57 protein-coding genes and 1 tRNA gene (2 of these 58 only partly in view) are annotated in these 56,239 nt (G+C 64.5%); 30 read left to right on the forward strand and 28 right to left on the reverse strand.

Annotated features, from left to right (window positions below; genetic code table 11):
• A protein-coding gene (locus HSEST_RS13120; RefSeq protein WP_229123005.1) for a DNA polymerase sliding clamp crosses the window boundary here: on the reverse strand, positions 1–238 show its 5' portion. 506 nt of this gene lie to the left of the window's left edge; 238 of the gene's 744 nt are visible here — the first part of the coding sequence; its start codon is at positions 236–238; the stop codon falls past the left edge of the window.
• A gap of 105 nt (positions 239–343) precedes the next feature.
• Between HSEST_RS13120 and HSEST_RS13125 the strand changes: the two genes are divergently transcribed.
• From HSEST_RS13125 to HSEST_RS13135, 3 genes are read left to right on the forward strand one after another with little or no spacing between them, the layout of a single operon-like run.
• Positions 344–1,105 (forward strand): helix-turn-helix domain-containing protein, encoded by a 762-nt coding sequence (locus HSEST_RS13125; protein ID WP_229121411.1) that lies wholly within the window; start codon positions 344–346, stop codon positions 1,103–1,105.
• Between the two features lie 33 nt (positions 1,106–1,138).
• Entirely contained in the window at positions 1,139–3,478 is a 2,340-nt protein-coding gene (locus HSEST_RS13130) for a heavy metal translocating P-type ATPase (RefSeq protein WP_229121412.1), read from the forward strand.
• A 36-nt stretch (positions 3,479–3,514) separates the two neighbouring features.
• Positions 3,515–4,534 carry an LLM class flavin-dependent oxidoreductase gene (locus tag HSEST_RS13135; RefSeq protein ID WP_229121413.1) on the forward strand — a complete coding sequence of 340 codons (1,020 nt, stop codon included), beginning with the start codon at positions 3,515–3,517 and terminating at the stop codon, positions 4,532–4,534.
• Positions 4,535–4,774: 240 nt separating this feature from the next.
• On the opposite strand, the gene pheT is transcribed toward HSEST_RS13135, so the two are convergent.
• The gene (gene pheT, locus HSEST_RS13140) at positions 4,775–6,505 is read right to left on the reverse strand and encodes a phenylalanine--tRNA ligase subunit beta (protein WP_229121414.1); all 1,731 of its coding nucleotides are present in this window, start codon (positions 6,503–6,505) and stop codon (positions 4,775–4,777) included.
• A complete protein-coding gene (locus HSEST_RS13145) occupies positions 6,505–8,013 on the reverse strand; it encodes a phenylalanine--tRNA ligase subunit alpha (protein ID WP_229121415.1) in 1,509 nt (502 codons plus the stop codon). The genes pheT and HSEST_RS13145 overlap by 1 nt, the downstream gene beginning before the upstream one ends.
• Positions 8,014–8,346: 333 nt before the next feature.
• Here HSEST_RS13145 and HSEST_RS13150 point away from each other — a divergent pair, with 333 nt between their 5' ends.
• Positions 8,347–10,182 (forward strand): rhomboid family intramembrane serine protease, encoded by a 1,836-nt coding sequence (locus HSEST_RS13150; RefSeq protein WP_229121416.1) that lies wholly within the window; start codon positions 8,347–8,349, stop codon positions 10,180–10,182.
• A 146-nt stretch (positions 10,183–10,328) separates the two neighbouring features.
• On the opposite strand, the gene HSEST_RS13155 is transcribed toward HSEST_RS13150, so the two are convergent.
• From HSEST_RS13155 to HSEST_RS13165, 3 genes are all read right to left on the reverse strand, one after another.
• Positions 10,329–10,667 carry a hypothetical protein gene (locus HSEST_RS13155; RefSeq protein WP_229121417.1) on the reverse strand — a complete coding sequence of 113 codons (339 nt, stop codon included), beginning with the start codon at positions 10,665–10,667 and terminating at the stop codon, positions 10,329–10,331.
• A 111-nt stretch (positions 10,668–10,778) separates the two neighbouring features.
• A complete protein-coding gene (locus HSEST_RS13160; RefSeq protein ID WP_229121418.1) occupies positions 10,779–11,135 on the reverse strand; it encodes a hypothetical protein in 357 nt (118 codons plus the stop codon).
• A gap of 250 nt (positions 11,136–11,385) precedes the next feature.
• Complete coding sequence (locus HSEST_RS13165; protein ID WP_267491893.1) at positions 11,386–12,996, reverse strand: tryptophan--tRNA ligase; 1,611 nt, start codon at positions 12,994–12,996, stop codon at positions 11,386–11,388.
• A 490-nt stretch (positions 12,997–13,486) separates the two neighbouring features.
• Between HSEST_RS13165 and HSEST_RS13170 the strand changes: the two genes are divergently transcribed.
• From HSEST_RS13170 to HSEST_RS13190, 5 genes are all read left to right on the forward strand, one after another.
• Entirely contained in the window at positions 13,487–14,572 is a 1,086-nt protein-coding gene (locus HSEST_RS13170) for a sulfite exporter TauE/SafE family protein (protein WP_229121419.1), read from the forward strand.
• A 44-nt stretch (positions 14,573–14,616) separates the two neighbouring features.
• Positions 14,617–15,054, forward strand: a complete 438-nt coding sequence (locus HSEST_RS13175; RefSeq protein ID WP_229123007.1) for a universal stress protein — start codon at positions 14,617–14,619, stop codon at positions 15,052–15,054.
• 90 nt (positions 15,055–15,144) lie between these two features.
• Entirely contained in the window at positions 15,145–17,766 is a 2,622-nt protein-coding gene (locus HSEST_RS13180) for a DEAD/DEAH box helicase (protein WP_229121420.1), read from the forward strand.
• 90 nt (positions 17,767–17,856) lie between these two features.
• Positions 17,857–18,243, forward strand: a complete 387-nt coding sequence (locus HSEST_RS13185; protein ID WP_229121421.1) for a nascent polypeptide-associated complex protein — start codon at positions 17,857–17,859, stop codon at positions 18,241–18,243.
• 61 nt (positions 18,244–18,304) lie between these two features.
• Positions 18,305–19,033 carry a methyltransferase domain-containing protein gene (locus HSEST_RS13190; protein ID WP_229121422.1) on the forward strand — a complete coding sequence of 243 codons (729 nt, stop codon included), beginning with the start codon at positions 18,305–18,307 and terminating at the stop codon, positions 19,031–19,033.
• Between the two features lie 43 nt (positions 19,034–19,076).
• Here HSEST_RS13190 and HSEST_RS13195 read toward each other — a convergent pair whose 3' ends face one another.
• From HSEST_RS13195 to HSEST_RS13210, 4 genes are all read right to left on the reverse strand, one after another.
• Entirely contained in the window at positions 19,077–19,673 is a 597-nt protein-coding gene (locus tag HSEST_RS13195) for a hypothetical protein (protein ID WP_229121423.1), read from the reverse strand.
• 1 nt (position 19,674) lies between these two features.
• Entirely contained in the window at positions 19,675–19,998 is a 324-nt protein-coding gene (locus tag HSEST_RS13200; protein WP_229121424.1) for a transcription factor S, read from the reverse strand.
• 72 nt (positions 19,999–20,070) lie between these two features.
• Positions 20,071–20,583 carry an SHOCT domain-containing protein gene (locus tag HSEST_RS13205; protein ID WP_229121425.1) on the reverse strand — a complete coding sequence of 171 codons (513 nt, stop codon included), beginning with the start codon at positions 20,581–20,583 and terminating at the stop codon, positions 20,071–20,073.
• A gap of 66 nt (positions 20,584–20,649) precedes the next feature.
• A complete protein-coding gene (locus tag HSEST_RS13210) occupies positions 20,650–21,471 on the reverse strand; it encodes a DUF7139 domain-containing protein (RefSeq protein ID WP_229121426.1) in 822 nt (273 codons plus the stop codon).
• A gap of 156 nt (positions 21,472–21,627) precedes the next feature.
• Here HSEST_RS13210 and HSEST_RS13215 point away from each other — a divergent pair, with 156 nt between their 5' ends.
• From HSEST_RS13215 to HSEST_RS14555, 4 genes are all read left to right on the forward strand, one after another.
• Positions 21,628–21,906: a DUF5789 family protein gene (locus HSEST_RS13215; protein ID WP_229121427.1), complete on the forward strand. Its 279-nt coding sequence runs from the start codon at positions 21,628–21,630 to the stop codon at positions 21,904–21,906.
• Between the two features lie 58 nt (positions 21,907–21,964).
• Positions 21,965–22,498 (forward strand): XTP/dITP diphosphatase, encoded by a 534-nt coding sequence (locus tag HSEST_RS13220; RefSeq protein ID WP_229121428.1) that lies wholly within the window; start codon positions 21,965–21,967, stop codon positions 22,496–22,498.
• Positions 22,499–22,581: 83 nt separating this feature from the next.
• The gene (locus tag HSEST_RS13225) at positions 22,582–23,046 is read left to right on the forward strand and encodes a TIGR00725 family protein (RefSeq protein ID WP_229121429.1); all 465 of its coding nucleotides are present in this window, start codon (positions 22,582–22,584) and stop codon (positions 23,044–23,046) included.
• A 51-nt stretch (positions 23,047–23,097) separates the two neighbouring features.
• Entirely contained in the window at positions 23,098–23,223 is a 126-nt protein-coding gene (locus HSEST_RS14555) for a hypothetical protein (protein WP_267491894.1), read from the forward strand.
• 84 nt (positions 23,224–23,307) lie between these two features.
• Here the strand turns inward: HSEST_RS14555 and HSEST_RS13230 are convergent, their stop codons facing one another.
• Entirely contained in the window at positions 23,308–25,485 is a 2,178-nt protein-coding gene (locus tag HSEST_RS13230; protein ID WP_229121430.1) for an amino acid permease, read from the reverse strand.
• A complete protein-coding gene (locus HSEST_RS13235; protein WP_229121431.1) occupies positions 25,482–25,931 on the reverse strand; it encodes an NAD-binding protein in 450 nt (149 codons plus the stop codon). Before HSEST_RS13235 ends, HSEST_RS13230 begins: the two co-directional genes overlap by 4 nt.
• Before the next feature lie 223 nt (positions 25,932–26,154).
• On the opposite strand from HSEST_RS13235, the gene HSEST_RS13240 reads away from it, so the two are divergent.
• Complete coding sequence (locus HSEST_RS13240) at positions 26,155–26,640, forward strand: Lrp/AsnC family transcriptional regulator (RefSeq protein ID WP_229121432.1); 486 nt, start codon at positions 26,155–26,157, stop codon at positions 26,638–26,640.
• Positions 26,641–26,821: 181 nt separating this feature from the next.
• Here the strand turns inward: HSEST_RS13240 and HSEST_RS13245 are convergent, their stop codons facing one another.
• Positions 26,822–28,336, reverse strand: coding sequence for a hypothetical protein (locus HSEST_RS13245; RefSeq protein ID WP_229121433.1), 1,515 nt, complete (start codon positions 28,334–28,336; stop codon positions 26,822–26,824).
• A gap of 38 nt (positions 28,337–28,374) precedes the next feature.
• Positions 28,375–28,740 carry a universal stress protein gene (locus tag HSEST_RS13250; protein WP_229121434.1) on the reverse strand — a complete coding sequence of 122 codons (366 nt, stop codon included), beginning with the start codon at positions 28,738–28,740 and terminating at the stop codon, positions 28,375–28,377.
• An 82-nt stretch (positions 28,741–28,822) separates the two neighbouring features.
• Here HSEST_RS13250 and HSEST_RS13255 point away from each other — a divergent pair, with 82 nt between their 5' ends.
• Positions 28,823–29,575, forward strand: a complete 753-nt coding sequence (locus HSEST_RS13255) for a ribonuclease H-like domain-containing protein (protein WP_229121435.1) — start codon at positions 28,823–28,825, stop codon at positions 29,573–29,575.
• A gap of 120 nt (positions 29,576–29,695) precedes the next feature.
• Here the strand turns inward: HSEST_RS13255 and HSEST_RS13260 are convergent, their stop codons facing one another.
• The 4 genes from HSEST_RS13260 to HSEST_RS13275 all read right to left on the reverse strand — a co-directional run bounded on the left by HSEST_RS13260 (position 29,696) and on the right by HSEST_RS13275 (position 32,622).
• A complete protein-coding gene (locus HSEST_RS13260; protein ID WP_229121436.1) occupies positions 29,696–30,283 on the reverse strand; it encodes a rhomboid family intramembrane serine protease in 588 nt (195 codons plus the stop codon).
• Positions 30,284–30,353: 70 nt separating this feature from the next.
• Entirely contained in the window at positions 30,354–30,515 is a 162-nt protein-coding gene (locus HSEST_RS13265; RefSeq protein WP_229121437.1) for a hypothetical protein, read from the reverse strand.
• On the reverse strand, positions 30,512–32,392 hold the full coding sequence (feoB, locus tag HSEST_RS13270; protein ID WP_229121438.1) for a ferrous iron transport protein B: 1,881 nt from the start codon (positions 32,390–32,392) through the stop codon (positions 30,512–30,514). Before feoB ends, HSEST_RS13265 begins: the two co-directional genes overlap by 4 nt.
• Complete coding sequence (locus tag HSEST_RS13275) at positions 32,389–32,622, reverse strand: FeoA family protein (RefSeq protein ID WP_229121439.1); 234 nt, start codon at positions 32,620–32,622, stop codon at positions 32,389–32,391. Before HSEST_RS13275 ends, feoB begins: the two co-directional genes overlap by 4 nt.
• 150 nt (positions 32,623–32,772) lie before the next feature.
• Here HSEST_RS13275 and HSEST_RS13280 point away from each other — a divergent pair, with 150 nt between their 5' ends.
• A complete protein-coding gene (locus HSEST_RS13280) occupies positions 32,773–33,192 on the forward strand; it encodes a GIY-YIG nuclease family protein (protein ID WP_418886556.1) in 420 nt (139 codons plus the stop codon).
• A 95-nt stretch (positions 33,193–33,287) separates the two neighbouring features.
• On the opposite strand, the gene HSEST_RS13285 is transcribed toward HSEST_RS13280, so the two are convergent.
• Positions 33,288–33,360, reverse strand: a tRNA-Gln gene (locus HSEST_RS13285).
• Between the two features lie 26 nt (positions 33,361–33,386).
• Positions 33,387–34,232, reverse strand: coding sequence for a homing endonuclease associated repeat-containing protein (locus HSEST_RS13290; protein ID WP_229121441.1), 846 nt, complete (start codon positions 34,230–34,232; stop codon positions 33,387–33,389).
• Between the two features lie 314 nt (positions 34,233–34,546).
• On the opposite strand from HSEST_RS13290, the gene HSEST_RS13295 reads away from it, so the two are divergent.
• Complete coding sequence (locus HSEST_RS13295) at positions 34,547–34,990, forward strand: low molecular weight phosphatase family protein (RefSeq protein ID WP_229121442.1); 444 nt, start codon at positions 34,547–34,549, stop codon at positions 34,988–34,990.
• On the opposite strand, the gene HSEST_RS13300 is transcribed toward HSEST_RS13295, so the two are convergent.
• The 5 genes from HSEST_RS13300 to HSEST_RS13320 all read right to left on the reverse strand — a co-directional run bounded on the left by HSEST_RS13300 (position 34,987) and on the right by HSEST_RS13320 (position 39,581).
• Complete coding sequence (locus HSEST_RS13300; protein ID WP_229121443.1) at positions 34,987–35,361, reverse strand: iron-sulfur cluster assembly protein; 375 nt, start codon at positions 35,359–35,361, stop codon at positions 34,987–34,989. The genes HSEST_RS13295 and HSEST_RS13300 overlap by 4 nt on opposite strands.
• 106 nt (positions 35,362–35,467) lie before the next feature.
• Complete coding sequence (locus tag HSEST_RS13305) at positions 35,468–36,616, reverse strand: GAF domain-containing sensor histidine kinase (protein WP_229121444.1); 1,149 nt, start codon at positions 36,614–36,616, stop codon at positions 35,468–35,470.
• A gap of 24 nt (positions 36,617–36,640) precedes the next feature.
• Positions 36,641–38,068 (reverse strand): glycosyltransferase family 2 protein, encoded by a 1,428-nt coding sequence (locus HSEST_RS13310; protein WP_229121445.1) that lies wholly within the window; start codon positions 38,066–38,068, stop codon positions 36,641–36,643.
• 1 nt (position 38,069) lies between these two features.
• Positions 38,070–39,203 (reverse strand): HEAT repeat domain-containing protein, encoded by a 1,134-nt coding sequence (locus tag HSEST_RS13315; protein WP_229121446.1) that lies wholly within the window; start codon positions 39,201–39,203, stop codon positions 38,070–38,072.
• A gap of 3 nt (positions 39,204–39,206) precedes the next feature.
• A complete protein-coding gene (locus HSEST_RS13320; RefSeq protein WP_229121447.1) occupies positions 39,207–39,581 on the reverse strand; it encodes a response regulator transcription factor in 375 nt (124 codons plus the stop codon).
• Between the two features lie 134 nt (positions 39,582–39,715).
• Here HSEST_RS13320 and HSEST_RS13325 point away from each other — a divergent pair, with 134 nt between their 5' ends.
• The 6 genes from HSEST_RS13325 (at position 39,716) to HSEST_RS13350 (ending at position 46,950) form a co-directional block, all read left to right on the forward strand.
• Positions 39,716–41,920 carry a hypothetical protein gene (locus HSEST_RS13325; RefSeq protein WP_229121448.1) on the forward strand — a complete coding sequence of 735 codons (2,205 nt, stop codon included), beginning with the start codon at positions 39,716–39,718 and terminating at the stop codon, positions 41,918–41,920.
• Positions 41,921–41,991: 71 nt separating this feature from the next.
• Positions 41,992–44,244 carry a PAS domain-containing protein gene (locus tag HSEST_RS13330; RefSeq protein WP_229121449.1) on the forward strand — a complete coding sequence of 751 codons (2,253 nt, stop codon included), beginning with the start codon at positions 41,992–41,994 and terminating at the stop codon, positions 44,242–44,244.
• A gap of 146 nt (positions 44,245–44,390) precedes the next feature.
• On the forward strand, positions 44,391–45,557 hold the full coding sequence (locus tag HSEST_RS13335; protein ID WP_229121450.1) for a permease: 1,167 nt from the start codon (positions 44,391–44,393) through the stop codon (positions 45,555–45,557).
• 43 nt (positions 45,558–45,600) lie between these two features.
• Positions 45,601–45,843, forward strand: a complete 243-nt coding sequence (locus HSEST_RS13340) for a thioredoxin family protein (protein ID WP_229121451.1) — start codon at positions 45,601–45,603, stop codon at positions 45,841–45,843.
• A 68-nt stretch (positions 45,844–45,911) separates the two neighbouring features.
• Entirely contained in the window at positions 45,912–46,247 is a 336-nt protein-coding gene (locus HSEST_RS13345; protein WP_229121452.1) for an ArsR/SmtB family transcription factor, read from the forward strand.
• 112 nt (positions 46,248–46,359) lie between these two features.
• The gene (locus tag HSEST_RS13350) at positions 46,360–46,950 is read left to right on the forward strand and encodes an IMP cyclohydrolase (protein WP_229121453.1); all 591 of its coding nucleotides are present in this window, start codon (positions 46,360–46,362) and stop codon (positions 46,948–46,950) included.
• 13 nt (positions 46,951–46,963) lie between these two features.
• Here HSEST_RS13350 and HSEST_RS13355 read toward each other — a convergent pair whose 3' ends face one another.
• Entirely contained in the window at positions 46,964–47,974 is a 1,011-nt protein-coding gene (locus HSEST_RS13355) for an AAA family ATPase (RefSeq protein WP_229121454.1), read from the reverse strand.
• A 647-nt stretch (positions 47,975–48,621) separates the two neighbouring features.
• Between HSEST_RS13355 and HSEST_RS13360 the strand changes: the two genes are divergently transcribed.
• On the forward strand, positions 48,622–48,861 hold the full coding sequence (locus HSEST_RS13360; RefSeq protein WP_229121455.1) for a hypothetical protein: 240 nt from the start codon (positions 48,622–48,624) through the stop codon (positions 48,859–48,861).
• A gap of 69 nt (positions 48,862–48,930) precedes the next feature.
• Here the strand turns inward: HSEST_RS13360 and HSEST_RS13365 are convergent, their stop codons facing one another.
• On the reverse strand, positions 48,931–49,128 hold the full coding sequence (locus HSEST_RS13365) for a heavy-metal-associated domain-containing protein (protein WP_229121456.1): 198 nt from the start codon (positions 49,126–49,128) through the stop codon (positions 48,931–48,933).
• Positions 49,129–49,256: 128 nt separating this feature from the next.
• Between HSEST_RS13365 and HSEST_RS13370 the strand changes: the two genes are divergently transcribed.
• Positions 49,257–49,838 carry an AsnC family transcriptional regulator gene (locus tag HSEST_RS13370; protein ID WP_229121457.1) on the forward strand — a complete coding sequence of 194 codons (582 nt, stop codon included), beginning with the start codon at positions 49,257–49,259 and terminating at the stop codon, positions 49,836–49,838.
• A 90-nt stretch (positions 49,839–49,928) separates the two neighbouring features.
• Complete coding sequence (locus HSEST_RS13375; protein WP_229121458.1) at positions 49,929–52,508, forward strand: heavy metal translocating P-type ATPase; 2,580 nt, start codon at positions 49,929–49,931, stop codon at positions 52,506–52,508.
• Between the two features lie 22 nt (positions 52,509–52,530).
• On the opposite strand, the gene HSEST_RS13380 is transcribed toward HSEST_RS13375, so the two are convergent.
• Positions 52,531–52,920: a hypothetical protein gene (locus HSEST_RS13380; protein WP_229121459.1), complete on the reverse strand. Its 390-nt coding sequence runs from the start codon at positions 52,918–52,920 to the stop codon at positions 52,531–52,533.
• A gap of 163 nt (positions 52,921–53,083) precedes the next feature.
• Here HSEST_RS13380 and HSEST_RS13385 point away from each other — a divergent pair, with 163 nt between their 5' ends.
• The 4 genes from HSEST_RS13385 to HSEST_RS13400 all read left to right on the forward strand — a co-directional run.
• Positions 53,084–54,262, forward strand: a complete 1,179-nt coding sequence (locus HSEST_RS13385) for an aspartate kinase (RefSeq protein ID WP_229121460.1) — start codon at positions 53,084–53,086, stop codon at positions 54,260–54,262.
• Between the two features lie 450 nt (positions 54,263–54,712).
• Positions 54,713–55,396, forward strand: coding sequence for a helix-turn-helix domain-containing protein (locus HSEST_RS13390; protein WP_229121461.1), 684 nt, complete (start codon positions 54,713–54,715; stop codon positions 55,394–55,396).
• 11 nt (positions 55,397–55,407) lie between these two features.
• Entirely contained in the window at positions 55,408–56,094 is a 687-nt protein-coding gene (locus tag HSEST_RS13395) for a hypothetical protein (RefSeq protein WP_229121462.1), read from the forward strand.
• A gap of 127 nt (positions 56,095–56,221) precedes the next feature.
• A protein-coding gene (locus HSEST_RS13400) for a 23S rRNA (uridine(2552)-2'-O)-methyltransferase (protein WP_229121463.1) crosses the window boundary here: on the forward strand, positions 56,222–56,239 show its 5' end (the start). It continues 774 nt past the right edge of the window; the window shows 18 of its 792 coding nt (coding positions 1–18); its start codon is at positions 56,222–56,224; its stop codon lies off the right edge, out of view.

Genomic DNA, 56,239 nt, shown 5'->3' on the forward strand with positions numbered 1-56,239 from the left:
CCATGCCCGCGATGTCCTCGAGCCGCGAGAGGTTGACGCCGATGAGGCCACCGTCCGTCTCGTAGGATTCGAAGGCCGCGGCGCTCAGCGAGAGATCGACCATCCCGACGTTGGCGGGATCGACCGCCCGGATCTCCAGCCCGTCCGCTTCGAGGTGGATCTTGCACTCTTCGACCAGCACGCTGACGGAGTCCAGCGTATCCTGCAGCGTGTCGGCGCTGACGATCGCGTTGAACATCTTGAACCCGGCTACGCTCCCATTCATTAAAAAGTCCCTCATTACGTGCGCGTCCGTGCGGACGGTGGGCGTGAGTACTATCCGGCGCCACGTCGTAGACGCCACATGCGCGAACTCGCCTTTGCCCTCGAGTACGAGCCGGGGTGCAACAGGGTGGCCGACGCCCTGGCCGAACACCCGGACGCCCGGATCCGCTCGCTGTCGCTGCACGCCACCGACGACCGGCTCTGGCGGGTCGATCACGCGACGGGTTCGCCCGAGGCCCTGGATGCGACCGCCGCGGCGTTTCTCGACGCCGACTACTACGCCGACTGCCTGGCGACCGAGGACTGCGGAGCGACCCAGACGACCGAGGTGCTCGAACACACCGACGACGCGCTCGTGCTGTACTCCCGGTGGGAGCGCTCCCCGACCTGCATCTCCGTGCCGCACATCGCTCGCACGCACCTCGGCGACGGCCTGCTGTTCGAGACCCGCCACGAGGGTCGCCACTACACGTGGCGGATCATCCACTCCGGGTCGGGCGACGTGACCGCCTTCTTCGAGGATCTCGAAGCGGCCGTCGGCGACTGCGCACAACTGGAGATGCTGCGGACTGCGGAGGCCCCGGGAGCGGCCGGGGACCCGGGCGACACGAGCGGGCTCGCCCCCGAACAGGAGGCCGCGCTCCGGGCGGCCGTCGAACACGGCTACTACGAGTCCCCGCGGGCGGTCGACGTCGGTGAACTCGCCGAGCACCTCGACGTGCCCCGGTCGACGCTCGCCTATCGACTCCGGCGAGCCGAACAGTACCTCGCGAGGCGATACGTGGGCGGATCGCAGCTTCCCGGTCCGAGATCCGGCGGCGGGTTGGAATATTCCAACTAACCCTTATCGATCCGAAGCCCCTAGGCCGGAGTGATGACTGACGACGAAGGACCGCCGGAACGCGCTTCCGACGAAAATCGGAGGGTGACCGCCGAGCTCGCCGTTCCCGAGATGGATTGTCCGTCGTGCGCGAAGAAAGTCGACAAGAGCCTGACGCGCGTCGACGGCGTCGTCGACGCCACGCTCCAGCCGACGACCGGCCGCGTCGAGGTCGCCTACGACCCCGACCGCACCAGCGAGGCCGACGTGGTCGCGGCGATCGAGAACGCCGGCTATGAGGTCGTCGACGGAGCGGGCGGTGACGCTGACAGCAGCGGGACGAGCGACGGGGTCGACGTCGCGCCCCCCTCGGAGGTCTGGACGAGTTCGCGGGCGATCAAGACCTGGATCGGTGCGGTCTTTCTCACTCTCGGCCTCGCTTTCGAGTTCGTCCTCGCCGGGAACCCCGCCGTCGCGACCGTCCTGGAACAGCCGCTGGCGCTGTCGGACGTGCTCTTTCTCGGAGCGGTCGTCGCCGCCGGCGTGCCGGTGGTGCGGGGCGGCTACTACTCGGCGAAGAATCTAAGTCTGGACATCGACCTGCTGATGGGCTTTGCCATCATTGCCGCGGCAGCCATCGGCTACTTCGTCGAGGCCGCCACGCTGGCGGTCCTGTTCAGCGTCGCCGAACTGCTGGAGGACTACGCGATGGATCGGGCGCGGGATTCCCTGCGCGAGCTGATGGAACTGTCCCCCGACGAGGCGACGGTTCGCAGAGATGGCGAGGAGGTGACCGTCCCCGCCGAGGGCGTCGAGGTCGGCGAGACCGTGATCGTCCGGCCCGGGGAGAAGATCCCGCTGGACGGCACCGTGATCGAGGGCGAGAGCGCCGTCGACGAGTCGCCGATCACCGGCGAGAGCGTGCCCGTCGACAAGACCGTCGACGAAGCGGTCTACGCGGGTTCGATCAACGCCGAGGGCTACCTGGAGGTCGAGGTCACCTCGACGGCGGGCGACTCCACGCTCGCTCGCATCATCGAAATGGTCCAGGGAGCCCAGCAGAAACAGACCGAGAAGGAGCAGTTCGTCGACCGCTTCGCGGGCTATTACACGCCGGTCGTGGTCGTGCTGGCGATCCTGACGGCTGTACTTCCGCCGCTTTTGATCGCCGATCCGTTCTCGGTCAGCGTCGGGGGGTACGCGTTCACCTTCGCCGGCGACTGGGGGACGTGGTTCGTCCGCGGGCTCACGCTACTCGTGATCGCCTGCCCGTGTGCGTTCGTCATCTCGACGCCCGTCTCGGTCGTCTCGGGGATCACCAGCGCCGCGAAGAACGGCGTCCTCGTCAAGGGGGGCAACCACCTCGAAGCGATGGGCGATATCGACGCCGTCGCGCTGGACAAGACCGGGACGCTCACCCGGGGCGAACTGGCGGTCACCGACGTCGTCCCGATCGGCGACACGGACGAGTCGGCGCTGCTACGGTACGCAGCCGGACTGGAGCGTCGGAGCGAACACCCGATCTCGGAAGCGATCCGCGACCGCGCCGAGGAACACGGACTGACTGATCCCCCGGAGTTCTCGGGCTTCGAGAGTCTGACCGGGCGGGGCGTCCGTGCCGACATCGGCGACGAAACCTACTACGCCGGCAAACCCGCGCTGTTCGAGGATCTCGGCTTCGATCTGGGCGACCGCCGCGTCACCGACGGCGGTTCCGTGGCCGCGGCTGCGGACGAATCCGACGACGCCTTCGACGCGGGGACGATCGCCGCCCTGCAGCGGGAGGGCAAGACTGTCGTACTCGTCGGTACGGAGACGGAACTGCTGGGCGCGATCGCGATCGCCGACGAAGTGCGCCCGGACGCCCGGCGAGCCGTCGACCGGCTCCACGAGCTCGGCGTCGAGAACGTCGTCATGCTGACCGGCGACAACGAGGGGACCGCACAGGCAATCGCTGAGCAGGTCGGCGTCGACGACTACCGCGCGGAACTGCTGCCCGACGAGAAAGTCGGCGCCGTCGAGGGCCTGCAGGCCGAATACGGCGAGGTGGCGATGGTCGGCGACGGCATCAACGACGCGCCCGCGCTGGCGACCGCCGACGTCGGGATCGCGATGGGCGCGGCGGGAACGGACACGGCGCTGGAGACGGCCGACATCGCGCTGATGGGCGACGACATCGGGAAGCTCCCGTACCTGTACTCGCTGTCGCACTCGGCCAACGGCGTCATCCGACAGAACATCTGGACCAGTCTCAGTGTGAAGGCACTGCTGGCGCTGGGCGTGCCCCTGGGTCTGGTCAGCGTCGCCGCGGCCGTCGTCGTCGGTGACATGGGAATGAGTCTCGGCGTGACCGGCAACGCGATGCGGCTCTCGCGGATCACGCCTGACCGGTAGCCGAACCGTTTTCTCCGGGACTCCCCGAACGCGGACATGGATCTCTCCGTCGTCGACCTCTCTCCGGTCCCCGAGGACGGGACCGCGACCGACGCGTACCGACAGACCGTCGAAGCCGCACAGCAGGCCGAACGCCTCGGCTACTCCCGATTCTGGGTGGCCGAGCACCACGGCATGGCCGACACGCTCGCGGGTACGACCCCGGAAGTGCTGCTCGGCCATCTCGCCGCCGAGACCGAGTCGATCCGGCTCGGCTCGGGGGCGGTACTGCTCAACCACTACAGCCCCTTCAAGGTCGCCGAGCAGTTCGGCGCGCTGGACGCGCTCGCACCGGGACGCATCGACGCCGGACTGGGACGGGCGAACGGCTCGCCGGCCGTCGACCGCGCGCTCGGGACCCAGCGGCGCGTCCAGAACCCGGACGAGGACCACACCGAGAAGGTCGAGGCCGTCGTCAATCATCTCTACGACGACTATCCGGACGGCCACGCCTACGGCGACCTGGAGGTTCCCCGATCGGGCGCGGACGAGCCGGTGCCGTGGGTGCTCGGATCGAGCCCCTCGAGTGCGGAGATAGCTGGAAAGCTCGGCCTGCCGTACTGCTTCGCGGCCTTTATCCGCCCGGGATTCGGCGAGCGCGCCTTCACGACGTACCGCGAGCAGTTCCGGCCGTCGGAACTGGGCGGGGGCGTCGACCGGCCGCAGGGGATGCTCGCCGTGAACGCGATCGCCGCCGAGACTGACGAAGGGGCGGCGCGGCTCCGAGCCGTGGCCGAGGCGTCGTTCCAGCGGATGCAGCGCGGCGTCGTCGGGACCACGCCGTCGGTCGAGACGGCGATCGACGAACTCGGCGGCGTCCCGGATCCGACGCCTGCGACGCTCGAAGAGGGGGAGTGGCCGCGGGCCATCTCCGGGAGCCCGGAGACGCTATCCGGGCTGCTCGAACAGCTCGCTGACCGGGTCGGCGTCGACGAAGTGATGATCCAGCACGTCGTGAGCGACCACGCGGACGCGCTTCGCTCACACGAACTGCTCGCCGAAGGCGTCGGGCTCTGAACAACCACCTTTTTCCGCTCGGGTTCGCTCCGCGAACCACTCGCGCAAAAAGCTGGACCAAAAAGGCCGACCCTCACTCCGTTCGGGTCGGTTGCTATCAGAGTGGGCGGGCTCCTACCGTAACGCTTCGATATCAAACTACAACCACCTTTTTCTCGTCGGGTGCCCTCGCAACGCTCGCGAACCACTCCTCGAAAAAGCTGGACCAAAAAGCCGCGTCTCACTTCGTTCGACGCGGTCCTACCGTAACGCTTCGATATCGAATTCAAAGGCCACGACTGGCAGTTCCAGATCGTGTTCGACCAGCACTTTCGGGTGGAGTTCACCGATCACGCCGACAGCGTCACCATCGACGACGACCTCGGCGGCTCGACCCGAGATAAAAGTGGGGTGCTCGGTCGGCGGCGTCTCCAGTTCGGCATCAAAGGCCTCGACCAGCGCCTGTAGCCGGGCCTTGCTGTCCTCGAAGGAGACCTCGTGACGCGCGAGTGCGGCCGCGACGTGCCTCGATTCGGCGACACGAGTGTTCTGTTCGTCGTCACGGTGGGCGACCCAGCCGACCTCGGCCAGATCCTGGGGATAGCTCCGGTGGGTGTTGTTCTCCAGGACCTGCATAATCGAGGGGAGCAGCCACGATCGAGTGACAGTGTAATCCTCGCTGTAGGGGTTTTTGATCTCTACGGGCTCGGCCGCGCCCAGCACGGCTTCAGCGTCACCGAGATTCATTCGAGTGGAAACCTCGGCCTCGTCAGTCATATGGAAGTTCAGCAGATCCTGGAATCCCAGCCCGACCAGCGTCTCGCGCACGGCACGCTCCAGTCGCGACCGCTCGTGGCGGCCGCCGATCGTCCCCACGTCGGGATAGCGGGGTTCCAGCTCGTTGAAGCCGTAGGCCCGCCCGATGTCGTCGATCACGTCGACGGGATGGTGCACGTCCACGCGATAGGGCGGAATCTCGACGTCGTAGGCCGCGTTGCCGTCCTCGGTCTCTGTCGGGTGGCCGTCCAGCCCCGACCGCTCAAGCAGGTCGAGTACCGCCTCTTCGCCGAGGTCGATCCCCAGCGTCGTCTCGATCTCGTCGTGGGCGACGGCCTTCTCTGTCACCGAAAAGTCCGGCCGGACCAGTTCGGGCGGATACTCCTCGGGTGCGGTCTCGTACTCGACGCGGACGTCCTCGATGGTCCCGCCGCGGGCCGCAAGCGCGTAGCAGACGATGTTCAGCATGCGATCGATCGTCCACTGGTCGGTGCCGGTCATCTCGATAAACAGGTCCCGCGAGTCGGTCGTCACCTCCGTCCGACTGCCGTTGATCACCGGCGGGAACGAGAACAGACCGATCGAATCGTAGATCGCCGGCACGCGGTCCATATCTTCGACAAGGTGGCCGTACTCCTTGCCGATGTGGTGATCCTCGATGACCTCGGCCGGAGTCATCGCATCGTTGCTCTCGAGGGGAACAAACCGGGCGTCATCGGGGTCAACGCCGGTATAGCGGATGGACTTTTCGGAGTCGTCGGTCCCCGCTTCCCCTTTGAGCATCGTCAGATCGTGGACGCCGATCGCCCCCTTCGCGCGCTTGCGCCCCATCGTCGCGTGGAGTTTCTCCTGCAGTTGGATCAGCGAGTCGAAAGCGGCCTCGCTGAAATCGAGCCCGCGGACGACCGCGCCCGTCACGTAGGGGCGCTCTTCGGGCACGTCCTCGACCTCGATCGTCCACTCGGCGTCGTTGGTGCCCGGGACGTGGACGCCGCGGCTGTCGCCGTAGTGATAGCGCAGCGAGCGCGCCACACCCTCCACGGAGAGCCGGTCCAGCCGGTCGGGCTCGAACTCGAAGCGCAACTCCCCGTCCTCCGTTTCGCCCTCGTACTCCAGGCCAAGTTCGAACAGGTCGTCTCTGAGTTGCTCGTCGCTTTTGTCCTCGTGGCCGGTCAACTCGCGCAGTTCGTCGGTGTCGATGTCGACAGTGGGCATCAGTAACGCACCTCCTCGGTTCGCAGGTAGTCCAGATCCACGAGCGTCCCGTGGACGTCGCGGATGTCTTCGGCGCCGGTCACCAGCATCATCAGCCGCTCCAGTGCCAGTCCCCAGGCCATCACGTCGTGCTCGATGCCGAGCGGTTCGAGCATCTCCGGGCGGAAGATCCCGGAGTTGCCGATCTCGACGACCTCGCCCGTGACGGGATGTTCGCCGAACAGCTCGAAGCTCGGTTCCGTGTAGGGGTTGTAGGTCGGCTTGAACCGCAGGTCGGTGATCCCGAACTGCTCGTAGAACTCCGTGAACGTGCCCATCAGGTCACGCACCGACAGGTCCTCGGCCATGACCCAGCCCTCGATCTGGAAGAACTCGAGCAGGTGCGTCGAGTCGATCTCGTCGTTGCGGTAGGCTTTCTCGATAGAGAAGTACCGCTGGGGCGGTTCGAGATCGCCCTCGGCGAGTCCGGAGAGATACCGGGCCGACAGCGAGGTCGTGTGGCCGCGCAGGTCGATCTGGCGGGCCATCTCCTCGCCCCACGGGGAGTGATAGCCCTGGCCGTCCTCGCCGACGCCCTCTCGGTGAGCGCTTTCGACGCGCTCGCGGACGTCGTCGGGAAGCTCTCCCATTGGCGGCACGTCCAGGGCGAACTGATCCCAGTGTGTCCGCGCGGGGTGGTCCTGGGGCATGAACAGGCAGTCGTTGATCCAGAACTCCGCGTCGGCATGTGGGCCGTGCATCTCCTCGAATCCCATCCCGACCAGCACGTCCTTGACGCGCTCGGCCATCGACCGCAGCGGGTGGGAGCGACCGCCGTCGATATCAGGGGCATCGGCCGCGACGTTGTACTCGCTGAACTCCACGTCGCGCCACTCGCCGCTAGTCAACAGCTCGGCGGTGAGTCGGTCGACCTCCTGGGCGGTCTCGACGCCGGCCATCAGCTCGGTGACGCCCGCGTCAGTGAGCTGGACCGACCGGACGGTCCGTTCGGAACGCTCGATCAGATCCCGGCGTTCGAGCTGGTCGAGCGTTCCCCCCGAGACGGACGCGCTATCGCCGTCGGCGATCGACTCGAGCGCGACGGCCTCCGCGTCGCTGTCGGGGTCGGCATCGGGTGTCGGCGTGATCTCGCCGCTGTCGATCTCGCCGTAGCCCTTCCGGGCGAAATTCGACAGCGCGATGTCGACGGCATCGCCGTCCAGGCCCGATGCGCCGATGACCTGTCCCATCTGGACCGAGTCGCCGTCCCCACCGGCGTCGAGCGCCCCCTCGTACAGCCGGACCTCGGGGAGTCCGTCTTCGAGGTACGTCTCGGCTTCTTCGGTCAGCGAGACCGACTCCTCGGTCGATTCGTGTACCGCGACCAGCCCCTCGTCTTCGAGTTCGAACGCCGCCCGGGTGACGGCCGCTGGCTTGCGATCAAGTTGCTCGGCGATCGATTCGACTGTCCGTGGGTCATCCGCGCTTGCGGCCTCGAGGACCGCGACCTGCGTTTCCGGGAGTTGCATTTCTTGGTAGGGTAACCGTGGGTTCGCCAGTTAACGGTTCTTATAACGATTGCACGGCTGTCCCGCCGAGACCGTCGGGAGCCAGCCGTCAGCGGTGATCGACACCGGAGCGGTTTCGCGTGCGGGGACGCGTTCGCGTCGGCCGCACAGTCCGCCGCCCCTAGTGCGCGAAAACAAATCCGAACCCGCCGAAAACGGTCGGCTTGCGGACGCGACACCTGCTTTCGGGTTCGGCCGTCATACTCGCTCGTCCCTTGCCAGACAGTCACAATAAGCGTTGTGGAGGCGGATCGACCGAACCATTGATACGATCTGTCGCCCTCGGAACAGTTGATGGTCTCGCTCGCTGCGATCGCCCTCCTGGTGACCCTGGTCGTCGCCGTGGGAGGGGTGTTCTACTACGACGGGTGGCGGCGGTGGCGTAGACTCACAGACGGTCGGCTCGTCTACGGTGTCCCCTGGGGGACGCTGCTCGCCGTCGCGCTGGTGGTGGCGTTTTACGTGCTTGCACAGGGCGGACTGGCCCACTGGGACGACCCGCTGGTGCTGCCGTTCGTCTCGTGGTCGTACTTCTATCCGCTGGGTGTGATTACCTCTGGATTCGCGCACGGCTCGCCGGGACATCTCATCAGCAATATGACGGGGACGCTGGCGTTCGGACTCGTCGCCGAGTACGCCTGGGGACACTACCCGCCGGCGCGACGACAGCGGGACTCGTTGCTGGCCGGCGACGGACGTTTGTGGTCCCAGCCCCGCGTGCGGATCGCGCTCGTGCCGGCCGCGATGTTCGCCGTTGCACTCCTGACTGGCGTCTTCTCGATGGGACCGGGGCTGGGCTTTTCGGGTGCGGTCTTCGCGATCGCGGGCTTTGCGGTCGTGACGAAGCCCCGTTCCGCCATCGGAGCGGTCGTCGGTTCGAGCGCGCTGGGCGTCCTGTATCAGGCGTTCGTGAACCCGGTCGTCACCGGATCAGTCTCGGCCGGCGGGCCGTCGCCGCCGTCGTGGGCGTCGATCGCGTTTCAGGCGCACATGCTCGGATTCGTCGTCGGCGCACTGGTGGCGGTCGGGCTTCTCCGGGTCCGCCGACAGCGGCTGTCGGCTTCGACGCTGTTTTTCGGCGTCGTCGGGTTCGGGCTCGCGCTGTCGCTGTGGTTGCTCGTCTGGCCCGGCGACGACGTCTACTACCTCTATCGCGCCGCCGGCGTGATCGTCGTCTTCGGGCTGGCCGGGCTGGTGACGGTCGCGGTAGCCGGGAGTGATCGGTCGGTCCCGCGCGCGCTCGCGATCGGCTGGCTGGCCGTGCTGGCGTTGCCGCTGGCGCTGCTCCTGGCGACGCTCACGCTCTCGCTGGGGGCCTCGCTGTCGGGTCTCGTGCCGGACGCGATCGGTCTCGTGCCCTTCGTCGCGCTGCTCGCGCTCGCGGTCGTCGCACTCGCGGCCCCGGCGATCCCGACGGCCGCGTTCGGACGGGACAGCCGGTGGGCAACACACCGGAGAGTCGCGCTGCTCGGCCTCGGCACGGTCGGACTCCTGCTGGTGCTCCCGGGACTGCTCTACGGTCCGATCGCCGTCGATACTGACTCGGTGACGGACACGGACGAGGTTACCGTCGACGACTATCTCATCACCTACGAGGAGAACGTCACCCCCGGACAGACACTGCTGACACTCGACGTCGGAAACGCCACGGACGAGACACAGAGCGGGCTGATCGTCGCAAGCGACGCCCGGAGCATCTGGACGGTCGCCGAGCGGACGGACGCCGTCGCGTTCGACGGGGAAGCCAGCGTGCAGGTGGGCGGGCTCGGCTGGCGCGAGACCGTCCACGCCGAACGTAGCGGGTGGGACGTGATCGGCAACGGCTCGGCGTACGCGGTCGATCTAACCGTCGACGGGGAGACGAGCCGGTCGTTCACGACCGAACGGGTGGAAGCTGACGTTCGGATTGACGGCTACCGGATCGCGGTCGTTCCCACCGACGAGGCGTTCGACGTGCGCGTCAGCCAGGACAACTCGGGGGTCGGGACAGTCCCGATCCCAGCAGGCAACGAAACGGCCTCGCTGGGGTCACTGGACGTGCTGACCGACGAGAGCGACGACACGACGAAACTCGTCGTCGAGTCGGACGGAAGCCGGGTCACGGTCGCCGAGAAGGAGACGTACGAGTAGCCGCTCGCGGGACTGATCGGTTCGTGACGACAGACCTATCGAGAAGTCGCCGAGGTTCTTGTCGAACACAGTGAAGCAAGGGGCTCGTGTGAGGATTGTTGGGTGAGTTCGTGATGGATACAGGGTGTCTACTTGTCAGTAGACTCTCACGGTACGCCCACATATTTGTGGCGCTGGTAGATATAGACGATTGATAGAAGCGTAAGTGGCGGGAATATTATAGAATAGTACCAACCCGATGGGTTCCACGTCGAAACTGACTCAACATACTGTTTATCGAGATGGATGAAGATGGGGGAGAAAAAAGTGAGAACGAAGCCAAGCAAAGCGACAGGTGCAGTAAAAAGCGCGTAGAAGGGGTCCGGGGAAGCAACCAGCCCAAGAACTATCATAATCGGAATGAGTGCAACGAGTATGCCAATCGGGATCCACCATCGGTCTTCTGGTGGACTTGACTCTGCCTCACCCGTATTGACTTGTCTCATAGCTAATAAAATAGCGTATGTGGGTATCAATCTTTTCTCAGAAAGGCGACCGACAACACTCGATACGCAATACCGTTCTACCGGCCAGTTCAATCGAGAGACGGTCTGTAGCTAGCAGTCGTACCACGGTTCGATCGTATTATCTCGGTACAGCGTGAGTCCGATATCTTTTGGTTCACAGTCGAACTCAACCGGCAACTCGGGGTCGTACCGCCACGCATGGGAGACGCCAGTTGCGGTGAACGCGTGTACTCTCGCGGGCGTCGTTTCAATCGCGCCATGTGAGGTCATCTTTCCGGCCCCGAGTGCGAATATCCGGCTGAAAAGCGTCTCACCATCACTCCCAATCACGCGGACTGCGATCTCTGCCTCTGAAGTAGTCCTGTTCTCAACCGTCACTTCGCTGGATCCGTCGCTATTCCCGGTGTCACTGCCTGGAAGAACGCTACCACAGCCAGCAGTTGCCACGGACGCCACCGCTCCGAGAGTCGCAAGAACTCGTCGTCGAGACGAGGGATGTTCACGGAGAGAAGCTGATACGTAGTCAGAGGGCATCACTATTCGAGTAGGTATTCGAAGATAAATAATGCTGGTGTCCAGTGAACGTTATCTATGAATATGACAGCCAATTCAGACAGCCGCAACCGAGTGATCGATCGGACCTAGTGGACGGGTGCCATTCAACCCGATATCCGTTCGACGAGCCCCAGTAGCGCCGTCAGACGCGCTTGTCGTCGGCGTCGAAGTCGATGTCCAGCTCGTCTAGCTTCTCTGCCCACTCCTCGCGCTTCTCCTGGTGGTCCTCGAGGAACGCCGCCATGAGTTCGGCGGCCTGTTCCTTGCAGCCACCACAGAGCCGTTCGCCGCCGACACACTCCTCGTAGACGTCGGCGGCGAACTCGTCGTCCTCGCCGGCCAGCAGGTAGGCGTACAGTTCGTAGACGGGACACTCGTCGGCTCGCCCGCCGAGTTCGCGCTGTTCCGCCGCCGTTTCGCGGCCGCCGGTCGTCGCAGCTTTGACCTTGTCGTAGCCGTCTTCCGGATCGTCCAAAAGGGAGATGTGACTCGCGGGGATCGACGAGGACATCTTCCCGCCGGTGAGACCGGTCATAAACCGGTGGTAGATGGAAGACGGGGCGAGGAAGCCGTACCCGCCGTGGTCGAGTTCGACCTGGCGAGCAAGTGCTTCGGCCGCCGGCCGCGAGAGTTCGAAGGCGTCGATGTGCTCATCAAAGACCCGTTTCTCGCCGTCGATTGCCTCGATGAGGGCGTCGAAGGCCTCGTCAGTGGCGTTGCGATCGAGGAACCGCGTCCGCGGGCGGAGCGGTTCCTTGCCGGCCTCCTTGAGCATCATGATGGCCGAGTCGGCGGTCGTGGCGTTCGGATCGGTCGCGTCCGGGTCGCGGCCGTTCTCAAGATAGCGGGCGGCGTCCGCACACCGGATCGTCTCGTCGGGGTGGCGCTCGCTCAGTGCCTCGTAGGCCTCGGCGATGATCGCGCGCTCCTCGGGATCGGCCTCGAAACTGGCGAACGCCTCGGTCACCTTGAAGTAGCGCATCCGGGCGGCCAGATCCCGGGCCAGACGCATGTGCGGGTCCTGGTCCGGGCCGACCGGGATGACCGTCGGCTTGGGTTCGTCCAGTTGCGGGTAGAGGATGTCGGCCATCTGCGTGACGACGCTCTGCATATGGGAGACGTCGGTCTCGCCGTCGAAGTCGTAGATCGCCCCCAGCTCCGAGAAGTTGGCCTTCGCACCCAGCTCGAAGCCCAGGTCCTGCACCTCGCGGTTGTCCGACTGGCGGTAGAGTTCGCCCGCTTCGGGATCGAACCCGAGCGCGAGCAACGAGAGGACGTAGTCGCGGGCGTGCTCGTCGATTTCCGCCCAGGTCAGCCCGCGGGCGGCGTGGGCCTCCAGGTCGGCGATCAGGCCGTAGGCGTCCCCGCCCTGCTGTTGATGCCAGATGATCTCGTCGAAGACCAGTTTGTGGCCGATGTGTGGGTCGCCAGTCGGCATGAACCCCGAGAGCGCGGCGAAGGGGTCGTCGTTGCGCATCGCCTCGGCGACCGGTCGGTAGTCACGGTGACCGAAGATGACGCCCCGGCGCATCAGGTAGTGCGGATCGGGAATTTCGGGGAGAACGTCCTCGAACTCCTCGATGCCGAACTGATCGAACAGCTTGCGGTAGTCGTCGACGGTCGCCGAGCCCCACGGGTCCAGGGCGACGTCGTCGGCGCCGGCCGCCGCGCCGCCGTCCATCCGTAGCTGCTCGTCGGAACGCGTCTCTTCTGTCGGTTCGTCGGGTGGGTCGTCGTCCGTGTCTCGTGTCATTGGTAGCAGTGTCGTGTCGGGTATTCTTGAAACAACCGTACCGAGAAAGCGGAGGGAGCGTCGCCGGCCTCGCCGACGGGTTAGGCCCGCCGGGTGGCGGCCGCGAGACTGTCCACTTCCGGGGCCTGCCAGCGCCAGCGCCAACGATCGGTGGAAGTGGACACCATATGCGGTAGATGCGCCAAGCCGGACTTATGTGTTCCGGGACAGTTCGGCGTCACCGATTGGCCCGCGCGACGGTCGAAATGTCCCGAAAAACGATCCGTTTTCCGCCGCAGTCTTGCGGTCTTCACAGGATTTTTGTTCGGCTGTTCGTTAGCCGGCGATCAATCGATGGCCCGATACAGCTACCCTCGCCTCGCTGCACAGACGAGTGCGGAGTCGCCGACGGGGGCGTACTCGTGATATCGATCACTACGCCCTTCGACGATATCCGTTTCTCCGCCGATCGCGTGACCAGCACGTCGATGACCTTGCTCTGTTGATATCGATGAGCGCGACCCGATCCCAACGCCTCCAGAAGTCAGTTCTAAAGTATCAGCACGTGTTCGTCTTCGCAGCACCGGCGCTGTTCGTGGCGCTGGTCGTGCTCGCTGCCCCGACCGGCGGGAGCGGCGGCCTCGGCTACTGGCTCGAATACTGGTGGTTGTTCCCCTTCTTCCTGCTGGGAGCGACGATCGTGAACACGGTCGGAATCAGCGGTTCGGCGCTGTTCGTGCCGTTCCTGATCTTCGTGTTCCCGCTGCTGGCGTACCCGCTCGAACCGGAGACGATCGTGAAGGTCGGACTGATCAGCGAGTCGTTCGGGCTGTCGAGTTCGTCTATCGCGTTCATCCAGTACGGGCTGGTCGATCGACGGCTCGCACTCACGATCGTCGCCGGGAGCGTGCCCTTCGTCATCGGCGGTGCGCTCCTGTCGTTTTTCATCCCGGAGCCGCTCTTTCACGCGGCGCTCGGGGCGGCGCTGCTGACGGCCGGGTATCTGATGCTCAAAGCCGACATCGGCCACGGGGAACCGGCCGAGGAGAATCGGGAGGTCACGGCCGACGGCGGCACACCGTCGGATCTCCCGGACGACGACGGCAAGCTCGGCCCCGCCGGCGTCGACACGACCGCCGACGGCGAGGTGACCCGCGTCGACCGTGAGGGCGACACCTACCAGTACTCCTGGTCGGGCTATCTCGAACGGTTCGCAAACTACAGCGTCGGGGGAACCTTCCAGGGCCTGGCCGGGTTCGGCAGCGGGGAACTCGGGATCATCTCCCAGCTCCGGACGGGCGTGCCGACCCGGGTCGCGATCGGGACGAACCACATCATCGTCGCAACGACGGCGATCCTCGCCTCGCTCGTGCACGTGTTCGCCGGAAGTGTCCTTCCGGGTGTGCACTCCCTGACGCTCGCGTCGACACCCTGGAATATGGTCGTGTTCACCGTCCCGGCGACAGTCACCGGGGGACAGATCGCCCCGTACGTCTCAAACGCACTGGACACCGGGACAATACAGAAAGGGGTCGCTGTCCTGTTTGCGGTCATCTCGACGGCGCTGTTCCTGATGGCCGGGGGTGCTGGCGTGTGACCCGGCCAAACGACAACCGTCAGGAGACCCAACGTCGAAGCGTGATGTATCAGGACATCCTCCTCCCGACCGACGGGAGCGACGGCGCGGAAAGAGTTGCCGAACACGCCGGTTCGCTCGCGCGACAGTACGACGCGACAGTGCACGTCCTTTCGATCGCCGACACGCGCAACCGGTTCGAAGGGCCGACGATGGGACTGGGTGCCGACGCCTGGGAGGACGCCGAACGGGAACGATCCCAGGCGGCTGTCGAAGACACCGTCGCCGCGCTCCCCGAGGACGTGTCCGTCGACCACACTGTCGACTCCGGCGTCCCACACGCGGCTATTCTGGACTACGCCGAGACAGCCGGCGTCGACGTCATCGTGATGGGGACCCACGGTCGGACGGGGATCGACCACTACCTCATCGGTTCCGTCGCCGAACGGGTGGTTCGCCAGTCGCCGGTCCCGGTCCTGACCGTGCGGATCGGCGACGCGTAGCCGCGATCGGACCCGACTTCGCCCGGTCTCGCTCCACTTCCACCGCGGTCGCCGAACGCTTAACCTCGCGCATACCGAAACGGGGGACGAATGGCGGCCACCGACGCCGAGACGATCGACCGACCACTGATCGACGCAGACGTCCTCCAGCGGCGGCGCTACCAGCTCGAACTCGCCGAGACGGCGATGGACAACCACACGCTGGTCTGTCTGCCGACTGGACTGGGCAAGACGACCGTCTCGCTGCTGGTGACGGCCCAGCGCCTCCAGGAGGTCGGCGGGACGGCGCTGTTGCTGGCCCCGACCAAGCCGCTGGTCTCCCAGCACGCCGAATTCTACCGGGAAGCCCTGACAGTCCCCGACGAGGAGATCGTCGTCTTCACCGGCGAGGTCCGGCCCGACGACCGCGCGGAGTTGTTCGAGGACGCGCAGGTCGTCATCGCGACGCCGCAAGTCGTCGAGAACGACCTCGTGGGCAACCGCATCTCGCTGTCCGAGGTGACCCACGTCACCTTCGACGAGTGTCATCGCGCGACAGGCGATTACGCCTACACCTATATCGCCGAGCGCTACCACGAACAGGCCGAGCAGCCCCTGGCGACCGGAATGAGCGCCTCGCCCGGCGACGACGAGGAGTCGATCCTGACGGTCTGTGAGAACCTCGGGATCCGCGAGGTCGCGGTGATGACCGACGAGGATGCGGACGTCGCCGAGTACACCCACCGGACCGACGTCGACTGGAAGCGCGTCGAGTTGCCCGAGACGGTCATCGAGATCCGCGACGCCATCCAGGAAGTCATCAAAGAGCGGTTGACCGAGCTGAAAGAGCTCGGCGTCACGAACAAGACCCAGCCGGACATGTCCGAGCGGGACATCCACGAGATCCAGGGTAAGCTCCAGGAGCTGATGAACAACGACCAGAGCGAGGGCTACCAGGGGATGAGTCTGCTCGCGGAGGTCCGGAAGTTGCGGACCGCAGTCACCTACGCCGAGACCCAGAGCGTCGAGTCCCTGCGGCGGTACTTCGAGCGCCAGCGCAACGCCGCCCGGGCCTCGGGCTCCTCGAAGGCCAGCCAGCGACTGGTCAGCGAGCCCAAGATCCGGGATGCGATGCGCAAGGCCGAGGACTTCGAGGATCTGCACCCCAAGTTCCGCCAGACGCGGATGCTGCTCGCGGAGACACTGGGCATCGAGAACGGCGAGCGGGTCATCGTCTTCACCGAGTCCCGCGACACCGCCGAGACGCTGACGGACTTCCTCGCCGGGCACTTCGAGACCGAGAAGTTCGTCGGCCAGAGCGACACCGACGGCAGCGACGGGATGACCCAGACCGAACAGCAGGAGACTCTCGATCGGTTCCGAGCCGGCGAGTTCGAGGTGCTGGTCTCGACCTCCGTCGCCGAGGAGGGCCTGGATGTCCCCGAGGTGGATCTGGTACTGTTCTACGAGCCGGTGCCGACGGCGATCCGCTCGATCCAGCGCAAGGGCCGGACCGGCCGCCAGACCGAGGGGCGGGTCGTCGTCCTCATCGCCGAGGACACCCGCGACGAGGCGTACTTTTGGAAGGCCCGACAGGACGAAAAGCGGATGTACGAGGAACTGGAGGCGCTGAAATCGATGCAGGGGGAGATCGAGGCCGAACTCTCCCAGGCGAGCGTTTCGGAGTTCGAGACGGGAGCGGACGACCGCAGGGAGTCCGCTGAAAACGCGATCGGTGAAGCCGGGAGAGTGGAGGACGACCGCAGGGAGTCCTCCGGGCACGCGAGCGGTGGAGCCGCGAGCGGGGCGGACGACCGTAAGGAGTCGGACGCCGAACACGCAAGCAGCGATTCCGGGGACGCGTCCCCTGATATCGAAGCGTCCAGTGGCGACGAGCAGGTCAGCGGCGACGACTCGGAGGGAGAGGGCCAGACCGGACTGGACGCCTTCGCGGACCCGACCGAGAGCGGGGACGGCGCGAGCACGGACACCGAAAGTCCGGGCCCCAGCGGGAGCAGTCCCGAGACCGACGCCGACCCGGAAGACACCGTCGCGGAGGCCGGGGCCGACACCGACGGGGAAAGCGTCGAAGTCGTCGTCGACCAGCGGGAACTGGATTCGACGATCGCCCGGGACCTCTCGAAGCGGGAGGGGATCGAGACGCGTCTGGAGACCCTGGAGGTGGGCGACTACGTCTGCTCGGATCGGGTCGTCGTCGAGCGCAAGACAGTCAGCGACTTTCTGGACACCCTGACCGGCGGCGACCGGTCGCTGTTCGAGCAGGTCAAAGACGCCGCCCGCTATTACGATCGCCCGGTCGTACTCATCGAGGGGTCGGGCCTGTACGGCGAGCGAAACGTCCACCCGAACGCGATCCGCGGGGCGCTGGCGTCACTCGCGGTCGATTTCGGTGCGAGCGTCGTCCGGACCGACGACGAGGACGACACCGCGGCGATGCTGGAGGTGCTCGCCACCCGCGAGCAGGAGGAATCCGACCGGACCGTCAGTGCGCACGGCGAGAAGGCGGCCAAGACGCTTGCCGAACAGCAGGAGTACGTCGTCGCCTCGATCGCCGACGTCGGGCCGGTGACCGCCCAGTCGCTGCTCTCGGCGTTCGGCAGTGTCGAGAGCGTGCTAACTGCCGACAAGGAGACACTGCAGGAGGCCGAAGGCGTCGGCGAGGTGACCGCCGAGCGGATCCGCGAGGTCGTCGCCAGCGAGTACGCACCCTGAATCGCCTGCTTGGTCGATCATCTCGGCCCAATACGACCGTTGCCGACCGATGACAGTAGGCTTTTGACCCCAGGACGCACAGTTCGGGGTATGTTTGGAGGAGGCGGCGGCGGCGGTCTGAACCCACGGAAAATGCAGCAGATGATGGAACAGATGGGCATCGATATGGAGGACATCGATGCCGAGGAAGTGATCATTCGGACCGGCGAGGAGAAGCTGGTCTTCACAGACGCCGAGGTCCAGCTCATGGAGGCCCAGGGCCAGAAGACCTACCAGGTCGTCGGTGATCCCGAGTCCCAGCCCCTGGACGGCGGCGACAGCGCCGACGAGGCGAGCGCGGACGACGCTGGCGGCGCGTTCGACGCCCAGGACGTCGAGATCGTCGCTCAGCGTGGCGGCGTCAGCGAAGACGAGGCGCGTGAGGCCCTGGAAGCCAACGACGGCGACCTCGCGGCTGCGGTCGCTGATCTAGAGTGATCGCGACAGTTGTCCCGCGTGCCGGAAGCGACCGATACCGAACGGACGGACAGCGGTCGCAATGACCGTCCTGCTCGTCAGAGAGGACCGGGAGTACCTCGTCGAGCCCGGCGAGCGCCTGGAGACCGATCTCGGCATCATCGAGGTGCCCGACGACCCCGCCGCTGGCGACGTCGTCGAGTCACATCTCGGGGAGACGTTTCGGGTGCAGACGCTTCGCGGCCCCGACCTCTTCGAGCACTTCGAGCGCACGGGCGCGCCGATGATGCCCCGCGACATCGGGCTGGTGATCGGGCACACTGGCGTCGCCGCGGGTGACCGAGTGCTTGATGCCGGCACCGGAACGGGCGTGTTGGCGGCCTACCTCGGCCGAGTTGGGGCCGACGTGACGACCTACGAGCGCGACGCCGAGTTCGCCGAGGTCGCCCGAGAGAATATGGCGATGGCCGACGTGGCCGGTCAAGTCGACGTCAGGACGGGCGATCTGACCGACCACCTGGAGGAGCTCGCGGGCGAGGGCTTCGACGTGCTGACCCTCGACACGGAGGACGCCGCGGCGGTCGTCGAGCGTGCGCCGACGCTTTTGGTCCGGGGTGGCTTTCTCGCGGTGTACTCGCCGTTCGTCGAGTCGACCCGGGACGTCGTCGCGGCCGCTCGCGAGGTCGGACTGACGGAGATCGAGACGCTGGAGACGATCCAGCGGGAGATGGACTTCGACGATCGCGGATCGCGGCCATCGACGGCCGGCGTCGGCCACACCGGCTATCTGACGTTCGCGCGACGGCCGTAGCTCTCGGGAAAACGCACGGTTCTGGACGGTTCGACGGCCTGGATTAGCCAACTGTCCGGATCAATTCGAACAACTCCGAGCGGAAGCTGTCGGGATCAGTTTCCAGCTCGATCTCCAGTACGTCGCCGAGATCAGCCACAGGATAGGCACCGCCGGCGACGTAGAAAGTCCCGTCGTGACTCCAGACACCGACCCAGCCCTCGATCGGTAGCTCCTCGGCCACGTCGCGACAGGCGATCGGATCACGGCCACGGTAGCCGGTCAGGCTCGCGCGCTCGCCCGTTCGGATCCGGAGTTCGGTACGGCGAGTCTGATCGAGATCGGTAAATCCACGGTCGCGCAGCCGGTCGGCGAACCCGTTTCGGACGCGCGAGCGGACGATCCGGGCGACCATCGACGGGATCGACCCCGGCGGCGACGGGGAGAGCCCGAGCCGCGTCGCGAAGAAAAACCGCCAGGGCCGATCACACTCGGACAGGTCGGCGACGCGCTCGCGCAGCCGTTCGTCACCGTAGACGACGGTGTGGCCGTGGACAGTGACGACCGGGAGGCGGGCGAGCACGCGCTGCTCGGATTCGATGCGGTCCCAGCCCTGCTCGCGGAGGCGTTCGGCCGGGAGAGTCGGTTCGGGAACAGTCACGTCAGTGATCGTCCTCGCGCCACTTGTGCCCGCATTCGGTGCAGGTCAAAAACCGGGTTTCGGACTCGTCGGCCGCGCGGATCTGCTTCATCTCCCAGAACGCGCGGTCGTTGTCACACTCCGGACAGTGAGCCTCCGTCGTCGGCCGCATGTCTTCGGAACTGACCTCCGAGGTGTCGACGACCTCGCTCTTTTCCTGGCCCTGGGTCGTGACCGACTGTCGATCGGCCGCCTCGTCACGGGACTTTTCCGCGCCGCAGTTCGAGCAGACCCACACGTCACCCTCAGTTTTCATCATCGATCCGCATTCGTCGCAAAATTCCATATCGACGGGTTTAGCCGCTTATCTACTTAAGTACCGTGTTTCGGGTACCGATATCGCGCGAGTGGGAAAATGTCAACGGCAACGACCGTGGGATTTCTTGCTATGCGGGCCACAGCGAGAACGATCCGGTGATCGCCGTCGGGACTGCGAGCGGGGATCTGCGCTGGATCCCTGCTCTCGTTCGTCTGCCGTCTCGGTCTGCCCTCCGGACGCAGTCGTCTCGCCGGCCTGTACCGTGCTCGCAGGCTGGGTCGTATCCGATGATCCGCCGCTGTCGAAACCGGCGTCGGCCGACTCGGTCTCGATGAGCGTTTCCAGCCGCCGTTCGAACTCCAACTCGTCGATTTCGCCGGTCGCGTACTGCTGTTTGAGCGTCTCCATCGCGTCGTCTTCGCTGCCACTGTCAGCGCTCGACAGACCGCTGTCACCGGAGGAGAGCCAGAGCGCACCGGCACCGACGAGAGCCGCGACGACCACCCAGTAGGCGTCCCCCGTCACTGCGACGGCGGCGATCCCGCCGACGAGCACGAGCAAGGCGAGAAACCGGACGTGTCCCGTCGAAGCCGATTGAATTGTCTTATTCACACACGACTGTAACGACTGCGGCGGCAAAATGTCTGTGATCCGGTCGCTACGTCACGGCGGCGGATATCAGACGTTCGAGTCCCAGTGCTCACAGGGCTCCATGTCGTCCATGTAGCGGCCGTCGTGTCCGCAATAGGGGGCGATGCCATCGTCGGTACGGACGTAGCTGAAGTGCTCGCAATTGCCACAATACTGGTCAGGCCGTCCGCGGACAGTGACCGAATCCAGGAACGCGCCGTCGTCCGCCGTGGTGGCGCCGGCACCGTCGCTGGCGGGCCGGGTCGCGTCCGCCCGGTTGGTCTGGGTCTCGACCTCGCCGTCGGGCGTCGATCCGAAAAAGCCGATGCCGCCGAGTCCCTGCTGCGGCGTCGACTCCTCGATCAGGCGGATGCGGCCCTCCTCGGTGACTTCCATGCGGGCGGTCCCGCCGGGCGTCTTGCGCGTCTCGAAGGTCGCGACCGCGAGGAACAGACACCAGGCGGTCGTGAGGAGGCCGGCGACGTAGACGACCGTCGTCGCGAGGGTCAACCCGGGACTGGGGTCGGCCGCACCGAGCCACTGCTCGGGGTAAGCAGCCGTAAACAGCGCGACGCCGAAGACGGCCACGCTCGCGCCGATAACTGCCGTCGCACGCGTCGATCGGCCGGCCGGGAGGACGGTGAAACCACCGAGCATTGCGGCGGGAGCACCAATCCCAGCGAGGATCCCCGCGATCTCGCGGGACTCGAAGGTGTCGAGTCCGAGGAGATCACTCAGGCCCGTCGTCGCGACGAGGATTCCGCCGACGACGAGCGCCGCCCCCACGGCAAACAGCGCTACGCCGAAATACAGCCGCTGGGAGTCCACGGCCGCCGTCCGGTCCTCGTACACCTCCGTGAGGCTGGTCATGCGGGGCTGTACGCCAACCAGCATCAAAACTACCCGTCAGACGCGCGGCAGACGCGCGCCGCACCCGGTCGCACCGCCACAGCTGTCCCGCTGCGTGGGACGGGGTCGCATACCGACTCCGAAAGCTCTAATCGCCACGGGCTGAAACGGAGGGGTATGAGCGACGACGAGGCGGACGAACCCGCGGTCGAGCTCGGCGAGGGCCGAGATCTCGAGGGCGTCCCGATCGCACAGGTCTCGGCGCGGCTGATGTGGGGCATCGAGAAGAGCGACGTCCGGCGTCGCGAGGGCGACACCGTGATCCGAACGCCGGACGGTCCGCGCGAACTCGGCGACGTCCTCGATGAGATCGATCGGACGTACTTCGACCGACGCCAGACATTCGAATCGGCCGTCCGTGACGTGATCGGACACGGCCCCGTCCCGACCGAATGACAGCACCGGGCGACCGGAGAACGACGCGTCTAACTCACCCGGGGCCGTCCGTCCGGGCATGCTACACTTCGTGACGGGCAACGCCGGGAAGGTCAGGGAAGCCCAGTCGCTGCTGGACGCGGACGTATCGCAGTTCGACTTCGACTACACCGAGATACAGAGCCCCGAGTTGGAGGCGATCGCCGCTCGCGGGGCTCGGGAGGCCTACCGGGAGGTCGGCGAACCGGTGTTCGTCGACGACTCCGGCCTGTTCGTGGACGCGCTCGACGGGTTTCCGGGGCCGTATTCGGCATACGTCGAGGGCACCGTCGGGATCGAGCGCGTGTGGCGTCTGGTCGAACCCGAGGACGACCACGGGGCCGCATTCCGGGCGGTCGTCGCGTACTGTGACGGAACCGACGAGGTGCGAACATTCGAGGGACGGGTGACCGGCGAGATCGTCGCGCCGCGTGGTGACGGCGGGTTCGGCTACGACCCGATCTTCGAACACGACGGCCGGACCTTCGCGGAGATGGACCCCGAGGCGAAAAACGCCGTCTCCCATCGCGGCCGGGCGCTCGAGACGTTCGCCGAGTGGTACGATACCCGGTAGCGATCGGAGCGAGCATCTGTCGTCGATGGGTAGCTCACCGTTCCGTGGCTGGTTTTTTCTCTCGTGGCCGCCCAGAGTCGGACATGCGCGTCAGCGTCATCGGCGGCAGCAGCGTCGGCGAACAGCACTACGATCTCGCCCGCGACGTCGGCCGACTGCTGGGCAAGCGCGGCCACGAGGTCGTCTGTGGCGGACTCGGCGGGGTCATGGAGGGGGTCTGTCGCGGTGCGATCGAGACGGGCGGTCACACGATCGGCGTGCTCCCCGGCGAGGACCGGGCCGCGGCCAACGAATACGTCGAGACCGCGGTCGCCACGGGGCTGGGCAACGCCCGCAACGCGCTGGTCGTCCTGAATAGCGACGGAGCCATCGCGATCGACGGCTCGACCGGCACGCTCTCGGAGATTGCCCTCGCGCTGGACCGCGGGCTGGCGGTGGCCGGCCTGGATACCTACGATATCGAGGGCGTCGAAGCCGTCGAGACGCCCGAAAAGGCGATCGAGCACGTCGAACGCGAGGCCGGGCACCGGTACGAGTCCGAGCGATAGGACGAGTGCGGGCGACAGTAGCTTCTTGGCGCTGGGGGGCCCAGATCCGGTATGGTCGTCGACCGAGACGAAGCCGTATCACTCGACGAGCGCGACGGCGAGGATGACGAGGATCCCTCGCTGCTCGATCGGGTCAAAAGCTACTACCGCAAGGTGTTCTCGCCCGCGCGATACTGACTCGCCGAGTGCCACCGGTGACGCGGCCTTGCCCGCGCAGTATCGAGGCCCGCGAGGAACTCCGCTACCTGCCGATCCGGACAGTTAGAACACGAACCGTTCGAGGAGCCGCCGTCCGAGCGGCGGCCGCCGGGTGGCCTGCGGGTAGACGGTGACGGTCGTCGCACTCGTGGGGGGCGTCGGCGGGCTATCGTCGAGCAGTACGTGGCGGATCCGGTGATCGGCCCCGTCGTGGATGACCAGGTCGGGCGACGAGTCCCGGCCGCCGTCGGGGCGGACGGCCCTGGATCGGACGGGAACCGAGAGCATCCCCGAGAGCTCCGCTTCGAGGTCGGCGATCGTCTCCTCGTGGCGGTCGGTTCTGTCGCGTCCGGCCGGATACCACAGCGAGAGAGTCCCGTCGTTTGCTGTCACGAGCGTCTCCGCGAGTGTGACAGATCGGGGCCCGTACGGCGTGCCGTCCCCCGAGAGCACGACGTGTCCAGGACTGTCATAGCCGAGGTTGTCCACCAGCAGGACGTCACAGGGGGCGTGCCTGACGACCCAATCGACGGGGTCGCCGAACAGCCGCGAGCGGAGCCGGAGGGGTTCGTGTTCGGCGAGGATCGTCTCGACGTCGTGCTCCTCGGCGACGTTGACGATCGCGTGTTTCGTGTCGTGGCTGACGATCTCCTCGGCGTCGATCGTGACTCCGGACTCCGCGGCGAACTCGCTGGTCCGCCGCTCGAAGGAGCGATCGGCCGACGACTGGACAGTGACCTCGTCAGTGAGCGGGGCCTGATCGGGAATCTCCTCGAAGCGGACGGCGATCACGCGGCCGTCGTTCGGACGGGCGATGTCGGCGGCCATCGAGAGGAGCGAGCGCTCGCGTTCGGCCCCGAGATCTTTCGTCAGCGCGACGAGCACGTCGTGTGACCCCGTGAGGGAGTCGGATTCGATGTCCGCGATCGCGTCCCGGCCGACGCGCCGTCGGATCGCATCGCGCGCGACACCTTCCCGGCGGACGCGGGGCCGGACGTAGATCGCGTACCAGACGATGCTGGCGAGCGTGATGAGGGCCGCACCGGCGAGTGCGATCACCCCCATCTGGGTCAACAGCAGCACGCCCGTGACGGCGCCGAAGATCTGCATCCAGGGGTACAGCGGCGAGGTGAACGCGGGCTCGTACTCGGCGCTGCCCTGGCGGAACGCGACGACGGCGACGTTGATCAGCGCGAACACCATGATCTGGAAGGCGCTGGCGAGTTTCGCGATCTCGAGGATCGGAACGAACGCGATCAGCACCAGCATGACCGCCCCTGTGAGCGTGATCGACGTGACTGGCGTCCCGAACCGGTCGCTGACGGTGGATAGAGACGGGGGTGCCAGCTTGTCGCGGCTCATCGCGAAGGGGTACCGCGATGAGGAGAGCACGCCGGCGTTAGCCGTCGAGATCAGTGCGAGAACGGCCGCGACGATGACGACGACGACCCCGGCCTGTCCGAGCGTCGCCTCGGCAGCGACGGCGACCGGCGTCAGCGAACCGGCGATGGCCCCGGGATCAGTGATCCCGACCATCACGGCGACGATGGCCACGTACAGAAGCGTCGTGAACGTGAGCGATCCGAGGATGCCGACGGGGATGTTCCGGTCGGGGTTTTCGACCTCCTCGGCGACGCTGGCGACCTTCGTGACCCCGGCGTAGGAGACGAACACCAGCCCGGTCGCGGCCAGCAAGCCGCCGACGCCGTCGGCGAAGAAGTTCGCGTAGTTGGCCGACTGGACGCTGGGGGCGCTCCCGGCGGCGAACCAGCCCAGCGCCGCCAGCATGACGACGACGATCCCGACCTGGAGCCGGCCGGTCTGTTTCGCCCCGAGGAGGTTGACCAGAATGAGCACTGTCGCCAGCCCGAGCGCGACCGGCTTCAGCGGGAGGTCGAAAATCAGCAGCAGGTACGGGACACCACCGACCAGCGCCAGCGCACCCTTGAATGACAGCGAGAACCACGTCCCGACGCCGGCGATCGTCCCGAGCAGCGGCCCCATCCCGCGCTCGATGTAGATGTACGTCCCGCCGGCCTCCGGCATCGCGGTCGCCATCTCCGACTTCGAGAGGGCAGCGGGAACCACGAGCAGGCCCGCGAGGAGATACGCGAGGATCACCGCGGGTCCGGCGATCTTCAACGCGAGCGCCGGCAGGATGAAGATGCCGCTGCCGATCATCGCACCGATACTGATCGCAAGTACTGACGGGAGTCCGAGGTCGCGTTCGAGTTCCTTCATTCGGTTGCCTCCGGTCTCGTGGGAGTGCTCGACACCTGGTCAACCAGCGCGTTCGATAGCGTCGTCGACACACAGATCGGTTCGTGAGCGATGTCCTCGAAGAGGTCACACCGATCGGGATCGTGGACCAGCACGAGGACCCGCGGCACGTCGAAGTGCGTGCGCACTTTCTGGGCGATGAGCATGTTCCGGCTGTCCTCGTCCGTGGCCACGATGACCGTCGAGGCGTCCGCGACACCGGCGGCCCCGAGCGCCGCCACATCTTCGGGATCGGCCCGGAAACCCGAGCGGTCGTCGGGACCCTGGGCCTCGTCGATCAGTCGGACAGCGTGTCCTGCCGCTTCGAGGTGGTGAGCGATAGCGGCGCCGAAACGACCGGTTCCGAGGACATAATACGCTACGGGTGGACGTTCCGCGCTCGCGGGCCGGTTCGGTTGTGGCTCCATGATTATGAGGGATACCGCGTTCGGTGGCTGCCGTTCATATCTAAGCTATGCAGACAGAACAGCATAAAACCCCGACTATATTGACGGATCGTCAAAATAAGGACGATAATATCGTGTTACGTCTCAAAGGTCGTGGACCGGGACGCACAGCCGAACAGTAGTATCGAGCCCGGATAGAGTCGAAAACATCATAATTATGCACCCAGTAGAGAGCAGCCAATCAATGAAAGACGGTGAGTTGGACTCTGTGGACCGATCTATCCTCTATTATCTCCAGCGGGACGCGCGCCATACCTCTTCCAGCGATATCGCGGCCGAACTCGATCTGTCCCCGAGCACGGTGCGGACGCGACTCAACAAGCTCGAAGAGAGCGGGATCATTCGTGGATACAACATCGACATCGATTACGACGAGGCCGGATATCCGCTGTACACGAAGATCATCTGTACGGCACCGGTGACCGAGCGAGACGAACTCGCCAAGGCGGCCCGCGACGTCAACGGCGTCACGGCCGTTCGGGAGATTATGACCGGAAAGCGCAACGTGTACGTCAACGCGATCGGGAAATCGCACGACGATCTCAACCGGGTCGCCGAGGAGCTCGACGCGCTCGGGCTGGAGATCGTCGACGAGCAGATCATCCGCGACGAGTACGTCTGCTCGTACCACGGCTTTCTCGACGACGATCTCGACGGCGAGAGCGGATAGCGAGGGATCTGCGATCCCTCGGACTATGCGAACGGCGATAGCGCGGAACGGAGTTCCGCGGACTATGCGAGCGGGCCTTGCGCGGCGCAACGCGCCGCGAAACCGTGGCGTGAAACCGCCTCGCAGCCCGCGAGCAGATGACGAGAGACGAAGTCGCTCGAGCCACTTGACCCGAGGCGATTTACGAGAGCCACTCGGTGAACTCGCCCTCGATGAGCGTCTCCTCCTGCTTGCGGATGTACTGGGCCTGCATCCCCCAGATCGCCTCCGCAAGGGGGACCCCCTCCTGTACGCGCCGGCGGACGTAGCCGAACTTCCAGCGAGCGGGCGTGATCCGCCGGTCGACGCGCTCGCGTAGCGGACGGATGTACTGCCGGGCAGCCTCGGTCGACAGTCCCTGTAGTTCCAGGCCGTCCCGGGCGTGTTCGAACAGTTCGCCGTAAATCTCCTCGATGTCGCTGGTCTCGCCAGCACCCGTGATCCAGACCAACTCGGCGTCCAGCCCGTCCCGCATCGCGTTGTAGAAGTTCTGTTCGGCGCGCTCCCACTCGAGGGTCCGCACCGGATGTTCCCGCCGGATCAGACTCTCCAGCAGGCCGGCGAAAACGGCCTGGAACGCGACGGAATCCCGGATTGTCGGCTGGGCTGGCAGCGGTCGGAACTCGATGCGGGCGTTGGCCTGCGAGCGGGTCGCGCCGTCGAAGACCGGACGGACCCACCGCCAGTACGAACCGTGTTTGTGCCTGACGTGGGCGAACTGGTCATCGAAGCGCTCCCCGCGAGAGACCTCCATCGGGACGATCGTCTCGTCGGCGACGATGGCGTCGATGGCGTCCTCGACAGTCTCGAAGTCGGGCGGGAAGCAGACCTTCTTCGGGGCCGAGTCGTCGACGGCGTTGAGGACCGATTCGAACACCGAGATGCGATGTTCCATCCAGGCGTCGTCCAGGATCGTCGCGTCGGGCACGTCGTCGTACAGGTCCGGCGGGAAAAACGGCGAGTTGACCCCGAGTGCGAGCAGCGGGCCGGCGATCCGAAGCGCGTACCGGAAATACTCCGGCAGGTCCGGCGCGTGAGGCACCTGCACGTGTGGCTGGATCGAGGTAATCAGACTCTCGGGCATGACCGTCTCGGCGTCCAGCGTGACGTTCGGCGCGTCCAGGCGCAGCCCCGAGGGGTAATCGGTGTTGGCCATCGCGTGATAGCGGACGGAATCGGACATGTTCGTCCCGATGCGGACGCCGTCGGCCTCGACCGAGTCACAGAGATACGAGCGGGCGGTCTCGCCGTTCGGCGGGACGGTCCACATCCCGTCGCTGACCAGCTGGATGTCGTCCGCGCGGGTGCGTTCCTGGGCGGGGACGAGATTGGCCTGCAGTTCCTGCTCCTGGGCCGCGAGTCCGTAGGAGTTGAGCGGCTGCGGGCTGGTCTGCATCTCGGCGTTGTGCAGGCCGAGTTCCTTCTCGAAGCCGATCCGTTCGAGCAGCGGACGGGACACGCGCTGGAGCGCGTCGGTCCGGTCGTCGACGGCGTACAGCTCCAGCTCGAGGCCGACGATCGTCTCGCTGTTGTCGAAGGTACCGTCCCGGACTTCGGCTTTGAGGCGTTCGGCCTCCTCGACCGCCTGAGCCTGGAACTCCTCGGCGTCGACCGCGAGCGACTCCCTGACAGCGGCCGCGAGTTCGGATGCCGACATACCCCCCGATTACGCGTCCCACGTGTTGAAAGGTTCGGCTACGTCGGGACGACGACCACCGGACGCGTCGCCTCGCCCGCGACGGCGGCCGCAGTGCTGCCGAGTCCGTCAGCTTCGTGGTCGCCGCGACGCCGGCCGACGAGGAGTTCGTCGGCGTCGATCTCCGAGGCGAGATCGAGAATCGCCTCGATCGGGTCGCCTTCGCGGCGTTCGGTCCAGACGGTCGCCGGTGCGAGGCGAGCGCGGGCGACGTTGATCGCGTCGCCGACGTCCCGCTCGGGCGCGTCCGGTTCGGAGGCGCCCAGGACCATCACGGTATCGTCGGCGTCGAGGCGATCAGCGAGATAGTCGCAGGCCGCCGCGCTGGTGTGGACGGACGCACTCGAAAGCAGGTAAGTTGTCACATCGGAGGAAAGAGGGCCAGGAACAAGTCGGTACCGCCACGGCGAACGCGAGATTTACGTTTCCCCACGACCCAGGAGAGGTGTGCGCGTCGAAAACAGCTTCATTCCGGTCGAGGGCGTCGGCGAGACCACCGAGCGACGGCTCTGGGAGCGCGGGATCACCCACTGGGACGAGTTCGATCCCGACGCCGTCGGCCCGACGACCGCCGAGCGGATCCAGTCGTTTATCGACCGAGCATACGACCGCCTCGAGGAGGGCGATTCGTCGTTTTTCGCCCGGGAGTTCCCCAGCGCCGAGCAGTGGCGGCTGTTCGAGACCTTCCGTGACGGCGCGCTGTTTTTCGACATCGAAACGACCGGCCTGGACGCCGACCGCAACGAGGTGACGACGGTCAGTGCCCACCTCGACGGCCGCACGGAGACACTCGTCCAGGGCCGGGATCTGTCCGACGACACGCTGCGGGAACTGTTCGCCGACGCCGATCTGCTGGTGACGTTTAACGGCAAACGGTTCGACGTCCCCTTCCTGGAGACGAACTTCGACGTCTCGCTGTCCCGAATGCCCCATCTCGATCTGCTGTACCCCTGTCGGCGTCTCGATTTGACGGGCGGCCTGAAAACCATCGAGCAAGAGATCGGGATCGGGCGGGACCGGCCGGACATCTCCGGCAAAGAGGCGGTAGAGCTGTGGTACCAGTACGAACGCGGCGACGAATCTGCACTAGAAACGCTGGTGTCGTACAACCGCGAGGACGTCAGAAACCTCGAACCGCTGGCCGAGCGGGTCAACGAGCGCCTCGAACGGTCGCTCCTCCCTGAGACGACGACGATCTGACGGGGCAAGCGACCCCCTTCCTTCGCATGGAGAACGCCGTTGACCTCCTTCACGGCCTGAAGACCGTGAAATCCCGAGCGTTGTAATAATAAACACTCCACACTACCGCAGGTACGGCGGTTACCGTGATGGCGACGGCCTGAGCAGGTGCTCGCGGCCGGCAACGAGGCCCAGCGAGAGCCCGGTGAAGTGAGCGATCAGCGCGACGCCAGCGCTGGCCGTGACGACCGTCAGGGTGCCGGCGACTCCGAGCACGACCGCGAGTTGCACGCGCGGACTGAGCTTGATGCCGGCGGCGATCCGTTCGGTCAGGCGGTTGCCGGCCAGGACGTATCCCAATAGTGCGAAGACCGCGCCACTGGCACCCAGGACCGCGGTCCCCTGCCCGAAGACGAGCGCCGTGACGGCGACCTGCACGACGCCGGCGACGACCCCAGCGGCGAGAAAGAACGCGTAGAAGCGGGCCGGGGACGTGCGGCGTTCGAGGAAGATGCCGACGACCACGAGCCCAAGCAAGTTCGAGAGGAGATGCCCGAGGCTCCCGTGGGCGAAAATGCTCGTCACCAGCGTCCAGGGACGGTCGGCCAGCGGCCAGGCGAGCGCGAAATACCACGGATCGACCCCGACCAGTGCCAACAGCACCTGGACGACGCCGACGACGACGGCGAGAGCGGCAAGCGTCAGGGTCGGGCTCGACGGTTCGTCCATACCGACCGAACGGGGTCGACCGGAAAAAATGGGACGGTCGGGGGACTGGCGCGAACGGATCGCCAGCGGCTCAGTCGCCGGACCGGATCCGTCGAGTGACCTGCTGGAAGACGTCGTTGCAGGCGTCGCAGTTCGCACAGCCGATCTCGCTGCAGTCGATGGCCTCGCCACAGCGCGGACACTGCAGCCCGCGGGCGGGATCGAAGTCGAAGTCGCAACTCGGACAGATCATAGGATCACCGCCAGCAGGCCACCGACGCCAAAGGCGACGACCCAGGAGCCGACCCACATCAGGAGCGCGCTCTTTGCGTCCCGTTCCTTGAGGATCATCACCATCGAGAGGATACACGGGACGAACAGCGTGATGACGACCAGACCGATAAAGGTCTCGGCAGTGGTGAACGCCATATCCGTCATCCCGGCCGCGGCGAAGTCACGCCGGACCAGCCCCAGCAAGAGGACGCGAGCGAACTCCTGCGGAAGTCCGACTAGCGCCGTAACCGGCGACAGCACACGCTGGATCACGGCGAATCCACCGACGTACTCGAGCGCCGAGATAGCGACCGCTGCGACCGCGAACAGCGGGATCGCCTCCCGGAGGAACATCTTCGTCCGGTTGTAGGTCTTCCGGAGGATGTTCCGGGGTCGGGGCACGCGCATCCGAGGGAGTTCAGTCACGAGCGGCGTCTGCTCGCCGGGGAGCGTCCGATCGAGGAAGAGTCCAGCGACCCCGAGCACGAGAAGCAAGACGCCGAGGTAGCCGAACCACCAGATCAGCCCCAGCCCGGCGAGCAGTCCCATGATGACCCCGAGCTGGGCCGAACAGGGAACCGCGAGCCCGAGCAGCGCCGTCGAGATGAGGCGCTCGCGGCGGTCACCGACCATTCGGGTCGTGATGACGGCCATCGTCACACAGCCGACGCCGACGATCATCGGGACGATCGCCCGGCCGTTCAGCCCGATCCGGTTGAGTCCGCGGTCGGTCAGCACGGCCAGCCGGGGGAGCATCCCCGAGTCCTCGAGGATGCCGATCACGAAGTAGAACGCGATGACCAGCGGCAGCAGAACGCCGACGATGTACTGGACGGTGATCGTCAGCAGGCCGAGGTTGCCGTTGATCAGCATGAACTCGATCGGCTCGGCCCAGGAGGCAGCAGGGAGAATCCCCTCAACGGCGCCCTCGACGATCGGATTGTAATACTCGCCGAAGACTGTAATCTCGAGGAAGTCGACGACCTTCTGGGCGACGACGACCCCGATGAAGTAGAAGATCGCACCAAGCATCGCGAGCGCGATCGGGGTCCCGGTCAGGGGATCGAGCATGAGGTCGCTGAACCGCTCGGCCCAGGACGAATCGCGCTCCTCCCGGGAGAGCACACCGCCGACAACGTCCTCGACACGACGGCGTCGATGTCCGTAGACGTCCTCGCGCTGGCCGATCTCCGTGAGCGCCGGGACGCCGCCGTCGGCGACGATCGCGCCGGACGAGACCCGCTCGGCGGTCGGCTCGTCACCCTCGACGATGAGCGTCTTTTCGGCGCGAGAGGCCCCGACGTCGTCGGGGAGCTCGTCGAACCACCGCTCGACGGGCGTCGACGCCGGCGCAGTGGCCTCGGGAACGCGCTCGCGGAGTTCGTCGATCCCCTCGCCGTCGACCGCTACCGTGGGGACGACCGGGACGCCGAGCTCCGCTTCCAGTGCGTCGGCGTCGATGTCGACCCCGTCGGCCTCGGCCTCGTCCATCATGTTCAGCGCGACGACCGTCGGGATCCCCATATCGAGCAACTGCAGCGTCAGGAACAGGTCCCGATCCAGCTGGGTCGCGTCGACGACGTTGACGACCGCGTCGGCTTCGAGAACGATCTCGCGGGTGACGCGCTCTTCCTCGTCGAAGCTGGAGATCCCGTAGACGCCGGGAGTATCGGTCAGTTTGGCGTCGCCGAACGCGGCCTCGGTCGTGTCGACGGTCGTCCCCGGGTAGTTCGAGACGTCGACGTACTGCTCGGCGAGTTCGCCGAAGACGACGCTCTTGCCGACGTTCGGGCAGCCGACCAGTGCGATCGTCTCGTCGGCGTCGACGTCACAGTCGCCGGTCTCGTGACAGCTCATCTATCGGCCCTCGCATGCGAGATCTCGATCTCGGCGGCCAGATCGGCCCCGAGAGCCATCTCCGTGCCGTTGCGCCTGAGAACGATCGGTCCCTTCCGGAGCCTGTGGCGACACTCCACAGCGCCGTCCAGAAAGCCGAGCCTGAGCAGGCGCGCCCGGACGTCGTCGTCCGGGACGCGCTCTAGGGAGACGGACTCGCCCGGGGCCGTGTCGGCCAGCACCTCAGTCATTTAGGTCCACCTAACTGAAGATAGCCAACCAAAGAGGTAAAGAAGGGGCGGCGGTTCCCAGGTGCTGAAAACAGATGTTTACAATTGTGTAGAATTTGGGCAGCCAAAACCAGGCGGCAGTGCGGTTTTGTGTGCGACAGTGCAAGCAAGATTGTGACGAGTGGCACCTACACGCTGTTGATCGAGCTGCCCGAGGCGGCGACGATCACGTTCGGGGCGGCCGGCGAGCGCGAACTGGCGGCCGGGATCTACGCCTACACCGGCAGCGCGTTCGGCCCGGGTGGGTTCTCCCGGATCGATCGCCACCGGCGAGTGGCGAGTGGCGAAAACGACGCCCGCCACTGGCATATCGATTACCTGCTCGGTCATTCGGGGACACGCATCGTCGAAGTCGTCCGCTCGGCCGACGCCGACGCCGAGTGTGCGGTCAGCCAGCGTCTACCCGGTGAGCCGGTCGAGGGGATCGGCGCGTCGGACTGCGACTGTAACAGCCATCTGGTGTACGGCGGGCGAGACGAGGCGTTTCCGGACGAAGTTCGGCGGGCGCACGCGAGTGCGCGAAACGACTGAGTTCGTAGAACGACTCGAGACCTAAGACGGCTTTCGTTCGCCGGAAATCGTTGCGAGGGATCGCGTCGCTACTCTCGAATTAGCCGCCAGAGAAGTAGTCCTGGGAGGATTCGAACCTCCGTCGTAGCCCCCAGAAGGCTACATGATTGGCCACTACACCACAGGACTGCATTCGACAGAACGCCGTGGGTTTACTAAATGTTGTCGCTTTCTTCTGGGGTAACTACGGGGCGCTCGTAGTGTTCTTTCCGGTGGCAGTTCGCGCAGAGAACGACACACTTCTCGACTTCTGCGCGTATGTCCGACTCGGGTTCGCCATTGGTGATCATCTCGCTGACACCCGCGTGTTTCTCCGAGACGTGATGAAACTGCAAACACACTGGATCGGTCTCCGAGCAACGCTGACAGCCACGCGTGCGCTTGTACTCGTAAGCCCACTGCCGGAGCCGTTCCACTCTAGTCTGAGCCCCTTCCGCCATCACGCGCGCCTCTGGCGCTGAAACGTGTTCTTTCGCGTGGCAATTTGCACACAGAATCTCACATTTTTCCATTTCGGCCTCGATATCGGATTTCGAGTATCCGTACGGGACCATCTTGTTGACGGCCATCTCCTTGTCCGCACTTGATAGGTGATGGAAATCAAGACAGGCCGGGTCGGACTCCGGACACTTGGTACACCCGCCGCTGTCGTCCTTTCGCTTGTGGATCCGGGCGCGAAGCCGCTGACGGCGTCGCAGCGTTCGCCCGGTGTTCCACTCGCGGTTCTTGTAGTGCCAGCGTTGATACCGTGTGAGTTGTTCCCAGACGAGTCCGTCCGGTAAGTCGACATCGTCCGGTTTAGACTGTACACGAGAACCGTGCGAAGCGTACGTCTCCAGCCCCGCCGCTTCTTTGGCGTTGTTCCAGCCACCCATCACGCGCTGGATCGTTCCCGAAGCGGGGATCAACCCCAACTCCTCGTACTGGGCTTTCGTCGGTGACTCGCCCAGCTCCTCGGCAGCCTCTCGCAACGCGTCGACGCACTCGGACTCGGTCGTCACGCCACGGGTTGTGCCGCCTTCCAATATATATAAAGAGCTGAGTCGGGACCAGGCACGTCCAGAGGCGCGGTCGCTCTCGCGAACGCCGTCGGTGTGCCGTCGGCAACGACACCGCACACGGCGTCGACGAGTACGTGACAGCCGAAGACCCCGAACGGACGACGCGTGGTACGAGCGGGTCCGTCGCTGTTCGCCGGACAGAGGTCGCAATAGTGGCATATACTGCTATTGAGGGGACAGAGCAACGGTTATAGGTCGCTTCTCCCAACAGGTGAGGTACGTCGCGAACACCGGCAACTCAAACGGAGACCACAATGACAGGACCACACACAGTGCAGGTCGCGTTCGTCTGCGTCCAGAACGCCGGGCGCTCACAGATGGCCTACGCGTTCGCCGAGCGGGAGCTCGAAACACGCGAACTCGACGACAGAGTATCGATCGTCACGGGCGGGACCCGCCCGGCCGAGCACGTCCACGAGGAAGTGATCGAGGCGATGAGCGAGCGCGGCGTCGATCTCTCCGATCGCCAGCCCCGAGAGATCACTTTCGAAGAAACCAGCGATAGCGACTACGTCATCACGATGGGCTGTTCGGCAGAGGACGTCTGCCCGGCGACCTGGAGCGGTGACAGCCGCGACTGGGACCTGGACGACCCGGACGGTCGACCGCCAGCCGAAGTCGCCGCTATCCGCGAGGAGATCGAACGGCGTGTCACAGCGCTGTTCGACGAACTCGAAGACAGGGTGCTTGAGGACTAGAACGGGCTTTGTTCGGCTGACTGTGAGCCATCGTCTCCGTCCGAATCGCCACTCGAGTCGGGAACGGAGACACCGATCGACTGCAGTTTCATCTTGCCTTCGTCGGTAGCCATCCCCGGGGACCACGGCGGGTCCCAGACGAGTTCGACGGTCGCTTGCTCGACGTCATCGACCGCCTCGACGGCGTTTTCGGCCTGTGTGACCATCTGGCCGGCGATCGGGCAGGTCGGACTCGTCAGCGTCATCTCGACATCGACAGTGGCGTCGTTGATCTCGATCTCGTAGACGAGGCCGAGATCGTAGACGTTGACCGGGATTTCCGGATCGTGGACGCCTCGAAGCGCCTCGACGACTGCCTCGTGTTCGACCATAGCTCTACTTCGGGCTCGAAGAGTTTCAACCTTGTAGCGAGCGCCGAGGTCGACAAGGAGCCACAAGGCACACGGGATTGCCGTGAGACCGGAGTAGAGACACGTATCAATCTGCCGGGCGCGGCGGGTCCGTGACAACGCCGACTCCGGAGAATTCAAATCGGGTCCTAGTCTTGTCGGATTCAACACTGCCGTTCCAGCCGTGTCCGGAAGCGACCCGTTCGACGATCAACAGGCCGAGTCCGCGGCGGCCTTTTCCATACGCACCGCCGAACAGCGACTCGGCAATCTCCTCAGGGAGGCCGGGGCCCGTGTCTTCGACGGCAAATCCGTCCTGAGTTCCCTCGACTGTCACCACCACGCCCGCATCGCAGTGTTCCTCGACGTTGCGGAAGAGGTTCTCGAACAGCTGACGTAGTCGGGACCTGTCGGCCTGGACGGTCCGATCGTTGCTGATCTCGAGAGTCGCTGTCGTCGGTGAAACTGTCTCCCACGCCACCCGGGCGACCGAGGACAGTTGCACCGGCTCTCGTTCCCCGACATCCGCGCCCTCTTTGGCCAGCGTGAGCGTCTCGGTGATCAGCGTCTCCATCCGGTCGAGTGAGTCAAGCGCCGTCTGGAGATAGTCCGATTCGGGACCTGAGACCGATTCGGCAGCCAGTTCCGTGTATCCCCGGGCCCCAGTCAGCGGGTTTCGAAGGTCGTGTGCGAGCACGCCCGCGAACTCGTTGAGCCGCTCGTTCTGTGCGTCAAGCGCGCGATAGTGACGCTCACGTTCGATCTCGTGACCGATCCACTGGGTGAGCAACTCCACGAACTGTTTTTCTTCGGCCCCGAACGCGGACGGCCGTGGCTCGTCGCCCGAGAAACACAGCGTCCCGTAGGTATCGCCATCGACCACGATCGACGCGCCGACATAACACTGGAGACCGGTCACGTCCCGTGCGATGTCGTCGCTGTATGGCGAGTCACCCGCATCGGAAATTACGAGCGTCTCGTCGTCGCTGACGACGTGTCGACACCACGTCGTCTCCAGGTCGTGTGTCGAGCCGGCGGCGTACTGGCCGCTCTGTATCGTCGAGCCGATCACCTCGTAGTCGCCGCTGCCAGTGTGGGAGAGAACACCGTAATCAACGTCAAGGCGGTCCCGCCCGATCGTAATCGCCTGCTCGATTTTCTCCTCAAGCGATGCGGACGTATCGCTCCCCAATCGATAGAGGTCCTGAAAGTAGTCCCGAACCTCCGCGTCTGTCATACGTGTTATTCGGTGCCGAACCCACTAATCGTCCTCGGTCGTGAAGCCGGCTCGCTCCATCGCGCCCCACGTATCGACACCACGGAGATACTCGAACAGCCCGCGCCAGGCGATGAACGCTCGCCACTGTCTGTAGCCGAAGTTCTCCAGTACGCCGTACCACAGCAGTCGAAGGATCTGCCAGGGACTGTCATAACGGTTGAAACTCCAGACCTCGCTGAACACGCCGAACCACGACAGGAAGACGCCGAATCCGGTCGTCAGCAGGACGAACACAAGGAAGAACTCGATGTCCAACAGTCCGAAATACCACGCCAGCGGCAATAGAACGTAGCCGAGGCCCTCGACGAGCCGGCCGACCGTCTCCGCTGCGACGAAGAACGGCAGGATTACTGTCCCGACCCGGCCGTACCGGGGGTTAAACAGCATTCTCCTGTGTGTGACAACTGTCTCGACCATCCCCCGGAACCACCGCCGGCGCTGCCTGCTGAGTACTCGTAACTTCGAGGGGACCTCCGTCCACGCGACCGGCTCCGGGACGAAATCGACGGTGTAGGTCCGGTCGTGCTCTTTGAGATAGCGATGCAGGCGAACGACGATGTCGAAGTCCTCGGTGATCGTGTCGTGTCTGTAGCCACCGATCTCTTGGACGACATCGGTCCGGAACAGTCCGAACGCGCCGGAGATGAGGATGAGACCGTTGACGCGATTAAGGCCCAGCCGCCCCGAATAGAACGCCCGTAGGTATTCCATCACCTGAATCCCCGGCAACCCGGTCTTCGGTAGCGCGGTCTCTTTGACGACCCCGTCCTCGATCGTAGACGCGTTGGCGACCCGGATCACGCCACCGGACGCGACGGCCGTCGTCGGCTCGTTCAGGAACGGCCGGACCAGTGACAGCAGCGCGTCTCGATCGATGATCGTATCGGCGTCGACGGCGCAAAACAGCGGCATCTCGGTCAGCCACAGGCCGGCGTTGAGCGCGTCGCTTTTGCCGCCGTTTTCCTTGTCAACGACGAGCAGCTCCTCGTAGGTCGTCGATCGATACACGTCGTGAATCTCCTCGGCTGGGACCTCGAACGGGACCTCGGCGTCGACAGATTCGAGATCAAAGGTATCGATCAGCTGTTCGAGCGTGCGGTCGGTCGAGCCGTCGTTGACCACGACGACTTCCAGTTCCGGATAGTTCAACGAGAGCATCGACTGCACGCTCTCGGCGATCGTTTCCGCCTCGTTGTACGCCGGGACGACGACACCGATCCCGGGATAAAACGGGCTGGCGAACTTCCGGAACGGTGGGTCCCAGCGCGACTCTCGAACGCTATCACGGAGTTCGAGCAGCGCCAGCGCGTGCAACAGGAGATAGCCGACGTTGATCAGCGCGTAGAGACTGACGGCAAAGACGCCGAAGGCGAACACGACCGTCGCGACGAGATGTGCGAGCGTGTGCATACTAGCGCACCTTCTGAGTCTCCGCACGCCGTGCGAGACGGTCGTACTCGACGTGTTCGAGGCTCCAGTCCCACGCCGCCCCGAGCATCACCCCGGGGTCGGTCTCGAAGTGGTCCTGTCGTCTCGCCAGTGCCGTCATGCCGGCCGTGAGCGCACCGGAGTCAGTCTCCGCGGCCAGCGCCTGCTGGAGCACCTCGAGTGCCGCTCGGTCGCCCCACGACGCGAGCATCCCGTAGACTGCGTTTCGAACGCGCGGCGAGGGATCGTTCACCGCGCGTTCGAGAAACGCCCGATTGCGGAGCGACCCTCGCCATCCGAAACTGGCGAGCGCGTCGGCAGCGGCGGCCCGCGTGGCCTCTGTGCCGGTCTCAAGCACGGCGACGATCCACGCCAGTTCGCCGTCTCGAACGCTCGTTTCCAGTTGGGCACAGACCGCGAGCACCTGCCCCAACAGCGGTTCGGGCCACGTCTGGTAGGCCTCACTCGCTGTTCGAAGCAGGGGAGCGGGATCTCGGCGTGCGACGCGATAGAGCGTGTCCTGGCCGAACACGGTGAACTGCGCGTCGATGCCGTCGAGCAGGATCGCGATGCCAGTCTCCTCGTCCGCGAGTCGGTCAGTCTGCTCCAACAGCGTCACCACCGACGCGCGCTCGCGTGGCGTCCGGGGTTCGAACGACGATTCGAGGTACGGTCCCGGGCGACGTAGCAGCGTCAGCCACGTGAGCGCGTGCAAGCGCTCGTACTCGTCGCCGGCTTCGAGTCGCCGACCCGCACGTTCGGGAATTTCGAGTGCGTCCCCCAGCCCTCGAAGCGTCTCGGCTTCAGTGCCGTCGAGTTCTCGGAGGTGTTCGTCCAGAAGCGACTCGACGACATCTCGCTCGACGGACGAGAGGTCACTGACCCACGCCTCCCAGTCCGGGTCCTCGGCGAACAGCCGGTCGAGAAGTTCACCACGCAGTTCCGACTCGACTCGGTCGCGACGCGTTTGCTTCACCGAGCGATAGACCGACAGTCCGATCGTGAGATAAAACTGCACCGCGAGCAGGAGACCGACGACGAGTGCGACGAACACGAGCACAACGGTTTGAGGAACGGAATACCCAAACGCTGTCACGGCCAGGACGAGCCCAATCATCAGTCACGCACCGATGTGACGTTTGATCCGGGCCAGTAACTCGGAGCTGCGAAACGGTTTCGATATGTAGTCGTCGACGCCGGCCTCGAACCCTTCGAGGACGTGCTCCTCGCGCCCGCGTGAGGTGAGCATGACGATCGGCAGGTCCGACCGGACCGCCAACTCTCCATTCCGGACCATCCGTGCGAGTCGAGTGCCGTTGAGGCGCGGCATCATTACGTCCAACACGACTAGATCGGGTTCGTACTCACCGTCGAGCAGGTCCGCGGCCTCGCGGCCGTCCTCACAGGCCCGAACCTCGTAACCGGAGGCTTCGAGCCGGTGGGTGACCAGCTGTCTGATCGTTTCGTCGTCGTCGACGACGAGTACTGACGTCATTGCCGCTCTATTGGCATCGACCGTGCAAAAGTGTGGTTATCCCTGCGACGAAAGTGGGTAGCGAGCACGCGAGACAGCGCCGACAGTCTCATTGTATCTCGACGGAATACAGACGTGTGGACCGGAGACGATTCATGGCAGCAGTCGGGGCTGCAGGTACCGGGACGATCGCCGGATGCCAATCTCAGAGTCCGGAAAACCGAACGGAGTCCGAACGGTCGACCCGGACTGATACCGAGCGGCCGGACCAGTCAGAGCAGCCGGACAAGCCGCGATTCCGGGTCGGCGACGACGGATTCGAAAAACTGCGTGGGGATACGTATCAGTCGTTGTCCGTGCGAGGGATCAACCTCGGAATGGCAAAGCCGGGACGCTTTCCGGGTGAAGCGGCAATAACCCGGGCGGAATACGACCGCTGGCTGGCAGATATCGGCGAGATCGCGAACGTCGTCCGGGTCTACACGATCCACCCACCGGCCTTCTATCGGGCGCTTGCGGCGTACAACCGCGAGGCCACGGAGCCGCTCCTGTTACTCCAGGGGACATGGGTCCCGACGGCTGATCTCCTCGAGGCGGGCGACGCGACCGCTCTTTCGGAGTCGGTCGATCGGGAACTCGGACGGACCGTAGACGCCGTTCACGGGCGGACGACCCTGCCGGAGCGGCCCGGACACGCCGCTGGCACCTACGACGCCGACGTGAGCGACGCCGTCCTCGGGTTCCTGTTCGGGATCGAGTGGCCACCGGACGTAGTCGCCGAGACGAACGACAGCGGCGAGCACGGCGAGTACAGCGGCCGGTACTTGCAGACTCGGGACGGACGCCCCTTCGAGCGATGGTTGGCCGGACGGCTGGATCGCGTCGTCACACACCAACTGGAACAGTACGGGATCCAGCGGCCCGTCTCGTTCGTCAACTGGGTGACGACAGACCCTCTGGAACACCCCTACGAACCGTTCGACTCCGAGGATCGGGTCAGCGTCGACCCCGACCGTATCGGCCCGACCGACGCGTTCGCCGCCGGTACCTTCGCGTCGTATCACGTCTATCCCTACTATCCAGATCTGTTGAACGAGACGCCGAAGTACGTCGAGTACATCGACCACCGCGGCGAGCCGAACAATTACGCGGGCTACCTCGACGACATCACGACCCACACCGACCACCCGGTGTTGATCGCCGAGTTCGGCGTCCCGAGTTCCCGCGGGATCGCCCACCGAAACGTGCACGGACGCGATCAGGGACGACTCACCGAGACCCAGCAGGGCGAAATCGCCGTCGCGATGTTCGAAGACATCGCCCACGCTGATACCGCGGGCGGTGTGCTGTTCTCCTGGCAAAACGAGTGGTTCAAGCGAACCTGGAACCTCGCCGAGCGTTCGGTGCCCGGGCGGCGTCCGTTCTGGTCGAACGTCGAGACGCCGGAACAGCGGTTCGGTCTCCTGGGATTCGATCCGGTCGACGGCGTCTCGCTCGACGGCTCAGCGAGCGACTGGACTGACGCGATGACGGTCGAGCCAGCCGAATCGACGACGGCACGGCCGGATCGAACACTGTCGCGTCTGCAGGTGACACACGACCTCGAAGGCCTCAACGTCCGACTGCAGTTCCAGGAGTTGCCGGAACCGATCGACTGGACGCGGATGAACGCACTCGTCGCTGTGGGTGTGACCGGGCGGGAGACGACGCTCCCGTTCGACACGGGGGCGGAAACGACGGCGGATTTCGTGGCTCGACTCGCCGGCTCGGACGCCTCGCGGCTCCTCGTAGATTCGAGATACGACGCGTTCGCCAGGGAGTTCGGACGAATAGCGGATCTGTCGGTCGACGCCTATCGGGACGGCTCTGCCGGGTTCGTGCCGGTTCGAGAGACGGTCAACCGAGGGTACACCGTCCCGGCAAACGGGAAGCGGGTCCCGTTCGATGCGGTCGAGACCGGACGGTTGCGCTACGGCAACGGCAATCCGAACGCGGAGGACTACGACTCGCTGACTGATGTCCACGTCGACACCGACGGGAACGCTATCGAGATGCGACTCCCGTGGATCCTGCTGAACGTCGCCGATCCATCCAGCAAGCAACGCATCGCGACCGAGTGGGACGACGGACTGCAGAAAACCGCATTCGATGGATTGGAAATCAGTGCGATGACGTTCGTTCCCGACGGGAACGGACAGGCGGCCAGCATCGATGGGCCGACGAACCTGTGTCATCAGATCCCTGACCGACGCGGCGCTCGTGTCGAAACGGCCGAATATACCTGGAAACCGTGGGATCGGCCGGCCTACGAAGAGCGACTGAAGGAGTCCTACGAGATACTTCGCGAGTATCTGTCCTGACGGCAGTCCGACTAAGCGAAAACCCCGCGTCTATTACTACCTTCGCCTCCTAACAACACCGAGAGAGCGATATGTCAGACAGTTCTGATGTGGACTCCCCTCATGAACGCTTTCAAATCGGCGGTGAGAGCGGGGAAAACGTCTACGAGACGATCTTTTGCGAAATCGAGGACGCGGTCTTTCTGATCGATGTCGAACAAACTGACGGCGACTATACGTTTACGTTCCAACGGAACAACGCGTCCCACCAGGAACAGACCGGCATTTCCGAAGACGAAATGCGCGGACAGACGCCGACTGAACTGCTCGGTGAGGAACAGGGCGCAGAGGTTTCGGCGCGCTATCGCCGGTGTGTCGAACAGGGAGAAACAATCGAGTACGAAGAGACGCTGGATCTTCCCGGCGGGACAAGACACTGGCAGACGAAGCTCACTCCGATCATCGAAGACGGAGACGTGAGCGGGATCGTCGGGGTCGCCCGTGACGTGACGGAACGAAAGGAACAACAGCGGGAACTTCGGCAAACGCATCGGCGGTTCGAGACGGTACTTGATACGATGTCTGCGGCAGTGTTCTTGAAGGACACCGACAGCCAGTATATCCTGATGAACCAGGCGTGTCGCGAACTGCTCGATGTGGAAGATCAGGACATTATCGGCCTGACTGACGAGGAACTCTTCCCCGCGGACACCGCTGAAAGGGCTCGATCAGACGACCGACACGTCATCGAGACTGGTGAGATGACCGAGGTAGAAGAGGTAATCCAGGGAGCCGAGGAAGACTCCGTCCGACTCACGCGGAAATCGCCAGTCTATGATGAGAACGGCGAGGTAACGGCTGTCTGTGGTGTTTCGACCGATATCACAGACCAGAAGCAACGAGAACAGGAACTCGAAGCGACGAAACAGCGTCTGTCACTTGCTCTCACCGGAACGGATACCGGCGTCTGGGAATGGGACCTCGATACTGACGAAGTTGTCTGGACTGAGTCGATGGAGCGCCTGTTTGGAGTCGAGTCCGGCACGTTCGACGGAACCTACGAGGCGTTCACCGAGTACGTTCATCCGAACGACATCCCGGCAGTCGAAAAAGCGATCGAACAGACAGTTTCGACGGGGGAACCGCTCCAAGTTGAGTACCGAATCCAGAGTGGAGCCGACGAAAAACTGTGGGGAGAGGCACGCGCCGAACTCGTCGAAGACGACGACGGCTCCCGACGTATCGTCGGAATCGTGACCGATATCACCGACCGGAAAAGGGACGAACAGGCGCTCCAGGCGGCACGCCGGAACCTCCGGAAAGTCATCGACCTGGTGCCGGACCTGATCTTCGCGAAGAATCGCGAGGGAGAGTATCTGTTGGCCAACGAAGCGACGGCCAAGGCCTACGGGCTGACTCCGGCGGACGTTGAGAGCAAGCGCGAGGTCGAGATTCTGCCCGGGGCAAACGATTCCGACGAGTTCCGAGAGGACGACATCGACGTGATTGAGTCGGGAGAACCAAAAGAGATACCCGAGGAGACGCTGACGACTGCCGACGGCGAAGTACGCGTCTTTCAGACGACGAAGATCCCGTATCAGGTCCCGGGGAGTGGCGACGACGCAATGCTGGGCTACGCGCGTGACATAACCGACCTCAAGGCGTACGAACAGACACTGGAGGAACAGCGAGACACGCTCGAACTCCTCAACAAGGTGATGCGACACGACATCCGGAACAAGTTGACAGTGATGGTGTCTTACACCGAGTTACTCCAGGAGTCGCTTACAGACGAGACAGATCGAGAGTACGCCCGCCGGGTGCTCAACGCGGGTCAGGAGGTAGTGGAAATCTCGGAGATGGCCGAGGACGTCACGGACGTGTTGCTCCGGGCCGACGTGGACCGGTCTCCGGTGGAGTTGCGGCCCGTACTCGAAAGACAGATCGAGCAGATCCGGTCGGATCACGAGCGTGCGACGGTCGCCGTCGAGGGGACGATTCCTGACGTGGCAGTACTGGCAGACGATATGCTGGAAGTGGTGTTTCGGAACATCCTGACGAACGCGATCTTCCACAACGACAAAGACATCCCCGAGATCACGGTATCTGGACACCTCAGCGAGGGCACGGTTCGAATACGCATCGCGGACAACGGTCCGGGAATCGCCGACGATCACAAGGAACAGATCTTCGCCGAGGGCGAGCAGGGCCTCGACAGCACGGGGACGGGGCTCGGACTCTATCTCGTCAAGACCCTCGTAGACCAGTATGACGGTGCGGTTCGGGTCGAGGACAACGAACCGGAGGGTAGCGTGTTCGTCGTGGTACTGCCGACAGTCGAGTGAGCGATATCCCAAGACAGTGACAGATGGTGGGGATAATCACCGCGTCACGCCGTATTCGACACGATTAATTTTGTTTCAATAGTTTTTGAAACCGGTAGCTATATGTGAGGCTGCGTTTTAGATTGATTTGAAATGGTGGTCGTACCGTGACACCAGTCGACGTGCTCGTGCCGGTGATCCGGGCCGGAATCGACGAAACGCTGTCGTACCTGACGCTACACGTCATCACGTGCCTAGTGCCGGCGTTTTTCATCGCGGGGGGCATCTCCGCGGTGTTGTCGGATCGGTTCATCAAGAAGTACCTCAGCGGCGACGCACCCAAACTCCAGGCGTACTCGCTGGCGTCGGTGTCAGGGATCGCGCTGGCGGTGTGTAGCTGTACGATACTGCCGATGTTCGCCGGCCTCTACAAGAAGGGCGCGGGGATCGGCCCCGCGACAGCCTTTCTGTTCTCGGGCCCGGCGATCAACGTCCTGGCGATCGTGTTCACCGCCCGCGTGCTCGGGCTGCCGCTCGGGGGCGCACGAGCGTTCTTCGCGATCGTGATGGCTGCCGGGATCGGCCTGACGATGGCCTTCGCGTTCGGCACCAGCGACGACAGCGAGAGCCCCGAGGGACAGACCGTCGCCACCGACGGGGGCCAGGTCGTTGCCGAACGCGATCGACCTCTCTGGGTGACGGGCGGCTTTTTCGGCAGTCAGGTCGCGATCTTGCTGATCGCGGCGACCGGTCTGCTCTCCTGGGCAGTCAAGGCTCCGCTGCTCGCGCCGTGGTTCGCGCTGCTGGGGTACCTGCTGTACACGCAGTTCGACCGCGACGTGATCGACGAGTGGCTCCAGGAGACGTGGTTCTTCACGAAGGCGATCTTCCCGCTGTTGATCGCCGGGACGTTCGTCATCGGCATCATCGGCGCGATCGCCGCCATGGCTCAGGGAATGGGGCCGCTGGAGACGGTGACCACCGACGCTGGCGAGACCTTCACGGCCCACCAGGTCGCGCCCGGGTTGCTGACCCAGGGCATCTTCGGCGAGACGACGCTGCTATCCTCCGGTCTGGCGTCGGTCATCGGCGCGGTGCTGTACATGCCGACGCTGCTGGAAGTGCCCATCATCGGGTCGCTGTTCGGCTACACCAACGGCCTGATGGCCGACGGTCCCGCGCTGGCGCTACTGCTGGCCGGTCCGTCGCTGTCGCTGCCGAACATGCTCGTCATCTGGAAGACCATCGGCACCAAGCGGACGGCCCTGTATATCAGCCTCGTGGCAGTGTCTGCGACCGTCGCAGGGCTGATCTGGGGGCTGCTGATCGTCTGACGTATCGACGCACGACCAACTCACACCACACACAACACAACCTATGAAAATCGAAGTCATCGGACCTGGCTGCGCCAGGTGCAAAAAGACCGCACAGAACGTCAACAAAGCGCTCGAGCAACTCGACGGCAGCGCCGACGCGACCGTCGAGAAGGTCGAAGCACAGATGGAGATCATCGATCGCGGCGTGATGCACACGCCCGCCGTCGCCGTCGACGGTGACATCGCCGTCGAAGGCGATATTCCCGACGTCGACCAGCTAGTCGACCTGTTCGAGACGGCCTAGGGCGATCGCTTCGGCTGGCCGGATGCACACACTGATTTGTGTGCCGGCCCTATCGTCAGCCAACAACGATGTCCTCACAATCGGACGACTACCGGGTCTCGCCCGAGACAATGTCGGATCTGGAGTCGATGACCGCGACGTGCAGCGTCGAGAGCGCTCGCGACATCTTCCAGGCACTCTCGGACGACCGCCGGCTGCTGATCATGCGGCTGCTCGGCGAGTCGGAGCTCTGCGTCTGTGACCTGGTCGAGTTGTTCGACATCGAGTACTCGAAGCTCTCCTATCACCTCAAGAAACTCAAGGAGGCGGATCTCGTCGAAGCGGATCGAGATGGCAACTACGTGACCTACCGGCCGACCGAGCGCGGCGAGGACGTCATCGAGATCGTCCGGAGTATGTGCTGACGCTCTGGCCGGCGAATATTCCTGGATCGCTCGATTCTGGAATGTGTGCTAGTTAGTGCCACGCCGATTCGGGACCGACACGACCATGTCAGCGGCGCGAGCACGGTGGGATATGTACGTCGGACGATTCGTCGTCGTCGGCCCGGAGGTTGGCGCCTACCGCGTTTCATCGCGATCGTTTCCTAACCGCCAGGCGATCACTCGCAACGGGACCGTCACGATCGAACCCACGCCGGACGCCCCGCCGTCGGACAACCCCTACATCTCCTACAACGGGCTGCGCGTGACCGACCGAGGTGCGGTCGTCGGCAACGGCAGTCACGTCGATCCCATCGCCGAGAAACTCGAGCTGGGCTACCCCGCTCGGGACGCGCTCGCAGAACCGCTGCTGGCGCTGGACTTCGAGAAAGACGACTACGACACGCCCCGAGTCGCGGGCATCATCGGCCTGGAGGACGATCCCACAGTCGAAAGCGCCGTGATCGGAACGGTCCGGCGAGACGCGTTGCTCGTCGAGGAAGTCACCGAGCCGACCATAGTTGCGACCTACGAGAAAGACAGTCCCGAGCCGTTCGCCTTCGAGGCGAGCGACGCCGCCGAGGCCGCTCGCGAAGCGTACGATCTGGAGTTCGAGCACGCCGTCTGTGCCGCTGGTGTCGCCGTCGACGGCGACGGCTTCGAGACGGCGATCGTCAACGAATAGAGCAGATCCGGTGTCAGACACGCGTTTCCGCCGGCAGCGACGCCAAGAAATGTGAAAGGTGCAGGCGTTCGTCAGTCCCCTCAACCAGGTCGAAGTCGATCTCGCCGGCGAGCTGGTGGACCCGGGCGAGTTGCCGCCCGGTGTAACGCGATCGGGCAGTTCTGAGGATCGCCTCCATGAGTTCCGCACCGCTGTACCCTTCATCGACCAGCAGGTCGTCGAGCGCCGAGCGCGCGTCGTCGAACCGCCCCTCTTCGGCAGCGACGAGCATCGCCTCGACGTCGTCATCGGCCTCGATATCGCCCAGCACCTCGTATGCGGTATTCATGGTAATCTCGCCCTCGGCTTCGGCGGTCGTCTGGGCGCTCAGCACGGCCGTCCGGATGTCACCGTTCGCGTAGCCCGCGACGTACTCCAGGCCCTCCGCGTCGTAGGAAACGCCCTCAGCATCGACGATCCGTTCGAGGACCGAGACGAGTTCTCCGTGAGTCGGCGCACGCACCGGGATCGGGAAGCACCGCGATCGGATCGGCGCGATCAGCGCGCTCGGCTGGCGCGTCGCGATGACGAACTGCGTGGCCTCGTAGTACTGCTCCATAACCCGACGCAGCGCCTGCTGGAAGTCCTCACGCATCGCCTCGGCGTTGTCCAGCAGGATCGTCTTGTAGTCCCCGCCCATCGGCGTGTAACTGGCCGATTCCTTGAGGACGTAGTTGATCATCTCCCGCTTGGGGAGGCCGCTTTTCCCCTGCAGGAACGACCGGAATCGGGGATCGTTTTTGATCTCCGTCTTCGAGCGATCGAAGAAGTCGGCGACGTTGAGTTCGATGAAGTCGTTCTCGACGTCCGCGTGAACGTCTGCGGCAAGTGCTCGAACGGCCGCGGTCTTGCCGGCCCCTTTCGGCCCGTGAACGAAGAGGTTCATCGGCTCCTCGCGAGCGCGTCCCAGGCGCTCGCGCACCGTCTCCTGGGGCAAGTCCTCGATCGCCGGCGCGTGCGTCGCGGTCCACAGCGGCCCGTCCATCGGGCCGTGGTACGCGGGCGGCGTTGAAGTATCCTGCGAGCGACGGCCACTGCGGGTGTCGGAGTTCTATATATCGAAACGCAATTTATTCGAGGCGATCGGAGGGCCACATCTGCCGGACGACGGGACACCAGTACCCCGATTCTACGGGAATGCCGACTGCTCCGGGCTACCTAACATCGACCGGAGATGAGAGCGGCGAATCGTTCCGACAGCCCGGGCGCGTCAGAGAGGGTGCAAGTCGGTCGTTGTAGATCTGCCTGAGCCCCAACGTCCGTTCGTCGTTCACGACCGCAGTTGCAGTCAACTGCACAGTGCCCTATCGGCTAGTCAGCCCATCCGTGGCTCGCAGTCCAAGCCGGAATGACATCCCGGCCGGTTGGTCGCGACGATAGCGCGTCACTCGACGAGTCTCGCGCGGGATGCAGCTGCCGGAGCGGAGATCGACAGGCGAGAGAGGAATCACACCCAACAGCGAGCAGTCGCCATCGAACCACCTAATAAATCATATCCCGATATATAGAACTGGTCGGTGCCGAGATCTGGGCCGACCCACCGCCGTTAGCTTTAATCATCATGGACTATAATTATAAAACGTCAACGGACCACGTGCGATGATGTTCCAGGGACCGACGTTAACCGTGGTCGTGGACGTTCTGACCCGCGCAGTCGTCGCGGGGAGCGGCGTCGTCGGCACCGCGGCACTGTTGTTGTTCGTACCGGTACACGTGCTCCGATTGCTGATCGCGGTAGTGCTCGTTGGCGCTGTCGCACTCGCGTTCGTCCTGCTGCAGTCGGTGTTGATCACGTTGTTCGGGCTCGCTGTGCTCGTCACGCTGGCGTCGCTGCCAGTCTCACGAGGACAGGGCCAGGCCGGTGCTCACTGATATTGACGGCTGGGACGAAGGAGAATTCGACGCTCGTTGATCAAACAGTCAAATATTCGCAAGCGGGAGCTAGGCGGCGGCGTCGTAGCCGGCGTCCTCGACAGCGGCGACCAGTTCAGCAGTATCGGCCGAGCCGTCGATCTCGGCGACGTCGGCCTCGTGATCAGCCGACGCCGAACTGACGCCATCGACGCCTTCGAGCGCCTCGACGACGGCCTGTTCGCAGTGTTCACAGCTCATGCCCTCGACGGTGAGTGTCAGACTCATTGCGTCCGTACGTAGGGGCTGGTATACTTTTTCGGTTTCTCCTTCGATCCGAAAGCGTTAGAGATCCCAGACTTGTGAATCGAAGGGGCTGCCAACGGATACTAGTACCCACCGACCGAACGAACGGTATGCGCGACCTGGACGAGACGGACCTACGGATTCTGTCGTTACTCGCGGAGAACGCCCGTCGACCGTACAGCGAGATCGGCGAGGAAGTCGGCCTGTCCGGGCCGGCCGTCTCCGATCGCGTCACGCGACTGCAGGAGGCGGGGATCATCCGGAACTTCACGATCGACGTGGATCGCTCGGAATTGCGCGCCGGCGTCCCGGTGTTGATCCGAGTGCAGACGGGGGCGATCGACCAACTTCGGGAACGGCTTCGGGAGGCCGACCCGGTCGAACACGTGTTCGTCACCGCCGAGGGTGGAGTTCAGTTTTACGCCCGTGCCGAGGCACGGAACGTCCGAACGTGGGTCGAATCGCTGCTGGATGGTATCGACGCCACCTACAGCGTCACCCTGGTTGAGCAAGCCGAGTGGACGCCGTCGATCGAAGGACTGGAGTTCGCACTCACCTGTGCGGAGTGCGGGAATACGGTCGATACAGAGGGGGAGACGACTCGGATCGACGGGGACGTCTATCACTTCTGTTGTCCGTCCTGTCTGGACCGTTTCGAGAGTCGGTACCGGCAGTTCGAAGAGAGCGCATAGCTGCTTTGGGATCGAAAGTAATCCGGCCTGTGAAGCGTGGTCTCGAAGCAGCAAACTGCCTAAGCGGGGAGGACGTATATTGAGATAGCAATGGGTACGCAAACGACACACCTCGATATCATGGGGATGTCCTGTGCGAACTGCTCGGGGACGGTACAGGACGCCCTGGAGTCACTGGAGGGCGTCGCAGAAGCCAGCGTCAATTACGCGACCGACGAGGGATCGGTGACCTACGATCCCGAAGCGGTCTCGCTGGCCGAGATCTACGATGCGATCGACGAGGCCGGGTACAGCGCGGTCTCGGAGACGGTGACAGTCGGGATCTCTGACATGTCCTGTGCCAACTGCGCACAGGCCAACGCGACCGCCCTGGAGGAGACTCCGGGGGTCATCGAGGCGGACGTCAACTACGCGACCGACGAGGCGCAGGTGACCTACAACCCGGCCGAGTCCAGCAGGGAGGATTTCTACGATGCGATCGAAGAGGCCGGCTACGATCCGGTCCGGGAGCAAGGCGGCGAAGAGGAGGGCGCTCGCGACGCCGCCAGGTCGGCAGAGATCCGGCACCAGCGCAGGCTCACACTGTTCGGGGCGGCGCTCTCCCTGCCGTTCGCGCTGTTCATGCTCGACCGGTTCCTGCTGGGCGGGAGCGTCTTCCCCGAGGCGATTCTGGGCGTCGAGATCGGCTGGGTCGAGTTCCTGCTGGCGACACCCGTGCAGATCGTGCTCGGCCGGCAGTTCTACAGGAATTCCTACAAGGCGATCGTGACCAACGGCCAGGCCAACATGGACGTGCTGATCGCGCTGGGGTCCTCGACGGCGTACCTCTACTCGATCGCGTCGCTGACGGGCCTGATCGCGGGCGGTCTCTACTTCGACACGGCGGCGTTCATCCTGGTGTTCATCACGCTGGGGAACTACCTCGAAGCGCGCTCGAAAGGGCAGGCCAGCGACGCACTGCGGAAGCTGCTGGAGATGGAAGCCGAGACGGCGACGATCATCGCTGGCGACGGGACCGAACGGGAGGTCCCCTTAGAGGAGGTCGAGGTCGGCGACCTGATGAAGGTCCGACCGGGCGAGCGAATCCCGACCGACGGTGTCGTCGTCGACGGCCAGAGCGCGGTCGACGAGTCGATGGTCACCGGCGAGAGCGTCCCCGTCGAGAAGAGCGAGGGCGACGAAGTCGTCGGGTCGACGATCAACGAGAACGGCGCCCTCACCGTCCAGGCGACGAAAGTCGGCGCCGACACGGCGCTCCAGCAGATCGTCCAGACGGTCAAAGAAGCCCAGTCGCGCCAGCCGGAGATCCAGAATCTGGCCGACCGTATCTCGGCGTACTTCGTGCCCGCGGTCATCGCGAACGCCTTGCTGTGGGGGACGGTCTGGTTCCTGTTCCCCGAGGCGCTGGCGGGCTTCGTCGATTCACTGCCGCTGTGGGGGCTAGTCGCCGGCGGGCCGGGTATCGCCGGCGGCGGCGTCTCAGTCTTCGAGTTCGCGGTCGTCGTGTTCGCCTCGGCCGTGCTGATCGCCTGTCCCTGCGCACTGGGGCTGGCGACGCCCGCGGCGACGATGGTCGGCACGGCGATCGGCGCGAGAAACGGCGTCCTGTTCAAGGGCGGTGACGTCCTCGAACGCGCAAAAGACGTCGACACCGTCGTCTTCGACAAGACCGGGACGCTCACCGAAGGCGAGATGGAGCTGACCGACGTGATCGCGCTCGACGCAGTCGACGACGCCGTCGCGGACGGCGGGGCGCTCACGGCCCGCGAGCGGCCTGACGAGGACGAACTGCTCCGACTTGCGGCGATCGCTGAGAGCGCCAGCGAACACCCCCTCGCACAGGCGATCGTCGAGGGCGCACGCGAGCGCGGCATCGACGTGGGCGATCCGGAGGCGTTCGAGAACGTCCCCGGGCAGGGGATCCGGGCGACCGTCGACGGTCGCGAAGTGCTGGTCGGCAACCGGAAGCTGCTTCGCGAGAACGGGATCGATCCCTCGCCGGCCGCCGAGACGATGGAGCGACTCGAGAACGAGGGGAAGACGGCGATGCTAGTCGCCTACGAAGGTGAGCTCGCTGGCGTCGTCGCCGACGCCGACACGGTCAAACCGAGCGCGAAAGCGGCCGTGAGCGCTCTCCGGGAGCGCGACATCGACGTGATGATGATCACCGGCGACAACGAGCGGACCGCGCGGGCGGTCGCCGAGCAGGTCGGGATCGACCCCGAGAACGTCCGAGCGGAGGTCCTGCCCGAAGACAAGTCCGACGCCGTCGAAGCGATCCAGGACGAGGGCCGGCAGGCGATGATGGTCGGCGACGGCGTCAACGACGCGCCGGCGCTGGCGGTCGCCTACGTCGGGACGGCACTGGGCTCGGGCACGGACGTCGCCATCGAGGCTGCCGACGTGACGCTAATGAGAGACGACCCGATGGACGTGCTCAAAGCCATCAGGGTCTCTGACGCGACGCTGCAGAAGATCAAGCAGAACCTGCTGTGGGCGCTGGGGTACAACACGATGATGATCCCGCTGGCGTCGCTGGGACTGCTCCAGCCGGTGCTGGCGGCCGCGGCGATGGCCTTCTCCAGCGTCTCGGTGCTGACCAACAGCCTGCTGTTCCGGGCATACACTCCCGATCGGGACTACAGGCTACTGGGTCGGCTGCGGCGGTAGGACTGCGCCGGCCGTCGATCCCTCAGCGATGACTATCGTACCTGAACCGGACCGTGGGCGTCCCGTCGAAGGTCGGCCCGGTGCCGTCGCGTTCGAATCCCGCGTCGTCGACGGCCGCCTGTACGGTGTCGTTGGATTCGGGGAGCAACAGTTCGACGGCCATGTCCTCACCGGCAGCAAAGCCCATCGGTTCTTCGAGTAGCCGCGAGCAGGCGTCCGCCGTGCCTTCCATCTGCGTGATATGGACGGTCCGCTCGCGGGCGTCGAAACTCACGAACCCGACGATCTCGTCGTCGATCTCGGCGACGCGAACCGTGCGGTCGTGGATCAGGTTGCGCATGACGTCCCTCGGAGCGGCGGTCAACTCGGCCAGTCGGCCGGCGTCGGCCTCAACAGCGTCGCGGACCTGCATATCCGATCCGTCGGCTGCGTCGCACTTATATTGTTGGCTGTCAGCATACACCACGAAAGGGGACTCCGAAGGGGACGGGTTCGAGGCGCGAATGAACACAGTTATTCCCGGGGACGGGATATGGCGGGGTAATGAGTCACGCACACACAGCGCAGGTGATGGGATGCGCGTAGTCACGAAGTTCGGCGGAACGAGCCTGGGCAACGGCGACCGGATCAATCGGGCCGCGGACTCGATCGCCAAAGCAGTCGAACAGGGCCACGAGGTGGCGGTAGTCGCCTCGGCGATGGGGAACACGACCGACGAGTTGATCGAGGAGATTGAGTTCGAGACCGACGAGGCGGACCGTGCACAGATCGTCTCGATGGGCGAGCGGACCTCGGTTCGGATGCTCAAGGCGGCACTGGCGGCCCGGGACATCGAGGCGATGTTTCTCGAACCCGGCAGCGATCAGTGGCCGATCATCACCGACGAACACGGCGAGGTCGACGTCGAGGAGACGACCCGCCGAGCGCACGCGCTGGCCGGGCAACTCGGCGACGTGGTCCCGGTGATCACGGGCTTTCTCGCCGAGGACCACCAGGGGAACGTGACGACGCTCGGCCGCGGCGGCAGCGACACCAGCGCCGTCATGCTCGGCAAGTACATGGACGCCGACGAGGTCGTCATCGTCACCGACGTCGAGGGCGTCATGACCGGCGACCCACGCGTCGTCGAAGGCGCACGCAACGTCAGCGAGATCACCGTCGACGAACTCCGGAACCTCTCGTTTCGGGGGGCCGAGGTGGTGGCCCCGTCGGCGCTATCCTACAAGGACGCGGACCTCTCCGTTCGGGTCGTCCACTACCAGCACGACGACCTGCTGGCGGGCGGCACGACCATCGAGGGACAGTTCGAGAGCCTGATCGACCTGGAGGAGACACAACTGGCGTGTGTCACGATCGCCGGTCGAGCGATTCGGAATAGTCCGGGAATCCTGGGCGATCTCGCATCGTGTCTGGGCGACAAAGAAATCAATATCGAGGCCAACTCCTCGGGAATGGACTCGATCACGTTCTACGTTGCCGCCGCCGATGCCGACGAGGCCGAGGCGCTGTTGCACGACGAAGTCGTCGAGGACGAGACGCTCTCGTCGGTGACCGTCGAAGACGACATCGCGGTCGTCCGCGTGACCGGCGGGGAGTTCTCCAACGAGAACGGCGGGGTCAAGCGCGTCGTCGATCCGCTCGCTGACGCCCACATCGAACTGTACGACGTGATCACATCCGCGACGTCGGTGTCGGTGTTCGTGCCATGGGACGACCGCGAACAGGCCCTACAGCTGGTCCAGAAAGAGTTTTGAGCGGGGTTCGACCCGGCGTTGATGGATCCGCGTCGTTTTTGGAGGAGCGCGGCAGCACATCATCGGACACGCTATCCGACGTGCATTTCCGGTTCGACCCCGTTTCAATTGGTATGAACGCCAGTTCGCTTGCGATTTCGACATCGAATGCGGTGAAACAGCCATGAGCGGCAAAGACAAATACTACAACTATTCGTCCCGGTCTGTTGTGCCTGCTAACTGAACGCCGGCACGGTCGCTTCTCGGCCGAGCATATCGCGATGGCGATACCTCGATTTTCTACGCGTTCCTCGAACGACGATTCGGCTCCTCCAAGCCCGTCCAGCGCCTCGACTAACTCGTGAATTAGAGTCGATACAGCCTATCGGTGGTGATCAGTCCTTCTTCTCCGTTCAGAGTCCGCCGATGGATTCATTAGATATCATCTCGTTCGAGATAACTAGATAGAGAATGACGACGACCGAATTCATAAATCCCACCGCTGCGAAGATCGTCTTGGCGGCCCAGCGTGGGGATTCTATCAACCGAATCTCGAATAAGATCGGGACGTCGTATTCGTGGGTCTACGACTGGATCGACCGATTAGACGCCAAAGAGATTATCTCGAATACAGATAACGGAATCCGAGTTCGTGACTACGAGATGCGACGGCGCTACGAGGAGATGATGGGGACGTTGTACACCCGCGACAAAGTTTCACAGGAGGATGCGTACGTGATCCCCCACTTCGCCGGGATGGAGTTCGCCTACACGGAGATCGATGCCGCCTACGTCTGGACGCACGGCGGATTCCAGATCGCCAGAGCCCACGACGACTACCCCGTATTTATCGAGGTTCACGAGCGCGACATCGATCGGTGGATCGAGTTCTTCGAGCGGTTCGGGGTCGACACGACCGTGGATGAACGTCCGGACGCGGCCGATGTTGATGGAAGCGTCCACTACGTCTTGTTCCCGCAGACAGATGACATTGAGATCGAGTGGGTCGACGGCAACCCCGTGATTCCGTTGGACGACGCGGTCAGTCAGATGATGGAGACCCGTCCGGCGTACGAGCCGGCGTTGGAGATGATCGCCGACGAGCACGACGTGGACATCAACGCGAGTCACCACGACCAGATGACTACTGACTGAACGGGTCACCAATGAGTCTCCAAGAGCGTCAAGTCGAGCTCGTCGACACACACCGCGCCGTACAGGACGAAGACCTACCGTATGTACTCGTCGGAGGATGGGCAATCTCGGCGTTTCAGACTCGATTCACTACTGATGTCGATATGGTGATCCCTGAAACAGAACTCGACGCGTACGACGCCTTCCTCGGCGAAATGGGGTACAGCAAAGCGTTCGATAACGACGTGGCAAACGTGTACGAGGGACGAATCGTCCGGTACGAAAAAACGGTTGGCGACAACGCGGTCGAATTTGACGCACTCGTCGACGCACTTCGCTGTCGCCAGACCGATGCGGAATGGTCGTACCGCTATCTCCACGAACACAGCATTGTCGAGTCTCTCGAGGTAGCAGAGGGGCTGACTGCTCGGATTCCCGAGCCGGCACTGTTGTTCGCGCTCAAGCTCCACAGCGCTCGGCTCGCGGATGCGCGAGATCTGGTGATCGTCGGTTCCGAGGCAGATCTCGACAGCATCGAACAACACATCCATCGCGGGAATCCGAACCAGTTGATCGAGCAAATCGAACGCGTACTGGCGGAACTCGAAAGCGACGAGTTCGCGGACTCGTTCAAGGGCGTATTCCAGCAGACGGAACTCCCGGAGGACAATATCGACGAACTGATCGAGTTCTTGCGAACCCAACTCGACAGACTCTGAGCGGGAATGATGGCAGGATCGGCGTCGGCGACAATCCATCCGACGTGCATTTCAGGTTCGACCGCGTTTCACTGTATATGAACGCTATTTCGCCTGTGGCTCCCACGCCGAACGCGAGGAGGAACACATGACCGGACGAGATATG

Origin of the sequence: Halapricum desulfuricans (assembly GCF_017094465.1) — an archaeon.
Taxonomy (GTDB): domain Archaea; phylum Halobacteriota; class Halobacteria; order Halobacteriales; family Haloarculaceae; genus Halapricum.

Bases quoted from the DNA above. Each gene is read 5' to 3' on its own strand.
- HSEST_RS13125 (WP_229121411.1), top strand. From the start codon at position 344: ATGCGCGAACTCGCCTTTGCCCTCGAGTACGAGCCGGGGTGCAACAGG.
- HSEST_RS13130 (WP_229121412.1), top strand. From the start codon at position 1,139: ATGACTGACGACGAAGGACCGCCGGAACGCGCTTCCGACGAAAATCGG.
- HSEST_RS13135 (WP_229121413.1), top strand. From the start codon at position 3,515: ATGGATCTCTCCGTCGTCGACCTCTCTCCGGTCCCCGAGGACGGGACC.
- pheT (WP_229121414.1), bottom strand. From the start codon at position 6,505: ATGCCCACTGTCGACATCGACACCGACGAACTGCGCGAGTTGACCGGC.
- HSEST_RS13145 (WP_229121415.1), bottom strand. From the start codon at position 8,013: ATGCAACTCCCGGAAACGCAGGTCGCGGTCCTCGAGGCCGCAAGCGCG.
- HSEST_RS13150 (WP_229121416.1), top strand. From the start codon at position 8,347: ATGGTCTCGCTCGCTGCGATCGCCCTCCTGGTGACCCTGGTCGTCGCC.
- HSEST_RS13155 (WP_229121417.1), bottom strand. From the start codon at position 10,667: ATGAGACAAGTCAATACGGGTGAGGCAGAGTCAAGTCCACCAGAAGAC.
- HSEST_RS13165 (WP_267491893.1), bottom strand. From the start codon at position 12,996: ATGACACGAGACACGGACGACGACCCACCCGACGAACCGACAGAAGAG.
- HSEST_RS13170 (WP_229121419.1), top strand. From the start codon at position 13,487: ATGAGCGCGACCCGATCCCAACGCCTCCAGAAGTCAGTTCTAAAGTAT.
- HSEST_RS13175 (WP_229123007.1), top strand. From the start codon at position 14,617: ATGTATCAGGACATCCTCCTCCCGACCGACGGGAGCGACGGCGCGGAA.
- HSEST_RS13180 (WP_229121420.1), top strand. From the start codon at position 15,145: ATGGCGGCCACCGACGCCGAGACGATCGACCGACCACTGATCGACGCA.
- HSEST_RS13185 (WP_229121421.1), top strand. From the start codon at position 17,857: ATGTTTGGAGGAGGCGGCGGCGGCGGTCTGAACCCACGGAAAATGCAG.
- HSEST_RS13190 (WP_229121422.1), top strand. From the start codon at position 18,305: ATGACCGTCCTGCTCGTCAGAGAGGACCGGGAGTACCTCGTCGAGCCC.
- HSEST_RS13200 (WP_229121424.1), bottom strand. From the start codon at position 19,998: ATGGAATTTTGCGACGAATGCGGATCGATGATGAAAACTGAGGGTGAC.
- HSEST_RS13210 (WP_229121426.1), bottom strand. From the start codon at position 21,471: ATGACCAGCCTCACGGAGGTGTACGAGGACCGGACGGCGGCCGTGGAC.
- HSEST_RS13215 (WP_229121427.1), top strand. From the start codon at position 21,628: ATGAGCGACGACGAGGCGGACGAACCCGCGGTCGAGCTCGGCGAGGGC.
- HSEST_RS13220 (WP_229121428.1), top strand. From the start codon at position 21,965: ATGCTACACTTCGTGACGGGCAACGCCGGGAAGGTCAGGGAAGCCCAG.
- HSEST_RS13225 (WP_229121429.1), top strand. From the start codon at position 22,582: ATGCGCGTCAGCGTCATCGGCGGCAGCAGCGTCGGCGAACAGCACTAC.
- HSEST_RS14555 (WP_267491894.1), top strand. From the start codon at position 23,098: ATGGTCGTCGACCGAGACGAAGCCGTATCACTCGACGAGCGCGACGGC.
- HSEST_RS13230 (WP_229121430.1), bottom strand. From the start codon at position 25,485: ATGAAGGAACTCGAACGCGACCTCGGACTCCCGTCAGTACTTGCGATC.
- HSEST_RS13235 (WP_229121431.1), bottom strand. From the start codon at position 25,931: ATGGAGCCACAACCGAACCGGCCCGCGAGCGCGGAACGTCCACCCGTA.
- HSEST_RS13240 (WP_229121432.1), top strand. From the start codon at position 26,155: ATGAAAGACGGTGAGTTGGACTCTGTGGACCGATCTATCCTCTATTAT.
- HSEST_RS13245 (WP_229121433.1), bottom strand. From the start codon at position 28,336: ATGTCGGCATCCGAACTCGCGGCCGCTGTCAGGGAGTCGCTCGCGGTC.
- HSEST_RS13260 (WP_229121436.1), bottom strand. From the start codon at position 30,283: ATGGACGAACCGTCGAGCCCGACCCTGACGCTTGCCGCTCTCGCCGTC.
- HSEST_RS13265 (WP_229121437.1), bottom strand. From the start codon at position 30,515: ATGATCTGTCCGAGTTGCGACTTCGACTTCGATCCCGCCCGCGGGCTG.
- feoB (WP_229121438.1), bottom strand. From the start codon at position 32,392: ATGAGCTGTCACGAGACCGGCGACTGTGACGTCGACGCCGACGAGACG.
- HSEST_RS13275 (WP_229121439.1), bottom strand. From the start codon at position 32,622: ATGACTGAGGTGCTGGCCGACACGGCCCCGGGCGAGTCCGTCTCCCTA.
- HSEST_RS13295 (WP_229121442.1), top strand. From the start codon at position 34,547: ATGACAGGACCACACACAGTGCAGGTCGCGTTCGTCTGCGTCCAGAAC.
- HSEST_RS13300 (WP_229121443.1), bottom strand. From the start codon at position 35,361: ATGGTCGAACACGAGGCAGTCGTCGAGGCGCTTCGAGGCGTCCACGAT.
- HSEST_RS13305 (WP_229121444.1), bottom strand. From the start codon at position 36,616: ATGACAGACGCGGAGGTTCGGGACTACTTTCAGGACCTCTATCGATTG.
- HSEST_RS13310 (WP_229121445.1), bottom strand. From the start codon at position 38,068: ATGCACACGCTCGCACATCTCGTCGCGACGGTCGTGTTCGCCTTCGGC.
- HSEST_RS13315 (WP_229121446.1), bottom strand. From the start codon at position 39,203: ATGATTGGGCTCGTCCTGGCCGTGACAGCGTTTGGGTATTCCGTTCCT.
- HSEST_RS13320 (WP_229121447.1), bottom strand. From the start codon at position 39,581: ATGACGTCAGTACTCGTCGTCGACGACGACGAAACGATCAGACAGCTG.
- HSEST_RS13325 (WP_229121448.1), top strand. From the start codon at position 39,716: ATGGCAGCAGTCGGGGCTGCAGGTACCGGGACGATCGCCGGATGCCAA.
- HSEST_RS13330 (WP_229121449.1), top strand. From the start codon at position 41,992: ATGTCAGACAGTTCTGATGTGGACTCCCCTCATGAACGCTTTCAAATC.
- HSEST_RS13340 (WP_229121451.1), top strand. From the start codon at position 45,601: ATGAAAATCGAAGTCATCGGACCTGGCTGCGCCAGGTGCAAAAAGACC.
- HSEST_RS13345 (WP_229121452.1), top strand. From the start codon at position 45,912: ATGTCCTCACAATCGGACGACTACCGGGTCTCGCCCGAGACAATGTCG.
- HSEST_RS13350 (WP_229121453.1), top strand. From the start codon at position 46,360: ATGTACGTCGGACGATTCGTCGTCGTCGGCCCGGAGGTTGGCGCCTAC.
- HSEST_RS13355 (WP_229121454.1), bottom strand. From the start codon at position 47,974: ATGGACGGGCCGCTGTGGACCGCGACGCACGCGCCGGCGATCGAGGAC.
- HSEST_RS13365 (WP_229121456.1), bottom strand. From the start codon at position 49,128: ATGAGTCTGACACTCACCGTCGAGGGCATGAGCTGTGAACACTGCGAA.
- HSEST_RS13370 (WP_229121457.1), top strand. From the start codon at position 49,257: ATGCGCGACCTGGACGAGACGGACCTACGGATTCTGTCGTTACTCGCG.
- HSEST_RS13375 (WP_229121458.1), top strand. From the start codon at position 49,929: ATGGGTACGCAAACGACACACCTCGATATCATGGGGATGTCCTGTGCG.
- HSEST_RS13380 (WP_229121459.1), bottom strand. From the start codon at position 52,920: ATGCAGGTCCGCGACGCTGTTGAGGCCGACGCCGGCCGACTGGCCGAG.
- HSEST_RS13385 (WP_229121460.1), top strand. From the start codon at position 53,084: ATGCGCGTAGTCACGAAGTTCGGCGGAACGAGCCTGGGCAACGGCGAC.
- HSEST_RS13390 (WP_229121461.1), top strand. From the start codon at position 54,713: ATGACGACGACCGAATTCATAAATCCCACCGCTGCGAAGATCGTCTTG.
- HSEST_RS13395 (WP_229121462.1), top strand. From the start codon at position 55,408: ATGAGTCTCCAAGAGCGTCAAGTCGAGCTCGTCGACACACACCGCGCC.